The sequence below is a fragment of the Sphingomonas profundi genome (assembly GCF_009739515.1).
GTDB classification, from domain to species: domain Bacteria; phylum Pseudomonadota; class Alphaproteobacteria; order Sphingomonadales; family Sphingomonadaceae; genus Alterirhizorhabdus; species Alterirhizorhabdus profundi.
Window position 1 is genome coordinate 3305306 of the sequence record NZ_CP046535.1, and the last position, 57671, is coordinate 3362976.

Annotated in this window: 48 protein-coding genes and 4 pseudogenes (1 of these 52 cut by a window edge); 29 read left to right on the forward strand and 23 right to left on the reverse strand. The window is 69.2% G+C overall.

Annotation, left to right across the window (positions count from 1 at the left end):
- Positions 1–295, reverse strand: the beginning of a protein-coding gene (gene purD, locus GNT64_RS15870; protein WP_156680406.1) for a phosphoribosylamine--glycine ligase. It extends 980 nt beyond the left edge of the window; 295 of the gene's 1275 nt are visible here — the first part of the coding sequence; it begins with the start codon at positions 293–295; its stop codon lies off the left edge, out of view.
- Between purD and xseA the strand changes: the two genes are divergently transcribed.
- The 3 genes from xseA to GNT64_RS15885 are packed head-to-tail and all read left to right on the forward strand — an operon-like array spanning position 294 to position 2896.
- Entirely contained in the window at positions 294–1790 is a 1497-nt protein-coding gene (gene xseA / locus GNT64_RS15875; RefSeq protein ID WP_156680407.1) for an exodeoxyribonuclease VII large subunit, read from the forward strand. The two genes, purD and xseA, sit on opposite strands and share 2 nt — an antisense overlap.
- Positions 1791–1802: 12 nt before the next feature.
- Positions 1803–2000, forward strand: a complete 198-nt coding sequence (locus GNT64_RS15880) for a DUF2093 domain-containing protein (RefSeq protein ID WP_156680408.1) — start codon at positions 1803–1805, stop codon at positions 1998–2000.
- Positions 2000–2896, forward strand: a complete 897-nt coding sequence (locus GNT64_RS15885) for a M23 family metallopeptidase (RefSeq protein ID WP_422396598.1) — start codon at positions 2000–2002, stop codon at positions 2894–2896. The genes GNT64_RS15880 and GNT64_RS15885 overlap by 1 nt, the downstream gene beginning before the upstream one ends.
- A 359-nt stretch (positions 2897–3255) precedes the next feature.
- Here GNT64_RS15885 and GNT64_RS15890 read toward each other — a convergent pair whose 3' ends face one another.
- Entirely contained in the window at positions 3256–4569 is a 1314-nt protein-coding gene (locus tag GNT64_RS15890) for a hemolysin family protein (protein WP_156680409.1), read from the reverse strand.
- 115 nt (positions 4570–4684) lie between these two features.
- Between GNT64_RS15890 and GNT64_RS15895 the strand changes: the two genes are divergently transcribed.
- A complete protein-coding gene (locus GNT64_RS15895) occupies positions 4685–5359 on the forward strand; it encodes a YiaD family glycine zipper/OmpA-like lipoprotein (protein ID WP_156680410.1) in 675 nt (224 codons plus the stop codon).
- A gap of 185 nt (positions 5360–5544) precedes the next feature.
- Here GNT64_RS15895 and GNT64_RS15900 read toward each other — a convergent pair whose 3' ends face one another.
- The 4 genes from GNT64_RS15900 to GNT64_RS15915 form a co-directional block, all read right to left on the reverse strand.
- A complete protein-coding gene (locus GNT64_RS15900) occupies positions 5545–7062 on the reverse strand; it encodes a lipopolysaccharide biosynthesis protein (RefSeq protein ID WP_156680411.1) in 1518 nt (505 codons plus the stop codon).
- On the reverse strand, positions 7059–9812 hold the full coding sequence (polA, locus tag GNT64_RS15905) for a DNA polymerase I (RefSeq protein ID WP_156680412.1): 2754 nt from the start codon (positions 9810–9812) through the stop codon (positions 7059–7061). Before polA ends, GNT64_RS15900 begins: the two co-directional genes overlap by 4 nt.
- Positions 9813–9897: 85 nt before the next feature.
- Positions 9898–11490, reverse strand: a complete 1593-nt coding sequence (nadB, locus tag GNT64_RS15910; RefSeq protein WP_156680413.1) for an L-aspartate oxidase — start codon at positions 11488–11490, stop codon at positions 9898–9900.
- Positions 11483–12415 (reverse strand): ABC transporter ATP-binding protein, encoded by a 933-nt coding sequence (locus GNT64_RS15915; protein ID WP_156680414.1) that lies wholly within the window; start codon positions 12413–12415, stop codon positions 11483–11485. The genes nadB and GNT64_RS15915 overlap by 8 nt, the downstream gene beginning before the upstream one ends.
- Before the next feature lie 114 nt (positions 12416–12529).
- Between GNT64_RS15915 and GNT64_RS15920 the strand changes: the two genes are divergently transcribed.
- The 5 genes from GNT64_RS15920 (at position 12530) to GNT64_RS15940 (ending at position 16545) form a co-directional block, all read left to right on the forward strand.
- Complete coding sequence (locus GNT64_RS15920; protein ID WP_156680415.1) at positions 12530–12667, forward strand: hypothetical protein; 138 nt, start codon at positions 12530–12532, stop codon at positions 12665–12667.
- 33 nt (positions 12668–12700) lie between these two features.
- Entirely contained in the window at positions 12701–12898 is a 198-nt protein-coding gene (locus tag GNT64_RS15925; RefSeq protein WP_156680416.1) for a zinc-finger domain-containing protein, read from the forward strand.
- Between the two features lie 95 nt (positions 12899–12993).
- On the forward strand, positions 12994–14421 hold the full coding sequence (gene tldD / locus GNT64_RS15930; protein WP_156680417.1) for a metalloprotease TldD: 1428 nt from the start codon (positions 12994–12996) through the stop codon (positions 14419–14421).
- Between the two features lie 269 nt (positions 14422–14690).
- On the forward strand, positions 14691–15029 hold the full coding sequence (locus tag GNT64_RS15935) for a P-II family nitrogen regulator (RefSeq protein ID WP_156680418.1): 339 nt from the start codon (positions 14691–14693) through the stop codon (positions 15027–15029).
- A 28-nt stretch (positions 15030–15057) separates the two neighbouring features.
- Positions 15058–16545 (forward strand): ammonium transporter, encoded by a 1488-nt coding sequence (locus GNT64_RS15940; RefSeq protein WP_156680419.1) that lies wholly within the window; start codon positions 15058–15060, stop codon positions 16543–16545.
- A gap of 109 nt (positions 16546–16654) precedes the next feature.
- Here the strand turns inward: GNT64_RS15940 and GNT64_RS15945 are convergent, their stop codons facing one another.
- The 8 genes from GNT64_RS15945 to GNT64_RS15980 form a co-directional block, all read right to left on the reverse strand.
- A complete protein-coding gene (locus GNT64_RS15945) occupies positions 16655–17056 on the reverse strand; it encodes a protein tyrosine phosphatase family protein (RefSeq protein ID WP_156680420.1) in 402 nt (133 codons plus the stop codon).
- A 194-nt stretch (positions 17057–17250) separates the two neighbouring features.
- Positions 17251–21138 carry a rhamnan synthesis F family protein gene (locus tag GNT64_RS15950; RefSeq protein ID WP_156680421.1) on the reverse strand — a complete coding sequence of 1296 codons (3888 nt, stop codon included), beginning with the start codon at positions 21136–21138 and terminating at the stop codon, positions 17251–17253.
- Between the two features lie 115 nt (positions 21139–21253).
- Positions 21254–22273 carry a GDP-mannose 4,6-dehydratase gene (gmd, locus tag GNT64_RS15955; protein ID WP_156680422.1) on the reverse strand — a complete coding sequence of 340 codons (1020 nt, stop codon included), beginning with the start codon at positions 22271–22273 and terminating at the stop codon, positions 21254–21256.
- A 125-nt stretch (positions 22274–22398) separates the two neighbouring features.
- Positions 22399–22881: a nuclear transport factor 2 family protein gene (locus tag GNT64_RS15960; RefSeq protein ID WP_156680423.1), complete on the reverse strand. Its 483-nt coding sequence runs from the start codon at positions 22879–22881 to the stop codon at positions 22399–22401.
- Complete coding sequence (locus tag GNT64_RS15965) at positions 22878–24218, reverse strand: aromatic ring-hydroxylating oxygenase subunit alpha (protein ID WP_156680424.1); 1341 nt, start codon at positions 24216–24218, stop codon at positions 22878–22880. Before GNT64_RS15965 ends, GNT64_RS15960 begins: the two co-directional genes overlap by 4 nt.
- Positions 24219–24337: 119 nt before the next feature.
- Positions 24338–24973, reverse strand: a complete 636-nt coding sequence (locus GNT64_RS15970; protein WP_156680425.1) for a hypothetical protein — start codon at positions 24971–24973, stop codon at positions 24338–24340.
- Positions 24970–26988, reverse strand: coding sequence for an outer membrane protein assembly factor BamB family protein (locus GNT64_RS15975; protein WP_156680426.1), 2019 nt, complete (start codon positions 26986–26988; stop codon positions 24970–24972). The genes GNT64_RS15970 and GNT64_RS15975 overlap by 4 nt, the downstream gene beginning before the upstream one ends.
- 51 nt (positions 26989–27039) lie before the next feature.
- Positions 27040–29370 carry a TonB-dependent receptor gene (locus GNT64_RS15980; RefSeq protein ID WP_156680427.1) on the reverse strand — a complete coding sequence of 777 codons (2331 nt, stop codon included), beginning with the start codon at positions 29368–29370 and terminating at the stop codon, positions 27040–27042.
- 241 nt (positions 29371–29611) lie between these two features.
- Here GNT64_RS15980 and GNT64_RS15985 point away from each other — a divergent pair, with 241 nt between their 5' ends.
- On the forward strand, positions 29612–30151 hold the full coding sequence (locus tag GNT64_RS15985; RefSeq protein ID WP_156680428.1) for a VOC family protein: 540 nt from the start codon (positions 29612–29614) through the stop codon (positions 30149–30151).
- 11 nt (positions 30152–30162) lie between these two features.
- Positions 30163–30654, forward strand: a complete 492-nt coding sequence (locus GNT64_RS15990; RefSeq protein WP_156680429.1) for a VOC family protein — start codon at positions 30163–30165, stop codon at positions 30652–30654.
- Between the two features lie 42 nt (positions 30655–30696).
- Here GNT64_RS15990 and GNT64_RS15995 read toward each other — a convergent pair whose 3' ends face one another.
- Positions 30697–32919 carry an ATP-binding protein gene (locus GNT64_RS15995; protein WP_156680430.1) on the reverse strand — a complete coding sequence of 741 codons (2223 nt, stop codon included), beginning with the start codon at positions 32917–32919 and terminating at the stop codon, positions 30697–30699.
- A gap of 176 nt (positions 32920–33095) precedes the next feature.
- Here GNT64_RS15995 and GNT64_RS16000 point away from each other — a divergent pair, with 176 nt between their 5' ends.
- From GNT64_RS16000 to GNT64_RS16055, 13 genes are all read left to right on the forward strand, one after another.
- Positions 33096–33854 carry a response regulator gene (locus tag GNT64_RS16000; RefSeq protein WP_231639044.1) on the forward strand — a complete coding sequence of 253 codons (759 nt, stop codon included), beginning with the start codon at positions 33096–33098 and terminating at the stop codon, positions 33852–33854.
- Between the two features lie 111 nt (positions 33855–33965).
- Positions 33966–34898 (forward strand): intradiol ring-cleavage dioxygenase, encoded by a 933-nt coding sequence (locus GNT64_RS16005; RefSeq protein WP_156680431.1) that lies wholly within the window; start codon positions 33966–33968, stop codon positions 34896–34898.
- Between the two features lie 186 nt (positions 34899–35084).
- A complete protein-coding gene (locus tag GNT64_RS21590; RefSeq protein ID WP_197277026.1) occupies positions 35085–36557 on the forward strand; it encodes a glycosyltransferase in 1473 nt (490 codons plus the stop codon).
- Entirely contained in the window at positions 36544–37662 is a 1119-nt protein-coding gene (locus GNT64_RS16010; protein ID WP_197277027.1) for a glycosyltransferase family 4 protein, read from the forward strand. Before GNT64_RS21590 ends, GNT64_RS16010 begins: the two co-directional genes overlap by 14 nt.
- Positions 37659–38318: a hypothetical protein gene (locus tag GNT64_RS16015; RefSeq protein WP_156680433.1), complete on the forward strand. Its 660-nt coding sequence runs from the start codon at positions 37659–37661 to the stop codon at positions 38316–38318. Before GNT64_RS16010 ends, GNT64_RS16015 begins: the two co-directional genes overlap by 4 nt.
- Positions 38319–38621: 303 nt before the next feature.
- On the forward strand, positions 38622–39635 hold the full coding sequence (locus GNT64_RS16020) for an ATP-dependent DNA ligase (RefSeq protein ID WP_156680434.1): 1014 nt from the start codon (positions 38622–38624) through the stop codon (positions 39633–39635).
- Positions 39636–39824: 189 nt separating this feature from the next.
- The gene (locus tag GNT64_RS16025) at positions 39825–40655 is read left to right on the forward strand and encodes an aldo/keto reductase (RefSeq protein ID WP_156680435.1); all 831 of its coding nucleotides are present in this window, start codon (positions 39825–39827) and stop codon (positions 40653–40655) included.
- 9 nt (positions 40656–40664) lie between these two features.
- On the forward strand, positions 40665–41210 hold the full coding sequence (locus GNT64_RS16030; protein ID WP_156680436.1) for a metallophosphoesterase: 546 nt from the start codon (positions 40665–40667) through the stop codon (positions 41208–41210).
- Positions 41207–41539, forward strand: coding sequence for a hypothetical protein (locus GNT64_RS16035; RefSeq protein ID WP_156680437.1), 333 nt, complete (start codon positions 41207–41209; stop codon positions 41537–41539). Before GNT64_RS16030 ends, GNT64_RS16035 begins: the two co-directional genes overlap by 4 nt.
- Complete coding sequence (locus GNT64_RS16040) at positions 41536–42156, forward strand: methyltransferase domain-containing protein (protein ID WP_156680438.1); 621 nt, start codon at positions 41536–41538, stop codon at positions 42154–42156. The genes GNT64_RS16035 and GNT64_RS16040 overlap by 4 nt, the downstream gene beginning before the upstream one ends.
- A gap of 64 nt (positions 42157–42220) precedes the next feature.
- A complete protein-coding gene (locus GNT64_RS16045; RefSeq protein ID WP_156680439.1) occupies positions 42221–43555 on the forward strand; it encodes an ABC1 kinase family protein in 1335 nt (444 codons plus the stop codon).
- Positions 43556–43623: 68 nt separating this feature from the next.
- Complete coding sequence (locus tag GNT64_RS16050; protein ID WP_156680440.1) at positions 43624–43851, forward strand: hypothetical protein; 228 nt, start codon at positions 43624–43626, stop codon at positions 43849–43851.
- Positions 43848–44321, forward strand: a complete 474-nt coding sequence (locus GNT64_RS16055) for a DUF3429 domain-containing protein (RefSeq protein WP_231639045.1) — start codon at positions 43848–43850, stop codon at positions 44319–44321. Before GNT64_RS16050 ends, GNT64_RS16055 begins: the two co-directional genes overlap by 4 nt.
- 395 nt (positions 44322–44716) lie before the next feature.
- Here GNT64_RS16055 and GNT64_RS16060 read toward each other — a convergent pair.
- Positions 44717–45070, reverse strand: a pseudogene (locus tag GNT64_RS16060) (integrase core domain-containing protein); the annotation flags it as partial.
- Positions 45071–45117: 47 nt separating this feature from the next.
- On the opposite strand from GNT64_RS16060, the pseudogene GNT64_RS22305 reads away from it, so the two are divergent.
- A pseudogene (locus tag GNT64_RS22305) lies at positions 45118–45207 on the forward strand (hypothetical protein); the annotation flags it as partial.
- A gap of 299 nt (positions 45208–45506) precedes the next feature.
- Here the strand turns inward: GNT64_RS22305 and GNT64_RS22390 are convergent.
- From GNT64_RS22390 to GNT64_RS16090, 5 genes are read right to left on the reverse strand one after another with little or no spacing between them, the layout of a single operon-like run.
- Positions 45507–45719: a thiolase family protein gene (locus GNT64_RS22390; protein ID WP_197277421.1), complete on the reverse strand. Its 213-nt coding sequence runs from the start codon at positions 45717–45719 to the stop codon at positions 45507–45509.
- Positions 45720–45764: 45 nt separating this feature from the next.
- A complete protein-coding gene (locus tag GNT64_RS16075) occupies positions 45765–46577 on the reverse strand; it encodes an SDR family oxidoreductase (RefSeq protein WP_156680442.1) in 813 nt (270 codons plus the stop codon).
- A 59-nt stretch (positions 46578–46636) separates the two neighbouring features.
- Complete coding sequence (locus GNT64_RS16080; RefSeq protein ID WP_156680443.1) at positions 46637–47794, reverse strand: acyl-CoA dehydrogenase family protein; 1158 nt, start codon at positions 47792–47794, stop codon at positions 46637–46639.
- Positions 47791–48588, reverse strand: a complete 798-nt coding sequence (locus GNT64_RS16085; protein ID WP_156680444.1) for a citryl-CoA lyase — start codon at positions 48586–48588, stop codon at positions 47791–47793. The genes GNT64_RS16080 and GNT64_RS16085 overlap by 4 nt, the downstream gene beginning before the upstream one ends.
- Positions 48581–48727, reverse strand: coding sequence for an acyl-CoA dehydrogenase family protein (locus tag GNT64_RS16090; protein ID WP_156680445.1), 147 nt, complete (start codon positions 48725–48727; stop codon positions 48581–48583). The genes GNT64_RS16085 and GNT64_RS16090 overlap by 8 nt, the downstream gene beginning before the upstream one ends.
- A gap of 124 nt (positions 48728–48851) precedes the next feature.
- Here GNT64_RS16090 and istA point away from each other — a divergent pair.
- From istA to GNT64_RS22315, 4 genes and pseudogenes are all read left to right on the forward strand, one after another.
- Positions 48852–50415: pseudogene (gene istA, locus GNT64_RS16095) on the forward strand (IS21 family transposase).
- Positions 50348–51082 (forward strand): IS21-like element helper ATPase IstB, encoded by a 735-nt coding sequence (gene istB / locus GNT64_RS16100; protein WP_156677938.1) that lies wholly within the window; start codon positions 50348–50350, stop codon positions 51080–51082. Before istA ends, istB begins: the two are co-directional and overlap by 68 nt.
- A 207-nt stretch (positions 51083–51289) precedes the next feature.
- Positions 51290–52462, forward strand: a complete 1173-nt coding sequence (locus tag GNT64_RS16105; protein ID WP_231639046.1) for a recombinase family protein — start codon at positions 51290–51292, stop codon at positions 52460–52462.
- A 306-nt stretch (positions 52463–52768) separates the two neighbouring features.
- Positions 52769–52904: pseudogene (locus GNT64_RS22315) on the forward strand (ISNCY family transposase); the annotation flags it as partial.
- A 992-nt stretch (positions 52905–53896) separates the two neighbouring features.
- Here the strand turns inward: GNT64_RS22315 and GNT64_RS16115 are convergent.
- Together GNT64_RS16115 and GNT64_RS16120 are read right to left on the reverse strand one after the other, a co-directional pair.
- Positions 53897–55156: an NAD(P)/FAD-dependent oxidoreductase gene (locus GNT64_RS16115; protein WP_231639047.1), complete on the reverse strand. Its 1260-nt coding sequence runs from the start codon at positions 55154–55156 to the stop codon at positions 53897–53899.
- A gap of 10 nt (positions 55157–55166) precedes the next feature.
- Positions 55167–57563, reverse strand: coding sequence for a TonB-dependent receptor (locus GNT64_RS16120; RefSeq protein ID WP_231639048.1), 2397 nt, complete (start codon positions 57561–57563; stop codon positions 55167–55169).
- Positions 57564–57671 lie beyond the last annotated feature (108 nt).

Here is a 57671-nt window from a genome sequence, read left to right on the forward strand (position 1 = left end):
GCCGGGCAGCGGCCGCCGTCGGGCCGAACACGAGGATGCCTTCGGCGATCAGCAGGTCGGTCAGCCCGTCCACCAGCGGCTGTTCCGGCCCGACGACGACGAGGCCGACATCATGGTCGCGCGCGAAGGCGACGACCGCATCGAGGTGGCCGTGATCCAGCGCCACGCACTCCGCATGCGCCGCGATGCCCGGATTGCCGGGCGCCGCGTAGAGCTTCGTCAGCCTGCGCGATTGCGCCAGCTTCCACGCCAGCGCATGTTCGCGACCGCCCGACCCCAGCAGCAGGACATTCATGCGTTCAGGCCCCTCCAGTGATGCGCGGCTGTTAGCCGAGCCCGTTCCCGGCGACAACGCGCCGGCGCTCTCCGTCTCCGAACTCTCGGGCGCACTGAAGCGCAGCGTGGAGGACGCCTTCGGCCACGTGCGCGTGCGCGGCGAGATATCGGGGTTCAAGCGTCACTCGTCCGGCCACTGCTACCTGACCCTGAAGGACGACCGCGCCTGCATCGATGGGGTCGTCTGGAAGGGCAGCGCCGGCGCGCTCGGCTTCCGCCCGGAGGACGGGATCGAGGTGATCGCGACCGGCCGGCTGACCACCTATCCCGGCCGCTCCAAATATCAGATCGTGATCGATCGCATGGAGATCGCCGGCGCCGGCGCGCTGATGGCGCTGCTCGATCAGCGGCGCCGGGCGCTGGCGGCCGAAGGGCTGTTCGATGCCGCCGCCAAGCGGCCGCTGCCCTATCTGCCGGCGGTGATCGGCGTCGTCACCTCGCCCACCGGGGCGGTGATCCGCGACATCCTCCACCGCCTGGCCGATCGCTGCCCGGCGCACGTGATCCTGTGGCCGGTGGCGGTGCAGGGGGATGGGGCGGCGGCGCAGGTGGCGGCGGCGGTGCGCGGCTTCGCGGCGATGGCGCCGGATGGCCTTATCCCGCGGCCGGACCTGCTGATCGTGGCGCGCGGCGGCGGCTCGATCGAGGATCTGTGGGCGTTCAACGAGGAGGCGGTGGTGCGCGCCGTCGCCGAGTGCACGATCCCGACGATCTCGGCGGTGGGCCACGAGACCGACACCACCCTGTGCGATTTCGCCGCCGACGTGCGCGCGCCGACGCCGACCGCCGCCGCCGAGATGGCGGTGCCGGTGCGGGCCGACCTGATCTCCACCCTGCGCGATCTCGGCGCGCGGACGCATCGCTGCGCCAGTCGCTACCGCGATCGCGCGGCCGAGCGGCTGGAGGCGACCGCGCGGCGGCTGCCGGCGCCCGACCGGCTGCTCGGCCCGCAGCGCCAGCGGCTCGACGAACTCGGCGAGCGGCTGCCGCGCGCCCTCTCGCGCCGGCTGGCGCTAGCGCGGGGAGAGCTGGCGCAGGCGGCCGGCGCGCTGCGCCCGCGGCTGCTGCTGGCGCGGCTGGAACGCGGCGCGGCGGCGCTGGCGGCGGCCCGCTTCCGCCCCGCGTTGGCCGAGCGATCGCTGGGCGAGCGGCGCGCGGCGCTGGCCGCCGTGCGGCTGCGCCCGGCGCTGGCGGAGCGGCCCGTCGCCGAGGCGCGGGCGGCGCTGGACCGGCTGTGGCGGCTCGCCGGGAACCTGCATCCGGACAGGCCGCTGCAACGCGGCTATGCGCGGGTGGAGCGGCGGCAGGGCGGCGTGGTCGCCACCGCCGGCGCGGCGCGGGCGGCGGGCGCGCTGACCCTGCATTTCGCCGACGGGGCGATCGACGCCCGTGTTGAGCGCGCGCCCGCATCGCCATATGGGAAGGACAAGCCGCAGCAGCCGACGCTGCTCTGAGAGGACGAGACGATGCTGATGTCGCAGAGCGGCCGCCCAGCGCGGCTGCACTACATGGCCAACAACTTCCGCGTGCTGACGCCGGGCGACCATGTCGTCTGCGCCGTGACCGGCGAGAAGGTGCCGCTCGATCACCTGCGCTACTGGAGCGTAGCGCGGCAGGAGGCCTATGCCACGGCCGAGATCGCGGTAAAGGCCGAACTCGGCTGATGACGCGGCGCGCACGGCGGCGGCTGGCATTCGGCCTGCTGCCGCTCGCGCTCGGCAGCTGCGCGATGCCGGCGGCCCCGCCGCCCGCGCCCGCGCCGCCGCACGTCGCGCCCGCGCCGCCGGCGCCCGTGCCGGCTGCGGCCAATTTCGGTCTCTCGGGCGCGTTCCTCCAGGGCGGCGTCCTGCGTGGGCAGGTGCCGCCCGGCACCGTGCGCCTGACGCTGGACCAGCGGCCCGTGGCGGTGGCCGACGACGGCCGCTTCCTCATCGGGTTCGGCCGGGATGCGGCGCCGGTCGCGCGGCTGGAAGCGGTGCTCGCATCGGGTGCGGTGATCGCCCGCGAGATCGTCGTCGGCCAGCGGGCGTGGGACGTCCAGTCCCTGCCCACCTTGCCGAAGGGCACCACGCCGACGCCCGAATTCCTCGCCCGCCGCCGGGGCGAACTGGCGCAGATCGAGGCCGCCCGCGCGATCGCGTCGGACAGTCAGGGGTGGCGGCAGCGTTTCGTGTGGCCGGCGATCGGGCGGATCAGCGGCGTGTTCGGATCGCAGCGCATCTATGCCGGCGAGCCCGGCGCGCCGCATGCCGGCGTAGACGTGGCGAAGCCGGCGGGCGCGGTGGTGGTGGCGCCGGCGGACGGCGTGGTGGTGCTGGCGGCGGCGGCGCCCTTCACGCTGGAGGGCAATCTGCTGATGATCGATCACGGCATGGGGCTGAACAGCGCCTTCCTCCACCTCTCGCGCATCGATGTGGGGGTGGGCGACCGGGTGCGGCAGGGCCAGCCGGTCGGCGCGGTCGGCATGACCGGGCGGGCGACCGGGCCGCATCTGCACTGGGGGATGAAGTGGCGCGACGAGCGGATCGACCCCGCCCTGCTGGCCGGGCCGATGCCGTGACGATTCCGCCGACGAAGCGGACTTCGGCTCGCTGCCGCCGCCCCGCCGTCGACCTATGACATATCGACATTCAGCGGCTGAAGCCGGTTTGACTTGGCTTTTGTACAAGCCGCTCATCCTGAGGAGCCATTGAGCGTGTCGAAATGGCGTCTCGAAGGACTTGGGAAGTCCTTCGAGACGGGTCTTCGCCTCCGCTCAGCCCCTCCTCAGGATGAGCGGACATGCAAAAAAGCTGAATGTCGATCCGGCCTGGGTCGAGACGCCGCTTCGCGAAGCCTGCCCGCGCCCTCGGCACGAGCGGAGCCTCACTCTCCGGCAGATACGGCGCCGGCGTGGCGGATCGTCCGCTTACCCCGCCCTCAGCGGCGGGTCTCGGTGGCCAGCAGCTTGTCGATCTTGCGGCCGTCCATGTCGACGATCTCGAAGCGCCATCCGGCGGCGTCGAAATGCTCGCCCACCGTCGGGAAGCGGCGCAGCACCGAGAGGGCGAAGCCCGCAGCGGTCGCATAGTCGCGATCCTCGGGCAAGGTGAGGCCGAGCCGGTCCGCCATCACGTCGGCGGCGAGCGATCCGGAGACCAGCCAGCTGCCGTCGTGCCGCTCCACCAGCGGCGGATCGGTGCCCGCGTCCTGATCGGAGGCGAAGGCGCCGGCGATCGCCGCCAGCAGGTCGGCGGGCGTCACCACACCCTCGAAATGGCCATATTCGTCGTGGACGAGGCCCACCGGCACCTCGGCGTCGCGCAGCGTCTGCAGCGCGTCCATCGCGTCCATCTGGTCCGGCACCACCGGCGCCGTCCGCATCAGCGCCCGCAGGTCCAGCGCCCGCCCGCCGATCAGCGCCGCCACCACGTCGCGCGCCTGCACCACGCCGACGATGTCGTCGACGGAGCCGTCGGCAACGGGCATGCGGCTGTGCGGCATCGCGCTCAGCTGCACGCGGATGTCGTCCGCCGTCGCGCCGCAATCGATCCACTCGATATCGGTGCGCGGCGTCATCACCTCGCGCACCGGCCGGTCCGCCAGCCGCACCACGCCGGAGATGATCGCCCGCTCGCTCTCCTCGATCACGCCGGCGTTGGAGGCTTCGGCGACGATCAGGTGCAGCTCCTCGGCCGTCACCTGCTGCTCCGATTCGCGATCCAGCCGCAGCAGGCGGAAGATCAGCGCGCTCGTGCCGTCCAGCAGCCAGCCGAGCGGCGCCGTCGCCCGGGCAATCCAGCGCATCGGCAGCGCGACGACGGAGGCGATCGCCTCCGGCCGGCGCAGGGCGAACTGCTTGGGCACCAGCTCGCCGATGATCAGCGAGACGTAGGTGGTCACGGCGATCACCGCGCCGAACCCGAGATCGTCGGAGAAGCTGGCCGGCACGCCCAGCAGCGCCAGCCGCTCGCTCACCGGCCCGCCCAGGCTCGCACCGGAATAGGCGCCGGCCAGGATGCCGATCAGGGTGATGCCGATCTGCACGGTGGAGAGGAAGCGGCCGGGATCGGCGCCCAGCTCCAGCGCGGCGCGCGCGCCGGCCCGCCCGGTCCGCGCCATCGCCTCCAGCCGCGGCCGGCGCGAGGAGACGATCGCCAGCTCCGACATCGCGAACACGCCGTTCAGCGCGATCAGCGCCACGATGATGACGCAATCGATCCAGGGGAATGGCGAGAGGGGGGGAGCAGGCATGGCGCGCCACCGCCTATCGCCGGAATCCGCACCGACGACAACAGCGCGATCATCGGCGGTTAAGCCGCCGGCGGGAACAAGCGCGCGCATCGTCACGTACAAGAGGGCCGTCACCATGTCGCTTCGCCACACGCTCGCCACCGCCACGGCCGCCGCCGCCCTGCTCTCGGCCACCGCCTGCACCACCGATCCCGAGACCGGCCAGCAGCGCCTCTCCAAGGCGGCGATCGGCGCCGGCGTGGGCGTGCTGGGCGGCTATCTGGCGGGCGACATCGTCGGCGGTCGCCGCGACCGCACCGAGAAGATCGTCGGCGCCGGCATCGGCGCGATCGCCGGCGGCGCGATCGGCGCCTATATGGACCGGCAGGAGCGCGAGCTGCGCCAGAAGACCGCGGGCACCGGCATCGAGGTGGAGCGCAAGGGCGACGACATCCTGCTCAACATCCCGTCGGGCGTCACCTTCGCGACCAATTCCGCGGCGATCCAGCCGCAGTTCCGCCAGACGCTCGATCAGGTGGCGGAGACGCTCTCGACCTACAACCAGACCTATCTCGACGTGTACGGCCACACCGATTCGACCGGCAGCGATCGCATCAACCTGCCGCTCTCGCGCGATCGGGCGACGGCCGTGGCGGACTATCTCGCCACGCGCGGCGTGCAGCGCGCGCGGATCGGCACGGAGGGTTTCGGCGCCAGCCAGCCGGTGGCCTCCAACGCCACCGCCGAGGGCCGGCAGGAGAATCGCCGGGTGGAGATCAAGATCGTGCCGGTCAGCACCACGGCGGCGTAGGCGGGATCATGGCCCTTCCGTTTGCAGGCAAGGTTGCAACACGCCACCGCTCATGCTGAGGAGCCGCTGAGCCTGCCGAAGCGGCGTCTCGAAGCACGGTTATGGAGGCATGTCCTTCGAGACGGGTCTTCGCCGGGCTCAGCCCCTCCTCAGGATGAGCGGTCCGGTGGACGGTCGATCCGTGGCTATATCTCCTGCGCCAGCTTCGGCGCGGGCGGGGCGCGCATCCGGAACAGCTCGCGATCCTCGTGGCCGAAACCGCGATACCAGATCACCGCGCCGTAGACGCCGAGGATCGCCGGGATGCCCACCACCAGCTCCATCCACTCGGGCAGCAGGGTCATCGTCCAGCCCACCGCCACCGCCGGCGCGGCGGCATAGACGAGCGCCCAGCGCCAGCCCGATACCGGCGCGCCCAGCAGCGTCGCCAGCAGCCGCGCCTTGGCGATCGAGGCGCAGCCGAGCGCGATCGACATCGCCAGCGCCGGCCCCGCCGCCTGCACCAGCACCGGCAGGCCGAAGCGGCGCATGGCGTGGACGATGACGAAGCTCAGGCCCACCTGCACCGCGATCATCGCCAGCGATATCGCCAGGTTGCGCTTGCGCGCGACGTAGATCAGCGCCGCTTCCGACACCACCGCCGTCGCCGCCACCACCTCCGCCGCCAGCAGGAAGGCGAGCGCGCCGGTGCCGCCGACGAAATTGGGGCCGACGAGACCCATCACCGCCTCCCCCGGTATGCCCAGGCACAGCGCCACGCCGGCCTGCGCGGCGATGATCCAGAAGCCCACCTGCCGCACCTGCCGCGCCACCGCCGGCTTGTCGCCCTCCCCCAGCTTCTGGGTGATGACCGGGCCGAGGATCGGATCGAAGCTGGTCTTCAGCTTCTGCGGCAGCGAGGCGACCTGCTGGGCGACATAGTAGATGCCGACGATCGAGGGCTGGAACAGCAGGCCGAGGATGGCGATGTCGAGCCGGCGGGAGCCCCACTCGATCGCGTCGGCGGCGGCCAGCGGCAGGTTGCGCCGCACCAGCGTCACCAGCGCCGACGGCCGCTGCCGCCAGCCGCGCGGGATGCCGTAGCTGCGCACCAGCGGCACGATCGACGCGCTCAGCGCCGCGATCATCGAGACGACGTAGGACAGGATCAGGCCGTCGCGCAGCGAGTACCAGGAGAGGGCGAGCGCGGCGATGCTGATCGTCCACGGCTCCACGATCGAGCGCGCCTTCACAGTGGCGGCGATATCGTGACGGTAGGCGAGCGCGGCGAGCGCGATGTCCGACCAGACGAGCGCGAAAACGGTGAGTGGCAGCAGCCACTCCAGCCCGTTGATCGCGCTGTTCGGAAACATCATCGTCGGCACGCTGGCGAGGATCAGCGCGACGATGGCGGAGGCCAGCGTGCCCACCAGCATCCCGTCCACCACCACATGCTGGTGCGGCCGCTCCGTCCGGCTCAACTGGTCGGCGAGGCCGCGGCGCAGACCGAGCGTCGCTAGCTGGGCGGCGAACTCCACCACGATCACGGCATAGGCGAAGCGGCCCAGCGCCTCCGCGCCGTAGATGCGGCCGGCGATGAACAGGAACGGGATGCGCGCCGCCAGCCGCAGCAGGAAGCCGAAGAAGTTCGTCCGCCCGCCCTTGGCGAGATCCTCGATATCGCTCGTCGGCGGCGCGGCGCCGGCCGGCGGGGCCGTGCTCAATGCGCGGCGCCCCAGCTGTGGCCGGTGCCCACCTCCACGCCCAGCGGCACGCTGAGCGCCACCATCGGCGCGGCGGCGCCCGCCATCACGTCGCGGATGATCGCGCTCGCCGGCTCCACCTGCTCCGGCGCCAGTTCGAACACCAGCTCGTCATGCACCTGCAGCAGCATCCGCACGTCGGCGAGGCCGGCGGCGGCCAGCGCCGGGTTCATCCGCGCCATCGCCCGCTTGATGATGTCGGCGCTGGTGCCCTGGATCGGCGCGTTGATCGCCTGCCGCTCCGCCCCCTGCCGCTCTGTCTGGCGGGGGGACTTGATGCCGGGCAGGTGCGTCTTGCGGCCGAACAGCGTCGTCACATAGCCCTTCTCGCGCACCATCGTCAGCGTCTCGGCGATGTACGTCTTGATGCCGGGGAAGCGATCGAAATAGCGGTCGATCATCGCCTGCGCCTCGATCCGGTCGACGCCCAGCCGGCCAGCGAGGCCCCAGGATGAAATACCGTAGAGGATCGCGAAGTTGATCGTCTTGGCCTTGCCGCGGGTGTCGCGATCCACCGTGCCGAACAGTTCCTGTGCGGTGAGTGAATGGATGTCGTCGCCGCGCGCAAAGGCGTCGCGCAGCGCCGGCACGTCGGCCATGTGGGCGGCCAGGCGCAGCTCGATCTGCGAATAGTCGGCCGCCAGCAGCACCTTGCCCGGCTCCGCCACGAACGCCTCGCGGATGCGGCGGCCAAGCTGCGTGCGGATGGGTATGTTCTGGAGGTTCGGATCGGTGGAGGACAGGCGCCCGGTCTGCGCCACGGCGAGGCTGAAGGTGGTGTGGACGCGGCCCGTGACCGGATGGATCTGCGCCTGCAACGCATCGGTGTAGGTCGATTTCAGCTTCGTCACCTGGCGCCATTCCAGCACCTTGGCGGCGATCGGCGCGCCCTCCAGATCCAGCCGCTCCAGCTCGTTCATGTCGGTCGAGTAGACGCCGGTCTTGCCCTTGCGGCCGCCTTTCAGGCCCAGCCGGTCGAACAGCACCTCGCCCAGCTGCTTGGGGCTGCCGATGGTGAAGGGGCCGCCGGCCAGCGCGAACACCTCCGCCTCCAGCCGCGCGGTCTCGCGCCCGAACTCGTCGGAGAGGCGGGCCAGCTCGTCGCGGTCGACGCGGATGCCGGCGGCCTCCATGCCGGCCACCACCGGCAGCAGCGGCCGGTCGACGAGCTCGTACACGCGCGTCGCCCGCTCGGCGGCGAGGCGCGGCTTCAGCCGGCGCCACAGGCGCAGGATGATGTCCGCGCTCTCGCCGGCATATTCGGTGGCGCGGGGGATCGGCACCTTGTCGAAGCTGACGGCGCTCCTGCCGGTGCCGCACACCGTCTTGAAGTCGATCGCCTGGTGGCCCAGGTGGCGCATGCACAGGTCGCTGGCGACATGGCCGAACAGGCCGGCGTCCAGATCGTAGCTGAGCAGCATCGTATCGTCGACCGGCGCCACGGCGATGCCGGCGCGGCCGAGCAGCACGATGCCGTACTTGGCATCCTGCCCCACCTTCAGCACGCCGGGATGCTCCAGCAGCGGCTTCAGCTTCGCGAGCGCCACCTCGCGCGGCAGCTGACGCGGCGGATCGCTGAGCAGATCCTCGCCGGTGTGGGCGAGCGGCACGTAGCACGCCCGGCCCGGCCCGGTGGCGAGCGCGATGCCGACGAGTTCGGCGCGCATCACGTCCGCCACGTCCGTCTGCGTGTCGATCGCCACCGCGCCGACGGCCACCGCATCGGCGATCCAGCGGTCGAGCGCCTCCTCGGTCACGACCGTCTCATAATCGGCGTGGACGAAGGCCGGCTCCTCCTCCGCCGTCGCGGCCGGCGCCGCCGGCGCGGGCGCCACGTCGTGCCCGCCGCCCACCTTCATCAGCAGCGAGCGGAAGCCCTGCTCCTCCAGGAAGGCGCGCAGCGGGGCCGGCGGGATGCCCTTCAGCGCCAGGCCGTCGAGCGGCTCGGGCAGCGCCCGGTCGCAGACGAGCTCTACAAGCTTGCGGCTCAGCCGCGCCGCCTCGGCATGGTCGATCAGCGACTGGCGCAGCTTGGGCTTCTTGATCCCCTCGGCCGCGGCCAGCACGCCCTCCAGATCGCCATGTTCCTGGATCAGCTGCGATGCCGTTTTGGGTCCGATGCCCGGCACGCCGGGCACATTGTCCACCGCATCGCCCATCAGCGCCAGCACGTCGCCCAGCCGGTCCGGCCCGACGCCGAACTTCTCGCGCACATAGTCGCTGCCCAGGCGGCGGTTGTTCATCGTATCGAGCATGTCGAGGCGGCCATCCTCGATCAGCTGCATCAGATCCTTGTCGGAGGAGACGATCGTCACCTGCCAGCCCGCCTCCAGCGCGGCCTTGGCGTAGCAGGCGATGATGTCGTCCGCCTCCAGCCCCTCCTCCTCGATGCACGGCACGCTGAAGGCGCGCGTCGCATCGCGGATCAGCGGGAATTGCGGCTTCAGATCCTCGGGCGGCGGCGGCCTGTGGGCCTTGTACTGATCGTACATGTCGTTGCGGAAGGTGTGCGACGAGGCATCGAAGATCACCGCCAGATGGGTCGGCCCGTCGGCGGTGTGCAGCTCGTCGACGAGCTTCCACAGCATCGTGGTGAAGCCGTAGACGGCGCCCGCCGGCACGCCGTGGCGATTGGTGAGCGGCGGCAGCCGGTGATAGGCGCGGAAGATGTAGCCCGAGCCGTCGACCAGGTAGAGGTGGTTGGAAGCCATGGCGGGCAGATAGCAGCGCGCGCGGACGAACGCGACCGGAAGGATGCGGCAGTTTCGACCCTCCGCCGCCTCAAGCTGCCGCCGGCTACGGCGTGAGCACCGTGTCCCTCGCCTCCGCCAGCGCGTCCGGGAAGTCGAGCGTGTAGTGCAGGCCGCGGCTTTCCTTGCGGGAGAGGGCGGAGCGCACGATGAGCCCGGCCACCTCCACCAGGTTGCGCAGCTCGATCAGGTCGGCCGTCACGCGGAAGTTGCCGTAATAGTCGGCCGTCTCCCGGCGCAGCAGGTTGATGCGGTGCTGCGCCCGCTCCAGCCGCTTGGTGGTGCGCACGATGCCGACGAAATCCCACATGAAGCGCCGTATCTCGCGCCAGTTATGCTGGACGACGACCTCCTCGTCCGAATCGGAGACGCGGCTCTCGTCCCACGCGCGGATGGGTGGGGGATCGGGCAGCTCGTCCCAGTGGCGGCTGATGTGGCCGGCCGCCGCCTCCCCGAACACGAAACATTCGAGCAGCGAGTTGGAGGCCAGCCGGTTGGCGCCGTGCAGGCCGGACTGGGTGCACTCGCCCGCCGCGTAGAGGCCGGGCAGGTCCGTCCGCCCCTTGCGATCGACGATGATGCCGCCGCAGGTATAATGCTGCGCGGGCACCACCGGGATCGGCTGGGTCGTGATGTCGATGCCCAGGCCCAGCAGCTTGGCGTGGATGTTCGGAAAGTGGCCGCGCACGAAATCGGCCGGCATATGGCTGATGTCGAGATGGACGTAGTCGAGCCCGTAGCGCTTGATCTCGGCATCGATCGCGCGGGCCACCACGTCGCGCGGCGCCAGCTCCAGCCGCTCTGCATCGTAATAGGGCATGAAGCGCTTGCCGGTGGTGGGGTTGATCAGCCGCCCGCCCTCGCCGCGCACCGCCTCCGTGATCAGGAAGTTCTTGACCTCCAGATTGTAGAGGCAGGTCGGGTGGAACTGCATGAACTCCATGTTCGAGATGCGCGCCCCCGCCCGCCACGCCATCGCGATGCCGTCGCCGGTGGCCCCGCGCGGCGCGGTGGAGTAGAGATAGGTGCGCCCCGCCCCGCCCGTCGCCAGCACGGTCGCGCGGCCGGTGAACAGCTCCACCCGGCCGGTCGCCCGGTCCAGCGCGTACACGCCGTAGACGTGGCCGTCGCCCGAGTATCGCTCGCCGTGGCGGCCGGTGACGAGATCGATCACCGCCATGCCCGGCACCAGCGTGATGTTCGGATTGGCCGCCGCCGCCTTCTCCAGCGCCTGCTGCACGGCCAGGCCGGTGGCGTCGTCGACATGCACGATGCGGCGGTGGCTATGGCCGCCCTCGCGGGTCAGGTGCCACCGCTCGGTATCGCCGGGATTGAACGGCACGCCGAGCGCCGCCAGCCGCTCGATCGCCGCCGGCGCGTTCTCCACGACGAACTCCACGGTCGCGCGGTCGTTCAGGCCCGCGCCCGCGACCATCGTGTCCTCGACGTGGCTCTCGAACGTGTCGCCCGGCTCCAGCACGGCGGCGATGCCGCCCTGCGCCCAGGCGGTCGATCCTTCCGAGAGCCCGCCCTTCGCGAGCACCGCCACGCGGAAGCGGGGCGCGAGGTTCAGCGCGGCGGTGAGGCCGGCGGCGCCGGATCCGATGATGACGACGTCGTAGGCATGGGCCTCAGCCATTGACGGCCGCCCCGGAGCGGGTGAGGCTGAGGAACACGTCCTCCAGGTCCGCCTCGCGGGTGGAGACGTCGACGATGCCGAGCCCGGCCGACTGCAGCGCCGCCAGCACCTCGCCGGCATTCACCTTGTCCTTGCTGTAGGTGATGACGACGGTGCGCTCCCCCTTCAGCTCGATCTTCTCGAAGCAGGGGGCCACCGGCGGCGCGGTGAGGTCGCGGTCCACCACGACCTCGACCGCTTTCTCCTTGGCCTTGCCGACGAGGGTGCGGGTGGGCTCGTTGGCGATCAGCCGGCCGTGGTTGATGATCGCGATGCGATCGCACAGCTCCTCTGCCTCCTCCAGATAATGGGTCGTCAGCACCACCGTCACGCCCTGGCGGTTCAGCTCGCGCACATAGGCCCACAGCTGCTGGCGCAGCTCCACGTCCACGCCGGCGGTCGGCTCGTCCAGCACCAGCACCGGCGGCGTGTGGACCATCGCCTTGGCGACGAGCAGCCGCCGCTTCATGCCGCCGGACAGCGACCGCGCATAGGCGTGCGCCTTGTCCTCCAGGTGGACGGCGCGGAGCAGCTCCATGGTCCGCCGCTTCGCCTTGGGCACGCCGTAGAGGCCGGCCTGATTCTCCAGCGTCTCGAACGGCGTGAAGAAGGGATCGAACACGATCTCCTGCGGCACGATGCCGATCGAGGCCTTGGCGTTGCGGTGGTCGCGATCGATGTCGAACCCCCAGATGGCGGCGCCGCCGGACGTCTTGGTGACGAGCCCGGCCAGGATGTTGATGAGCGTCGACTTGCCGGCGCCGTTCGGCCCGAGCAGCCCGAAGATCTGGCCGCGCGGCACATCGAAGCTGACGCCCGCCAGCGCCTGCTTGCCGCCCGAATAGACCTTGGCGAGGTCCGTGATGCCGATCGCTGCTTCGTTCATGGCGCCGACGCTTAGACCCGCGCCACCGCGGTGCAAAGCGCGAAGCGGCGCGCCCCGCCACCGTTCACCATGTTCCGCAACCGGCCGTTTACGCGCCCGTGGGAGCATGGCGAAATGTATCCGCGCTCCCCGCCCTGGCCGCTGTCGCGCCGCGCGCTCGCGCTGGCGGCCGCCGTGGCGGCGGCGCTGGCGCTGCTGACGCCGGCAGGCCCGGTGCATGTCGCGCCCGCCACACACTACGCCGACGCTTGAAGCCGCCCGGCCGCATTTGCTAGGGGGAGGCCCATGCAGCCCGCCCCAGAGACCGTCCGCACCCCCAATCCGCGCGTCGCCTGCGACGGCGCCAGCGACATTCCCGGCGGCGCCGCGCTTGGCCATCCGCGCGTGTGGCTGGAGATAGACGAGAGCGGCTTCGTCGACTGCGGCTATTGCGACCGCCGCTTCGTGCTGGTCGGCGGCGCGGCGGACGGCGCGGCGCACTGAGCGAGCGCCGGTGACGGCATGACGCCTGTCCGGGTGGAATGACGATTGAGCGGCTCCGCCCTAGATCATCGCGGCCCACGCTCTATATCGGTGGGATGACCCACTTCTCCGATCCCCGCCGCTTCCTCTACCGCGAGAATGCGCTCGATCCCGACGGCGCGCTACGCCTGACCGCCGAGGCGCTGAAGGGGTGCGACGATGGCGAGCTCTATCTGCAATATATGGCATCGGAGAGCTTCGGCTTCGACGACGGGCGCCTGAAGACGGCCGACTTCAACACCCAGGCCGGCTTCGGCCTGCGCGGCGTCTCCGGCGAGACCACCGCCTTCGCCCACGCCAACGACATCTCCGAGGCGGCGATCCGCCGCGCGGCCGAGACGATGACCCTGCTCGATCCGACGAAGGCGCGTCGGGACTCGGCACCGCGCGGCACCAACCGCGCGCTCTACACCGGCGACGATCCGCTCTCCGCCATCCCCTTCGCCCGCAAGGTCGAGCTGTGTCAGACGATCGACGCCGCCGCCCGCGCGCGCGATCCGCGCGTCTGCCAGGTCTCGGCCGGCATCGCCGGATCGTGGAGCGTGGTGGAGATCGTGCGCCCCGACGGCTTCGTCGCATTCGACGTGCGGCCCCTCGTGCGCCTGAACGTCTCGATCGTGGTGGAGCAGGACGGCCGGCGCGAGAGCGGCTATTTCGGCATGGGCGGCCGGTACATGTACGATCGCCTGTTCGATCCGGCCAACTGGAACCGCGCGATCGACGAGGCGCTGCATCAGGCGCTGGTGAATCTTGAGGCGGTTGCAGCGCCCGCCGGCGAGATGACGGTGGTGTGCGGCCCCGGCTGGCCCGGCGTGCTGCTGCACGAGGCGATCGGCCACGGGCTGGAGGGCGACTTCAACCGCAAGGGCACCTCCGCCTTCTCCGGCCGCATCGGCGAGCGGGTGGCGGCGCCCGGCGTGACCGTGGTGGACGACGGATCGATCGCGGACCGGCGCGGCTCGCTCTCGATCGACGACGAGGGCACGCCGACGCAGCGCAACGTGCTGATCGAGGACGGCATCCTCAAGGGCTATATCCAGGATCGCCTGAACGCCCGGCTGATGGGCGTGGCGCCCACCGGCAACGGCCGCCGGGAGAGCTTCGCCCACGCGCCCATGCCGCGCATGACCAACACCTTCATGCTCGGCGGACAGGACGATCCGGCCGAGATCCTCTCCCGCGTGAAGACCGGCATCTACGCCAAGCATTTCGGCGGCGGCCAGGTGGATATCACCAGCGGCAAGTTCGTCTTCAGCTGCACCGAGGCCTATCGCATTGAGGATGGCAGGCTCGGCCGCCCGATCAAGGGCGCGACCCTGATCGGCGACGGTCCCTCCGCCCTCACCCGCGTGGGCGCGATCGGCAACGACATGGCGCTGGACGAGGGCGTCGGCATCTGCGGCAAGGGCGGCCAGTCCGTCCCCGCCGGCGTGGGTCAGCCGACCCTGCTGATCGAGGGTCTGACGGTGGGCGGCACCGGCTGAGCCGCTCGCCGCGGCGAGCGGCGATAGTCCGGACACTCTCCTCGATCTCGCCGTCCCGACCCAAGTTCCGGACGACGGGCCCGCCGGCCCGATCCTTCCACGCCGCATCCGCCTGCCTAAATCCTGGGCAGGTGCACACGGCTGCTTAAACTCTGTGCGTCGACGCCGTCGACCGTAGCGGTTCTGCTGCATCGCGGTGCATGAATCCGGATCGGTTCCATCTGGCACGCCCCTTGCGATCATTTTCGGTCAGCAAGCAGGGAGGCGGAATGAAACTCGTCATAGCCATCATCAAGCCGTTCAAGCTGGACGAGGTGCGCGAGGCGCTCTCCGGCCTGGGCGTGCAGGGCATGACCGTGACCGAGGTGAAGGGCTTCGGACGGCAGAAGGGCCAGACCGAAATCTATCGCGGCGCCGAATACAGCACGAACATGGTGCCCAAGATCAAGGTGGAGGTGGCCTGCACCAGCGAACTCGCCGGCCGCGTGGTCGAGGCGATCCAGCAGTCGGCCAACACCGGCGCGATCGGCGACGGCAAGATCTTCGTCGTCGATATCGCCCAGGTGGTGCGCATCCGCACCGGCGAAACCGATGACGTCGCACTCTGAGCCGCGTTCCAGGAAACAAGGGGGACACATGAAGCTATCGACGAAGATCGCGGCGGGAGCCGGCTTGCTGGGGGTGGCCGTACTGGCCGCGCATCCGGCCTTCGCCCAGGTCGCCGGCGGACAGGCGAGCGGCGCGACCGCCGCCGTGGCCGATGCCGCCGCAGCCGCGCCCGCGGCACCCACGCCGGACAAGGGCGACACCGCCTGGATGCTGATCTCCTCGGCCCTGGTGCTGATGATGTCGGTGCCGGGCCTCGCCTTGTTCTACGGCGGCCTCGTGCGCGCCAAGAACATGGCCTCGGTGCTGACGCAGGTCTTCATGATCGTCTGCATCGCGGCGCTGCTCTGGGTGACGTGGGGCTACAGCCTGGCCTTCACCGAAGGCGGCGCGATCGTCGGCGGCCTCTCCAAGCTGTTCCTGAAGGGGGTCGATGCGACCACCAATGTCGCGACCTTCTCCGAGAAGGTGGTGATCCCCGAATATGTCTACATCTGCTTCCAGATGACCTTCGCCTGCATCACGCCGGCGCTGATCGTCGGCGCCTTTGCGGAACGGGTGAAGTTCTCCGCGCTGATGCTGTTCATGGCGCTGTGGGTGACGCTCGTCTACTTCCCGATGGCGCACATGGTCTGGTACTGGGATGGTCCGGACGCCATGGTCGCGGCGGGCGTCGCCGGGCAGGCGGCCTATGACACGGCGCTCGGCCATGCCGGCCTGCTGTTCCAGTGGGGCGCGCTCGATTTCGCCGGCGGCACCGTCGTCCACATCAACGCGGGCATCGCCGGCCTGGTCGGCTGCCTCATCATCGGCAAGCGCACCGGCTACCCGCGCGAGCCGATGCCGCCGCACTCGCTGACCATGACGATGATCGGCGCCTCCCTGCTGTGGGTCGGCTGGTTCGGCTTCAACGCCGGCTCCAACCTGGAGGCCAACGGCGTCACTGGCGTTGCCTTCATCAACACCTTCGTCGCTACCGCCGCCGCCGCCCTCTCGTGGCTGCTGGTGGAGCAGGTCGCCAAGGGCAAGCCGTCGCTGCTCGGCGCCGTCACCGGCGCGGTCGCCGGCCTCGTCGCCGTCACCCCGGCGGCGGGCTTCGCCGGCCCGATGGGCTCGGTGATCCTGGGCCTGATCGTCTCGCCGATCTGCTTCTTCTTCGTCACCACGGTGAAGGGCAAGCTGGGCTACGACGACTCGCTGGACGTGTTCGGCGTCCACTGCATCGGCGGCATCACCGGCGCGCTCGCCACGGGCATCCTGGTGGCGCCGGCGCTCGGCGGGCAGGGCGTGGCCGACTATCTGGCGCAGCCGGGCACGATCCAGTTCACCTATCTGGGCTATGGTGCGCAGCTGTGGATCCAGCTGAAGGCGGTGATCTTCACCCTCCTCTGGTCGGGCATCGGCTCCGCCATCCTGTTCTTCGTGATCGACAAGACGCTGGGCCTGCGGCCGACCGTGGAAGTCGAGCATGAGGGCCTCGACATCGCCGAGCATGGCGAGCGGGCCTACCATTATTGACGAGTTCGGGGGCGGTTGAGGCCGCCCCCTCAAGGGGTTCCTCCTGCGAACGACTGGGCCGGCGAGGCGACTCGCCGGCCCCCTTTTTTGTCCGAAGGGCCGCCGGCCGTCAGCGCAGCACGGGCGAGATGTCGTAGCCGGCCGCCTCCGCCTTGGCGCGCAGCACCGCCGGATCGTCGCCGGCCGCCATCCGCGCCAGCGCCCAGACGAAGGTGGAGCGCGTGCCGGACCGGCAGAAGGCCAGCACCGGCCCGGGCGCTGCGGCCAGCGCCGCGCCCATCTGATCCACCTGCTGCCGGGTGAAGCCGGCGTGGGTGATCGGGATCGCCACATAGCCGAGCCCCGCCGCCGCCGCCGCCGCCGCGATCTCGTCGCCGGTCGGCTGGCCGGGCTGCTCGCCCTCCGGCCGGTTGTTGACGATGACGGCGAAGCCCTGCCGCGCCGCCTCCGCCACATCCTCCTGGCCGATCTGGCCGGCCACCGAGATATCGTCGTCAAGCGTGCGGAACATGGGCTTTCTCCTCTGGAGACGCCTTAATGTCGCGGCGGCGAGCAGGGAAGCGGCCGGCGTTCCGGGAAGATCCCCGTCAAGCCGCCGCACGATCCTTCGAGGCGAGACGCCGGCGGCGTCGGACAGGCGCCGTTGGCAAGGCGGGCGGCGGCGGGAAGGAGCACGGCTGTCGATCCGGCGGCAGAGTGCCCCGCTCAGCGATACCACGCGTCGGCGGGCACGCGCGGCGCGATCTCGCCGCCGTCGCGGCTGAGGCCTGGATGGTAGGAGGGGTCCGCATCCAGCCACGCGCCCCAGCGGGCGAGGAAGCGGGCATGGTCCTCGCCCGATCCCGCCGGCCGATCCTCTGCCGTGGCCGGGCAGGCGAACTCGGCCGCCGGATCGTACACGATGCGCAGCCCCATGCTGCGCAGGCGCAGGCACAGGTCCGCATCGCCGAGCAGGCCGGCGAAGCGCGCGTCATACCCGTTCGCCAGCGCCATCACCGATCGGCGGGTGGCGAACACGGTGCCCTCCACCATGGACCATTCGCGCTGGGCCAGCGCCCAATCCTGATAGGTGCCGGCCAGCCGCCGCCGGCCGCGCCACGGCGCGTCCACCGCGCCTTTTATGGGCGCGAGGCCGGCGTGGCGCAGCCGGCCGTCCTCACCCACAAGCCGCGCGCCGACGCCGCCGACGCCCTCGTCCACCGCATGGCCCAGCAGCGCCCGCAGCCAGCCCGCCTCGGTCGGCACCGCATCCTCGCGCAGGAAGACGATCTGCTCGCTCTCCGCCGCGCGCCACAGGGCGTTGCGGCACGCGGCATCGCCCTCGGCCGGGTCGATGGCGACGTGGCGCACCTCGCACGCGGGCGCGGTTGGCAGTGGATCGGCGTCCGCCAGGATCAGGCTGAGCCGGTCCTGCGGCCAGTCCACCGCGGCGATCGCCTCGATCAGCCGGCGGCGGCGCGACGGATCGGGCGCGGGGGCGGGCACGATCAGCAGCGACACCGCCGGGATCCGCGCCGCATCGAAGCGTCGGCGGGCCGCCAGCAGCTCCGGGGCGCGCCCGTCGACGATGTCGTGCCCGGCGAGGGATGGCAGCGCCCGCAGCATCACCCGCCGCTCCTCGCGCGGCACCCGCTCGCGGCGGCCGGCGGTGGCGATCAGCACCGCCGGGATGCGCGCGATCGCCATCCCCGCCTGGTTCGCGCGCAGCAGCAAGTCGTCGCGCGCGGCGGCCCCCCTGGCCGCATCGAACCCGCCGAGCGCGACATAGGCGGAGGCGCGCACGATCAGCGGCCAGCCGACATGATTCTGCGCGATCAGCAGGGTGGCATCGAAGCCGGGCTTCAGCCGCAGCTGGTCGATCGGCTCCGCCTCGCCGAGCGCGAGATCGTCGGCGTAGAAGATCGCCACATCCATGCGGCCATCGGCCTGATCGCGCACCGTCTGCGCAAAGGCAGGCGCCGCCACCGCGTCGGCCGGCGCGAAGGCCAGCCACAGGTCGCGCGAGTCGGGCACGTCGTCCAGCGCCGGCACCGCGCCGTCCGGCCCCACCGGCACGATGCGCAGGCCGCGCGCGTCCGCCAGATCGGCGAAGCGTGTGCCGCGGCGGAGATCGCCGACGATCCGATCCGGCGCGGCGGCGGCATCGTCCGCCGCCAGCGCCTCGGCGAAGCGCGCCAGATAGTCGGTCGCCCGCGCCGCCCACTCGCCGGGCTGCGGCGGCGCCATCAGCGCGACCGGCTGCTCCACCATGCGGGCGAGCGCGGCCGCCGCCGCATCGTCGGCGCTCCACAGCCGGTCGAACGGGGGAAAGGCCTCCGCCGCGCCCTCCAGTTCGTCCGCAGCACCCGTCCAGTAGCCGATCCGGCGCTTCGCCGAGGCGATCGCCTGCCGCTGCCGCCCGGTAAGCGGCGCCGCCGGATCGAGCTGCACCAGCGCGATATCGGCCGGCCCGGCATGATCGAGGATATCCACCGGCGGCGAGACCGTCGCCTGCCCCGTGGTGAGCGGATGGAGGTTCAGCGACGCCCCCGTCCGTCGCAGCACCGCCAGCATCGCCCGCGCCGCATCGCCGGCCGCGCCGCGATCGGCCCAGCGGGCAATGAGGGCGATGCGGAGCGGCCGCTCCGCCGCCGCCGCCGCCGGGTGGACGAGCAGGTCGGCGGACGGCCCCTCCGGCACGCTCCCTCTCGCGAAATCGAGGGTGGCTTCCAGCAGCGGCACGTCGAAGCCGGCCGCGTCCAGCGCGTCGCGCCAGCCCGCCGTATCGGCATCGTGGAAGGTGCCGCGCAGCAGCAGCAGCTTGACGAACGGAAAGCCCCGCTCGATCAGCCCGCGCCAGTCGAACAGGGTCGGGTTGATCGCCCGCGGGCTCGGATAGAGGATCTCGATGCGGTGGCCGGCCGCCTCCATCGTCGGGCCGAACGCCACCTCATAGGTCTGGATCACCTCGTCCTTCGATCCGAGCAGGTGGACCGAGCGCATGAAGCGATGGAACGTCATCGAGGAGAGCAGGCGCGGCCGCACCGCCAGGAAGTAGGTCTGCACGTGCCAGCGATGCTCGTGGCTGGCGGTGAGCGCGACGAGATCGGCCGCACTCGCCCGCACGCGATCGAGCAGCGCCGCCATCGCCTCGCCGCCGGCCGGAAAGACGCTGTCGTTGAGCAGATACAGCGTCCGCGCGCCATAGGCTTCGGGCATCAGTTTCAGGGCATGCGCCCAGCCGGCGAAATCGTAGCCGGCATTGCCGCGCACCACCGCGCCGGCGACGAGATCGAGCACCGCCGGCGGCAGATCGATCGCGCGATCGACCGCCGCCACCAGCAGCACGGCCACGCCCGCATCGCGCAGCGCGGCGAGATAGGCCGGCACGTGCGGTTTCAGCACGCCCGCGGCGGCGTGGGTGACGAACAGCGCGACCTCCCCGGAAGCCGGTATCGCGAACGGCTTGGCGACGACATGCGGCACGTCCCAGGCCAGCGGCAGCGGCGGCGGGCCCGGCGGGCGCGGGTGCAGCCGCACCGGCGATCCCTCCAGCGCGCGGCCGTCGGGCAGGCGATGGACCGACACGTCGACCGACTCGCCATCCACGGGCAGATAAGCGTCGAAGCCGAAGCCGCGCACGTCCGGCCGCGGCTGCGCGGCCGTGAGCGTGGCGATCGGCGCGCCATCGACGCGGAACTCGATCGTCGGCGGCAGCCCGCCGGGATCGGGCGCGGCGTGGCCGGCGATGCGCCGGCCAAACCAGCCCTCCAGCCGGCCGGCGAGCGGGTGCAGCACCACCGGCGCGGGATCGAGCGGGCGCCCGTCCGACCGGCGGTAGAGCATTACGGGCACCATCGCGCCGTGAACGTCCAGCGCCGCCTCGAAGCCGTAGCCGCCCGGCTCGCGGCGGCCGTGCGGCCGGATCGTTCCGACGTGCCGGCCCTCGGCCCGCGCATCGAGCAGCGGCGGCAGCCCGTCGCCATCCGGCTCCGCCACGCCGCGCAGCGCGCGATCATACCATTGGTCGATCCGCCCGATCGGGGCCGGCGGCGGCACCGGCTCGCCCGGATGCAGCAGCACCGGCGATCCGGCGAGGGCGTGGCCATCGGCCTGGCGCCAGGCCGATACCAGCACCTCGCCGCCGGCGATGTCGAGCACCGCCTCGAAGCCGCCGCCCGCGCCATCGCGGGGCAAGGAGGCGAGCGCCGTGCCCACCACCCGGCCATCGGCGCGGAACTCGATCACGGCAGGCGCGCCGTCCTCGTCCGGCACCGCGAAGCCGGCGACGGTCCGTTCGTGCCACCCCTCGATCGTGCCGACGAACGGCGCCGGCGCGGGGTGCAGCAGCACCGGCGACTGTACCAGCGCCCGCCCGTCCGCGCGGCTCACCACCACCTGCACGGCGTCGCCCTCGATCGGCAGCGTGGCGGAGAAGCGGAGCGCGCCCGGTTCCGCGCCCGGCCCGTCCGCCAGCGCGCGGCCGACGAGCCGGCCGTCCACGCGGAACTCCACGATAGGCGGCAGGCCCGTATCGTCGGCGGGCACGATGCCGGCGATCGTGCGGTCGTGCCAGTTGTCGACGCGGCCGGGCGGTTCGGCTGCGTCGCTCATTGAGCCCGCCTCCCGGGCCGACTTCCAGACCGATCGGGCCGGACCATGCGTGCCGGTGTGCCCGCGCGTGTTCGGCCGCGCAAGGCCAGCCGCCGCGCCGCCGCCGGTCGTCCGCTCAGGCGCAGGGCTGGATGTCTGGCTGCGGTTCGGTGACGGCGGCGGGTTGGGAGAGGCGGGCGAGATCGGCCTCGACCATCTCGACGATCATCCGCTCGAGCGAGGTCTCGGCCGCCCAGCCGAGCGCCGCCTTCGCCTTGGTGGCGTCGCCCAGCAGCACGTCCACCTCGGACGGGCGGAAGAGATCGGGGTCGATCACCAGATGGTCGTCCATCGCCAAGCCGACATGCTCGAACGCGATCCGGCACATGTCGCGCACCGTCGTCGTCACGCCCGTCGCCACCACATAGTCGTCCGGCGTCTCCTGCTGCAGCATCAGCCACATCGCCTTCACATAGTCGCGCGCATGGCCCCAGTCGCGCTTGGCGTCGATGTTGCCCAGGCGCAGCTCCGTCGCCAGCCCCAGCTTGATCCGCGCCACCCCGTCCGTCACCTTGCGCGTCACGAACTCCACGCCGCGCAGCGGGCTCTCATGGTTGAACAGGATGCCCGACGACGCGTGCATGCCGAAGCTCTCGCGATAGTTCACCGTGATCCAGTGGCCGTAGAGCTTGGCCACCGCATAGGGCGAGCGCGGGTAGAAGGGCGTCGTCTCCGACTGTTCCGGCTGCTGGATCAGCCCGTACATCTCCGACGAGGACGCCTGGTAGAAGCGCGTGTCCGGCTTGATCAGCCTGAGCGCCTCCAGCACGTTCGTCACGCCCACCGCGGTGATGTTCGCCGTCAGCACCGGCTGCCGCCACGATGTCGCGACAAAGCTCTGCGCCGCCAGATTGTAGAACTCGTCCGGCCTAACCTCGCTCACCACCCGCACCAGCGACGACAGGTCCGACAGGTTGGCGTCGTGCAGTTTCAGCCGGTCCGCTATCCCCAGCCACCGCAGCCGGTGATCCGCCACGCCCAGATGCGACGAGCGACGGATGATCCCGTGGACCTCATACCCTTTCCGCAGCAGAAGCTGCGCCAGATACGCGCCGTCCTGACCCGTCACACCCGTGATCAACGCACGCTTCGTCATCCGTCTTCCCGTACACCGTGGCGCCATCCCCGCCGGGCGGGGCACGGTGTCGCTAGACCAAAGCCCCGCCTTTGCAAACCGCTATCCGAACCGTTCCCGCGTGGAGATCGGCGTCGGCCGCGGCCTCAGGCGGCGGGCTCCAGATGATCGGCATAGCCGGCCAGGAAGGCGGGATCGACGAAGCATTGCCGCAGCGTGACGGACTGGAAGCGCCACCCTTCGGCCGTGCGCACATAGCTGTCGCTGTAGATGTTCGAGAGCCAGATCGGCGCCGGATCGTCCGCCGTGGTGAAGGCGAACAGGCCGGTGACGCTGCCGGACGCGCGATCGCCCTCGATCTCGATCAGCGGGTTCAGCATATAGTGCATGGCGCACTGCCACTGGGTGGTGAGCGCGCCCATCATCGCCTCGATCTCGGCCGGGCCGGTGGCCGCGCCCATGCCGACGTCGAAGGTGCCGTCCTCCGCGAACAGGGCGGCGAACGCCTTCAGGTCGCCCCCCTGCCCGTCGAGGATGTTGGCGCCATAGGCATAGCGCGAGCGCAGCTTGGTGAGCTCCTGCATGTCCTCGATGCGCTGCAGCCGCTGCTCGATCGAGAGGTCGCTCATCGCCGTCCTTCCAGATAGTCGTTCAGCACCTCGTGGAAGAAGCGCACGCGCGTCTCCTGCGCGGCGAGATACGCGTCGGTATAGCCCTGCGAGCGCATGCCGCGCTGCTGCCCCTCGGCCAGCATCATGTCCTGATAGACGATCTGCCCCTCCAGCTCGGGGATGCCGCGGCCATTGTCGAACTGGCGATGGTCGAACTCGGCCTCGGCCAGCGGCTTCGGCCCGGCCATGATGCTCTCCACCGTGGTGCCGCTGCCGGCCGGCCAGGCCATGCACCACAGATCGAACGTGCACTTGTTCGGATCGTCGGGATGCGGCTCGGTGCGGAAGAAGATGAAATTGTCGGGCAGGAACGAGAGGGTGACGTTCGGGAACAGCACGGTATGCGGGCTGTCGGTCAGCTCCTCGTCGTTCATATGTTCATAGTGGGCGAAGCCTCTGGCCTTCCAGTTGGCGCGCTTGGCGGCCTTCAGGTCTAGCCAGCCCTGCATCGCCTTGGTCTCGAAGTCCGGATAGGAGTCCGGGTCGATGTCCCACTGGCGCAGGATATAGTCGAACGGATGGTCCACGCCTTCCGGCAGGCGATCGGTGAGCGACGGGCGCATCGGCTGCACGGTGCGGCCATGCCCCTGCGGGTACATTTCGTGGCGCGAGCTGTCGACGTCCTGGTCGATCCACGGCGGCACCTGCGGGTGGGCGGTGCGGGTGTGGTAGCTCTCGGAGAAGTTGTCGGTCGCGAACTTCCAGTTCGTGTTCAGATCGATCTTCATCCACACCACGCGGGTGAGGCTGTCGAGCGGGTAGTTCTTGTAGATCTCCGGTATGGGATCGAGGAATTCCATGAGGCCCGGCGCGGTATCGCTCATGCAGTACCAGATGAAGCCGCCCCACGTGTCGCAGCGCAGCTCCTTCAGCTTCAGCTTGCCGCACGGATTGCCCTGAGGGAAATCCTCCGGATCCTGCAGATCCTTGAGGATGCCGTCGGTGCCCCACAGCCAGCCGTGATACGGACATTCGAAGCCGGCGTTCACACTGGCCGAGTTCCACACCAGCCGCTGCCCGCGATGGCCGCAGGCATTGTAGAACGCCTTGATCGAGCCGTCCTCCTGGCGGACGCAGATGACGCTCTCGTGCATGAAGTCGTGCACGACATAGTCGCCCGCCTCCTCCAGCTCGTTCACGCGGCCGGCGACGTGCCAGATCCGCTTCCACATGTGCTCCCACTCGCGATCGGCGAAGTCCTTGGACCAGTAGCGGTCGCCGGTGATCGGGTCGCCGCGCAGATTGGCCGAGTCGCGGCCGTCCATCGTCAGCGGATGCTTCACGGGCTGTGTCATCGATCCTCCATCCCATCCGCGACTCGCGCGGTCTGTCCTTGCGATTGGTCGAACGTCCAATTTACCGCGATCCTAGCTTCGGTCGGCGGCCATGCAACTGGTAAAAGATCAAGGTTCGCTCAGCGGAAGCGGGCGAGATCGATCGGCACGTCGAACGCCTTGCCGCTCGCATCGGTGAATTGCAGCCGACCGGCGCGCTGGCCCGCGCCGGCCAGCGCGGCTAGATCGAAGCGGTACGTCACGGTGGCCACGCGCCGCTCGCGCGCCCCCGCCGCCAGCGGATAGACCGCCTCCGACAGCGGCGAGTGATCCGGCGGGCCGCTGGCCGGAACCGTCGCGCCATCGAACGCCAGCCGCGCCGGGCCGAAGCGATCGGCAAAATCCCTGTCCTCCGCATCCCTGCCGTGCGCGTAGATCAGGATGGCGAGCGTCCCCGCCGGCAGCCCGGCCCGGCGATAGGCGTCCTCGGGCGAAACGGGGCGTTCGGTGTAGGCGGCGATGAAGGCGGCGTGGCGCGTCCGCTCCCAGGGGGTCGCAACGACGATCGCGTCGACGCTGCCGTCGGCCGGATCGATGCCGCGCGCGTCGCGCACCGCGTAGAGCACATGGTCCTTCACGCGGTAGCCCTCGTGCGCCGCCACCATCGCGCGCGCCTCGCCGGCGGCCGCCGTGATCGCGGCCGGGCCGGGCGCCAGGTCAGCCGCCGTCGCCGGGCAGGTCGCGGCCAGCGCCAGGATCGCGGCGGCGGCCCTCATCGGTCCGGCAGGGCGAACACGACCACGGTCATCGCGCCCGTCGTCCTCCAGGTGCTGCGCGAGCTGTTGCCCGAGGTGATCGCAACATACTGCTTGCCGCCGACCAGGTAGGTCGATGCGGCGCCCGCCACCGCGCCGCCGGTGTTGAAGCTGTAGAGCACCTCGCCGCTCGTTGCGCTCAACGCCAGGAAGTTGCCGTCGAGATCGCCGGTGAACACCACGTCGCCGGCGGTGGGCGTCAGGGCCGCCAGCATCGGCGTGCGCGCCTCGCGCGACCACATCTCCTTGCCGGTCGCGGCGTCCAGCGCCTTCGTCCAGCCCTTGGCGGTCTCCACCGGATCCCAGGTATGGTCGCCGCCGAAATAGGAGGAGCCCTCGATATAGCGGCTTTCTGACAGGCGGGTCGTGCCGCACCAGTTGACCGAATTGACGTAGAGCCGCTTCTGCTTCGGCGAGTAGGCCGTGCCGTTCCACTGCACGCCGCCGACGATGCCGGGGCAGTGATGCACGCCCTCCGGCGTGATCGGCGTGTCGATATTCTCGTGCGGGCTCACCTCGGTCTTCGCCACCAGCCGGTGCGTCTTGCGATCGTAGATATAGACCCAGCCGCCCTTGTTCGCGACGGCCATATAGCCCTTGCCGCCCTGATCGTAGACGATCGGCGAGGCGGCGGTATCCCAGTCGTGGATGTCGTGGGGCACCTGCTGCGCCCACCATTTCAGCTTGCCCGTCTTGTAGTCGACGACGACGACCGAGTCGGTGAACAGATTGTCGCCGGGCCGCAGCGCACCGTCATAATCGGGCGCCGGATTGCCGACGGAGAAGTAGAGCGAGCCGTCCTTCGGCTGGAGGGCGAACGACGCCCACATCGATCCGCCGCCCTTCTCGGCGCCCTTCTTCCACGTCTCCGCGCCGGTCTCCTTGCCGGTCGGGATCACGTTGAAGGTCCATACGCGCCTGCCGGTCTCGACATCGAAGGCGAAGATGTGGCCGTTCGCGCCCCAGTCCGCCCCGGCCTCGCCGATGAAGACGAGCCCGTCATAGGCGACCGGCGCGGCGCTCAGCCAATAGCCATGCTCCTTGTTGGACATGTGGACGTCCCACAGCTGGTCGCCCGTCTTCGCGTCGATGGCGATGAAGTGGCCGTTCGGCGTCACGCGGAACAGCTTGCCGCGATAGATCGCCACGCCGCGGCTCAGCACCACCGTCGTCGAATTGTCGGCCGGGTAGCTGTTCACCCACTTCTTGCGGCACGTCGCCGGATCGATCGCATAGGTGCTGTAGGGCGAGGTGATGTACATCGTCCCGTCATAGACGACGGGGCTCGCCTGGAAGGCGCCCACCTCGCCCAGCTGGAACACGCATTTTGCGACGAGCGTCTTCGCGTTGCCGGCGTTGATCTGGTCCAGCGCCGAATAGCGCGTCCCGTCATAGCCCTTATTGTACATCAGCCAGACGGAATCGTCGGCCTTCACCAGATCGGCATCGTCCGGCCCGGCGGTGGTCGCCTTGGCGACGGTGGCGGGCGGCGCGGGCAGCACCGGCCGCTCGCGCGGCGCCATCGGCACGGCCGCGCCACCCGGCGGCACCAGCGCCACCTTGATGCTCTCGGCGGTCATCGGCGCCGCCGTCGGCTGGTAGCCGTTGCGCGAGAGGATGTAGGCGGTGAGATCGGTATATTGCTGGTCGGTCAGGCTGCGCGGGGCCTGCAGCGGCATCATGCTCCTCATGATGTGGAACAGGTCGTCCACCGTCTTGCGGCCGGATGCCCACATCTGGGCGAAATGGGTGCCGGCCAGCGCCGGCCCGGCCACCCCTTCCAGCGACGCGCCGTGGCAGGCGGCGCATTCCCGGTCGTAGATCACCCGGCCGGAGGCGGCCTGCGCGGCGGTGAAGCTCGGCGCGTCGGTGACGCGCGGGGCGGGGTTCTCCGCCGGTACCGCGCCGACGAGCGCCGGCAGCGCCGCCATCAGGGCGGCGGCGGCAAGGATCAGGCGGCTGTGCGGAATGGCCAAGCGATATCCTCTCGCAATCGCGGGCCGGTCGCCATCGCCGACCTCGCGCACTCACCAATTATATTTGAAGTCCAGGCCATATTCGCGCGGCGCCCCCAGCGAGGCGATCGCGAACGTGCCGGGCAGATAAAGCTTCTGCCCGTAATAATGCTTGTTGAAGATGTTGCGGCCATAGGCGCCGATCGACCACCGCTCGCTCTCCGGCGACCAGGAGATGTTGCCGTTGACGAGGTTGATGTTGCCCACCTTCTCCTGCGGCAGATCGGTGAAGTTGGTGAACTTGGAGCTGGTGAACGTATATTGGCCGAAGAAGGAGGCAGCGCCGGGGCCGATTGGCAGCTTGTAGTTCAGGTTGGCCGATGCGCTCCACTTCGGCGAGTTCATCAGCCGGTTGCCCTTGAAGCTGGCCGGCACCAGGCTGTTCGTCGCAGGATCGAGGATCAGCGTGTCATACTTGCTGTACTTGGCATCCAGATAGGCGGCGGTGCCGCCGATCGTCAGCCCTTCCACCGGCAGCGCCGTCACCTCCAGCTCGAACCCCTTGGTCTTGGCGCGGCCGGCGTTCACGATGCTCGCGCTGTTGCGCCCGTCAGGGTAGGTGATGTTCTGCGTGATCTGCATGTCCTTGTAGATATTGTAGAAGGCGGACAGGTTCACGCGCAGGTGGCGATCGAGCAGGTCGGCCTTGGTGCCGATCTCGAACGTGTCGAGATGCTCTGGGCCGAACGGCCCGATATCCTCGGCGCGGGCGATACGGCCGGTGAAGCCGCCCGATTTGAAACCGCGCGCATAATAGCCGTAGACGAGGATCGTCGGATCGATCTTGTAGTCGAGGCCGACCTTATAGCCCACATTGTTCCACGATTTGCGGCCGGCGGCGCTGATGAACGAGCCGGGGATCAGCGGATCGTTGAAGTCGGAGAGGGCGCCCGGCGTGACGCTGATCGTGTTCGCCGTCGTCGATACGGCTTCCGTCTTCTCGTGGGCGTAGCGGATGCCCGCCTGGAAGCGCAGCGAATCGGTGATGTCGACGTAGAGCTGCGAGAAGGCGGAGAGCGACCAGTTCTTCTGGTACTGCGTCTGCGGCTGCCCCAGGCCCGGCAGGAACCCGTCGAGGTGGGTCTGCTGGAACAGGTGATATTTCTGGTAGAAGCCGAAGCCGCCGACGATCAGCTGCACCCTGTCGCCGAGGCGGATCGCGTCGCGCAGCTCCTGCGAGAGCTGATACTGGTCGGAACGGCGGCGCGTATCCAGGAAGTTGCCGACCAGCGCGTCGTCGTCGCTGTAGAGATCGCTGTCATATTTGCGATAGTTGGTGATCGACACAAAATCGCCGGCGCCCGTGTCCTTCAGGTTCTGCGTCAGGGTGACGCTGTAGGTGTCGCGATCATTCTGGTCCGGCACGCGCGCGCTCTGGCCGCGCACGAAGCGCGGATCGCCATCGATCTGGCTCTCGCCCGGCACGTAGATCACCTGGCTCGCGTCGGAGAAGTTGATGTTGGTCTGCGACCCGTTGCGGCTGCGATTATACTCGCCGATCAGCGTGGCGTCATAGTCGCCGCTCTCATATTTCAGGTAGGCGCGGATGCCGGTATTGTCGAGCTTGCCGAGCCGACGGCCGTCCAGCCGGTTGCGGAAGAAGCCGTCGCGACCGGTGTGCAGCACGCTGATCTTGCCGGCCAGGCTCTCGGTGATCGGAAAGTTGAGCGCGGCGTTCACGTCCAGCCGGTCGTAATTGCCGTAGACGACCTGCGCCTCGCCGCCGAACTCGCCGGTCGGCTGCTTGGTGACGACGTTGATGACGCCGCCCGTGGTGTTCGCGCCGAACAGCGTGCCCTGCGGCCCGCGCAGGATCTCCACCCGGTCGATGTCGAACAGGGAGAGCAGGGCGGCGGTGTTGACGCCCACCACCACGCCATCCACCACCACCGACACGGTCGTACCGACATAGGGATCGGCATCGTTCACGCCGACGCCGCGGATGGTGAACACGGCCGAGTCCGGCGAGTTCGAGAAGCTGTTGATCTGCACGTTGGGGATCGAATTGGCGAGCCCCTGCACGTTCGTGATGTTCTGGTTCCTGATCGCCGCGCCGGTGACAGCCGTGACCGAGATCGGCACGCTCTGGAGGTTCTCCGATCGCTTCTGCGCGGTGACGACGATCTCCTCCAGGCCGCCGGCGCTGGTGCCGCCGTCGGTTGGCACCGGAATGTCGCTGGCGGGCGTGGGCGGGGTGGGGCCTGCCGTCACGCCACCCGGCGCCGGCGCGCCCGGCAGCGCCGCGTTCGTATCCTGCGCCAGCGCCGCCTGCGCGAACGCAAAGCCGCCGACGCCGATCAGCAGCGGCGCGGCCAGACGCCTGCTCCGAGTGGAAACGCCCATGGCCAAACTCCCCCAACGTCCTGCGGCGTCGCGTGCCCGCGATCTTCCGATGATTGCCCGGTCACGCAGACACCAGTCCGGCTGCCGCCGAAACTAGCCATATCGTCAGGCTTCTGGTCGATCGTCCAGTTCGGGCGATCGCACGCCGCCCGGCCGACTAGCCGATGTCAGAGGTGAAGACGCGCACGCCTCTGATAGTCCGGACGGGCAAGACGCGGGCACGCGCCACCGGGAGAGAGACATGGCGAACGCCGCATCGCACATCCCCAACGGCACCTATTTCCAGGCCTGCTGGGTCGTGAACGACCTGCATGCCGCCATGCGCTACTGGCGCGAGACGCAGGGCGTCGGCCCGTTCTACTATCTCGAACATCCGGTGGTGCACGATTTCTCCCATCGCGGCACGCCGACGACGCTGGATTTCACCGCCGCGCTCGCCCAGGCCGGCCCCCTTCAGATCGAGCTGATCGCCCAGCGCGACGGGCGAGGCTCCGCCTATCGCGACAGCTTCGCCGAGGGGCAGGAGGGCTTCCACCATCTCGGCACCATCGCCGACGACTACGACGCCACCTTCGATCATTATCGCGCCCGGGGCTACGAGGTGGCGCACATGGGCGTCTCCGGCGACATGCGCTTCGCCTATTTCGATACCCGGCGGGACATGGCCTGCATGGTCGAGATCATCGAGCGCAAGCAAAGCATGACCGATTTCTTCCGCATGATCGCCGATGCCGCGATCGACTGGGACGGCAGCGATCCCTATCGCTGCGTCACCCTCTGAAAGGCCGGGCCATGCGCAACATCCAGGGCGTTCACCACGTCGCCGTCTCGGTGCCGGACATCGCGACCGCCCGCCGCTTCTACCTCGACCTGCTCGGCGCGACGGAGGTCAGCGCGGTCGAGTGGCCGGCCGGCAACAGCTTCATCGACGAGATCGTCGGCCTGAAGGACTGCGCCGGCAAGAGCTTCATGGCGCGGCTGGGCAACACCTATGTCGAGGTGTTCGAATATCTCGAGCCGCGCGCCGCGCCGCAGGATCCGAACCAGCCGGTCAACACCTTCGGCTACACCCATTTCGGCCTGCAGGTCGACGATATCCACGCCGTCTACGATCGCATGCTGGCCGCCGGCTGCACCTTCCACACCCCGCCCCGCCACAGCGGCGGCGACTTGGAGAAGGATGGCCGCCGCCTGGGCTTCCTCTCCACCTACGGCCGCGATTTCTTCGGCAACGTGTTCGAGCTGATCCAGATCGACCAGGAGAGCGCGATCGCGCCGCTGTGACGCCCTGAGGGCCGGCGCTCCTCCATCCGCAGTGGAACCGGCTCAGGCCGCCAGCGGGACGCGCACCTGCGCCACGAAGCCCTCGCTCGATCGCAGCAGCCGCACGTCGCCGCCATGCGCGCGGGTGATCGATCGGCACACGGCCAGGCCCAGCCCGCTGCCCTTCGCGCCGGAACTGAGCGCCGCCTCGCTGCGGTAGAACGGCTCGAACACCCGCTCCAGCTCGTCCTCGGGCAGGCCCGGCCCGTCGTCGATGATCTCGGCCACCGCCAGATCGGGTTCGGTGCGCAGCCGCACGCGGGCGCGCGCGCCGTACTTCACCGCATTCTCCAGCAGATTGTCCAGCACGCGGCGCATGCCGAGCACGTCCACCTCCACGGTCGCCGATCCTCCCTGCTCCACCCGCACGTCGTTGCCGACCATCACCGCATCCTCGACCACGTCGTCCACCAGGGTGCGCAGGTCCAGCCGCTCGCGCGCGTTCGGGGTGGAGGCGTCGCGGATGAAATCCAGCACGGAGCTGATCATCGCCTCCATCTCCGCCACCTCCTCCAGCATGCCCTCGCGCTGCTCGTCCGGCACGTCCTCGATGCGGAAGCGCAGGCGGGTGAGCGGGGTGCGCAGATCGTGGCTGATGGCACCGACCATGGCCGTGCGATCGTCGACGAAGCTGCGCAGCCGGTTCTGCATCAGGTTGAAGGCGCGCGCGGCGCGGCCCATCTCGGCCGGCCCGTCCAGCGCGATCACCGCGCCCGCCGGATCGCGGCCCAACCGCTCGGCGGCCGCGGCGAAACCCGCCAGCGGCTTCACCAGCCGCCGCGCGAACAGCCAGCCGAGCGGGGCGACGATCGCGAAGGCCACCGCGAACCACAGCAGCAGGCGGCGCTGCCACGCATTGGGGAAGGGCTCGGCCGCCGGCTGCACCACCGACCAGCGGCCGTCGCCCAGCCGCAGCGCCGCGACGAAATCCCCTTCCACGAACGGCGCCGGCGCGAAGCCGAAGAGGCCGCGCGCGGGCGGCGTCACGGCGATCGGCGGGCCGCTGGCCGGCTCGGTCGGCGGCGGAACCGCGCCCGGCGCCGTACCGTCGGTGCCCGGCCCGTCGATCGCGGGTGCGGCCGGCGGTGCTTCGGGCGACGGCGCCGCGCGGCTGACCGGCGGAGGCGGCTCCGGCTGGGCCTGACGCGCGGGCGTGGTATCCGCCAGCGGGGCGGGCGGATCGAGCCGGCGGAAGGCGGGGCGATCGGCCGGCCCGCTCAGCGTGTCCGGCTGGCCCAGCAGCAGGCCGGGGCCGATCGCCGCCCGCCCGAATACGCCCGATCCATACGGACCCTGGCTCGGCGGCCCCGGTCTCAGCGGCGCCTGGCCGAACTGGCCCTCGCCGGCCTGCAACCCGCCACCCTGGAACGCCCCGCCCTGAAACCCCCCGCCCGGAAACTGGCCGGCCTGGGCCGTCGGCGGCAGCGTCGCCTGCGGCGGCACCGTCGCCGGCGTTTGCAGCAGCGGCGGCACGGCGGCGCCGCCATCCCCCGGAATATAGGTGCCGCCGCCCGGCAGCGGCGTGGGATCGACCTGATAGAGCGTACCCGCCCGGGGCGGCAGCATGCCCGCGCCGCCGACGATCGGCCCGGGGCGGCCCTCGCGCGGATGGCCCTCGCTGCCGAGGCGGCCGCCGCCGGGCGCGATGCCGGGCGGAAAGGCGTCGCGCGGCGGTGGCCCGCTGCCGATCGTGCCGCCCTGCACCGGCGGACGGCCCGGCGGCGCGCCCGGCGGCGGCCCCGCCTGGGCCTGCGCCAGGATCAGCCGCGCGCCGCCGAAACGGTCCGCGCCGACGGCCGTGGCCGACAGCGCCGGCACCAGCCCGTCATCGGCCATGCGCCGGCGCGGCGGCGGCAGCGCCGATCCGGCGAAGGGCAGCGGCGTGTAGAAGGAGAGGCTGACGGCGCGATCCTCCACCCGCAGCAGCGCCGCCAGCTCGTGCCGCGATCGCTCCGAAACCAGCCAGCCCGGCCCGCTCAGATCGGGCGGCCCGGCCTGCACCACCCGTTGCAGGCCGCCGCCCGCCGGCTCGCCGCGCAGCACGGCGGCGATGTCGTCCAGGCCGTATTGCGATGGCGGCGCCGGCGGCAGCACCATGGTGAGGAACAGGGTGACGAGTTGCGCTACCACCAGCCCGCCGATCAGCAGCCCCAGGATCTGGAAGGCCAGCGGCGGCCCGCGCCAGCGCCGCCAGCGCGCGTCGCGCGGGGGAACGGGCGCGCTCATGGCAGGATCATGCCATCGCCGCCCGGCCGATGCCACCAGCCGCTCCGCCCCGTGCTCATGCCGCCGCCATAGCGCATTTCCGCGCGCGATCGATGTCGCGATTGTTGCAGCCGGCCCGCGCCGCCCTGCAACAAAGGCGAAACACCACGGGCACGGGGCGCTGGCAAAAGCGCGCCATGCACGCCATCCTCGCCGACATGGACCTCGATACCCGCATCCTTATCGTCGACGACGACGATGGCATCCGCAAGCTGATGTCCTCCTTCCTCGACAAGCACGGCTTCCGCACCGAGACCGCGCGCAGCCCGATCGAAATGCGCGAGAAGCTGGCCGGGCAGCGATACGACCTGATCGTGCTGGACGTGATGATGCCGCGCGAGGACGGCCTGACGGCGCTGCGCGGGTTGCAGAAGACGGACGGGCCGCCGGTCATCATGCTCTCGGCGGTGGGCACCGACGTCGATCGCATCGTCGGGCTGGAGATGGGCGCCGAGGATTATCTGGCCAAGCCGTGCAACCCGCGCGAGCTGCTCGCCCGCATCCGCACCGTGCTGCGCCGGCGCGAGCGCGAGGGCGCGGGAGCGGCGACGGCGCCGGCCGAGGCGCAGGACGGCGGCCGCATCCTCGGCTTCGCCGGCTGGCGCATGGATATGGACGCGCACATGCTCACCGATCCAGCGAATGCCGTCATCAACCTCTCCGACGGCGAGTTCCGCCTGATGCGCGCCTTCGTCGAGCATCCGCGCCGCGTGCTGACGCGCGACCAGCTGCTCGATTTCGCCCGCGGCGAGGACAGCGATCACTATGATCGCGCCATCGACGTGCAGATCAGCCGCCTGCGCCGCAAGCTCGCCACCTGCGAGAGCGCGGTCGATCTGATCCGCACGGTGCGCAACGAAGGCTATATGTTCGTGCCGGTTGTCACGCGCGGCTGATCGTCGCTACGCCCCTGCAACAGCGGCGAAATCCCCCGGCAAAGCGATGGCCGCAGACAGGCCGCCGCATCGGCGCGGCAGGGGCCGCGCCCTATCGGGGAGGTCCATTCTATGATCCGGCACGAGCAGGAAGACCATCACGGGCAGGAAGACCATGATCGCGGGCTCGCCTTCGATCTGGAGACGATCTCGCAGCGCATGGTCGGCCGCCGCCGCGCGCTCGCCTGGTTCGCGACGGCGGGCGCGGGCGCCCTGCTCGCCGGCTGCGGCGGCGGATCGAGCGAGACGGAGAGCGCCAGCAGCACCGTGACGGCCACGCCGACCACCACGACGACGACTACACCCACGACAACGACGACCACCACGACGCCGACCACCACCACCACCGGCACCTGCACCGCCGATCCGGCCGAAACCGCCGGCCCCTACCCGGCCGACGGCACCAACAGCGCGAGCGGCAGCACCTCCAACGTGCTCGTCCAGAGCGGCATCGTGCGCAGCGACATCCGCGCGAGCTTCCTCGGCTCGACGACGGTGGCGACGGGGGTGAAGCTGGTCATCACCCTCACCGTGGTCAACGTGAACGCGGCCTGCGCGGCGCTCTCCGGCTATGCCGTCTACCTCTGGCACTGCAACGAGGACGGCAACTACTCGCTCTACAGCGTACCGGCGGAAAGCTATCTGCGCGGCGTGCAGGTAACGGACTCGAGCGGCCAGGTGACGTTCACCACGATCTTCCCGGCCTGCTATTCGGGCCGCTACCCGCACATGCATTTCGAGATTTTCTCCAGCCTGACCGCCGCCACCAGCGGCCGGGCGGCTCTGCTCACCTCGCAGCTGGCGATGCCGCGCGACGTCTGCACCACGGTGTACGCATCCGGCGGCTACAGCGGCAGCACCAGCCGCCTCGCCAGCGTCACCACCGCCAACGACAACGTGTTCGGCGACAACAGTGCCGCCCAGATCGCGGCGATGACGCCGACCGTCACCGGCAGCGTGTCGGCCGGCTACACCGCCACCGTGACGCTCGGCATAACGGTGTGATCCCGGTTGCCGCCGGGGTCGCCCGGCGGCAGACATCGGCCGATGAGGCCGGTGGATCGCGTTAACCCCATTTCCGGGACGTGCAGGGGGCGTGGCGCCCGTGGATGACGCCGCCCGGCCGCTGGCCGCGCTGCGCGCCCTTGCCGAGGCGGCACGCGCCGCGCGCGACCTGCCGGCGGCCGCGGCGTGGCGGCGGCGCGCGGCGGTGGCCCCGGCGGCGAGGAGCGGGACCGCCGGGCGCATGGCGCGGCGCTGGCCGCGCTGGGCTTCGCCGGTCGCGCCGCCGCCATCCTCGGCCCGAGCGAGACGCCGGCCGCGCCGATGCCGACAGCGATCGATCCGGCCGGCATCCACGTCCACCTCTCGACGCGCGAGGCGCGGCTCGACGAGACGGACCGTGGCGGCCTCGCCCGCCGCATCGGCACCGGCGACTATTCCTATGCCTTCGCCATGCGCGGCTTCATCGAGGGTCTGGCGCGGATCGGCGTGCCGCACACGATCCTGCCCGATCCCGCCGGCATCGCCGACATCCGCGATCGATCGCCGGCGGCCTGCAACATCCACCTCGCTTTCTACCCGCCGGAGCAGTTGCGGCTGCTGAAGGGCGCGTTCAACATCGCCTGCGCGGCGTGGGAGTTCGATCGCCTGCGCCTGCCGGCCGAGACCCTCGATCCGCACGCCTTCGCCGATCAGGCGACGATGCTGGCGCTGCCGGACATGATCTGGGCACCCTCCGCCCACGGCGCCGGGGCGATCGCCGCCAGCGTCGCCACGCCGGTGCGGACGGTGCCGTCGCCCGTGTCCGCCACCCTGCGTGCCGGCGGCGGCCTGCCCACGGCGGAAAGGATCGCGGCGATCGCGGCGCGGCTGGCGGCGATCTCGTGGCAGCCGCTGGCCATCTTCCCCCGCTTGCAGGGCGAGATGAACCACACCGCGGATCTCCATCGCCATGCCCTCGCCGACATCCTGGCCCATGCCGGCACGGCCACCCCGACGATCTTCGTCACGGTGCTGAACGTCCACGACTATCGCAAGCAGATCCGGCCGATGCTGCAGGGCTTCGCCGAGTTCAGCCGCTCGCGGCCCGATGCGCTGCTGCTGGTCAAGTCGTCCACGCCGGCGCGCGGGGTGCAGCCGATCAACAGCTTCCTGCTGGCCGAGCAGATATTCGACGTCGGCGAGCTCTCCCGCCCGCTCGTCAGCGATCGCGTGTGGATCACCGACGACGTGCTGACCCGCACCGAAATGGACGATCTCTACGATGTCGCCGGCTTCTATGTGTGCACCAGCCATGCGGAGGGCCAGAACCTGCCGCTGCTGGAGGCGATGGGGCGCGGGGTGGTGCCCGTCTCGGTCGATCACACCGCGATGGCCGATTATGTGCGGCCCGACAATGCCGTGCCGATCCGGTCGCACCGACGGCCCTTCGACAAGCGCCTGTCGCGCCGCTACGGCATGTTCGGGCTGGAAACGCACTTCGTCGATCCGGCTGACGTGCGCGCCGCCCTCGCCGCCGCGATGGCGCTGCCGCCCGGCGACTATGCCGCCCGCGCGGCGGCCGCGAACGCGACGGTGCGCGATCTCTACGGCGAGGCGGCGCTGCTGCGGGCCTTGCGCGAGGCGATCGAACTGGCGCGGCGCCGGGATGCCGATGGCTGAGGCGGTGATGGAGATCGGCGCGCTGATCGGCGATCGCTGGACGGGTATTCCGGCCGTCGTGGCGGGGCTGGCGGAGGCCGCGCTGGCGGACGCGGAGATCGCTTGGTCGTTCATGATCGACACGGTTGAGGTGCCGCGCCGGCTGGTCGAGCACATGCTCGCGCGTCGATCCGGCGCGGATGCGGCGCGGGTACTCGCCACGCTCGCGTGGCGGCAGGGGGAGATACCGCGCGCGACGGCCGATCGCGCGGCCGGCCTCTACACGAACATCAAGCCGGTGCGCCGCTTCTTCCCGCGCGAGGCGATGATCGTCTACGATCTCAGCCCGCTGCTGGTGCCGCACCTCCACGCCGAGGCGAGCGTCGCCTGGTTCGCCGATCATGTGCGCGGCGACATCGAGAGCAGCGAGCATGTCTTCTGCATCTCCCGCGCCACGCGGGACGACGTGCGCGCCTATTTCCGCATGGCCCCGCATCGCCTGTCTGTCATCACGCCGGGCGTCGCCTTCGATCCCGCCGAGCTGTCGGAGGCGCGGGTCGCCACCGCCGGCGACAGCTGCGAGCCCTATGTTGCGATCGTCGGCACGCTGGAGCCGCGCAAGAACGGTCGCATCATGCTCGATCATCTCGCGCGCGATCCCGCCTTCGCCGATCGCTATCGCCTCGTCTTCATCGGCCCGGATGGCTGGCTGGACGAGAAGGCGCGGCTGCTGGCGGCGGCGGAGCAGGCCGGCGTGCCGCGCGACCGGGTGGTCTTCACCGGCTATGTCGCGCAGTCCGGCAAGCTGGCGCTGATGCTGAACGCGGCCTTCTGCGTCTACCCTTCCGTGTTCGAGGGCTATGGGCTGCCGGTGCTGGAGGCCGCCGCGCTCGCCAAGCTGACCGTATGCTCGGACCGGACGGCGATGCCGGAGGTCGCGCCCGCCGCCTCGATCTTCTTCGATCCCTACGATGTCGCGAGCCTTGGCGCGGCGCTGGCGCAGGCAGAGGCGCGGCTCGCCGCCGCGCCGCCGTGCCTGTCGCTGGCCGACCTGACGGAGCGGGCCGCCGCTCTCTCGCCGGCACGGGCCTATCCGCCGATCGCGCGCTGGGTGCTGGGGCGGTGAGCGCCGCCGCCGGACGCGTCGCGCCGGTGGCGGCGCACGCGCTGGCGATCGCCGGCGAGGCGATCGTCGGCTACGCCGCGCCGGCCGGCGGTCCGCTGCCCTGCACGCTGCGGCTGGAGGCGGACGGCGCGGCGATCGCGATCGAGCGGGCGACGCGCTTCTCGCCGGAGGCGGCGGCGGCGGGCGTGCGCCACGGCTGGTGCGGGGTCGTGCTGCCCGGCCTGCCGCTCGCCGCCGCGCTCGCCGACGTGGCGCAGGTGAGATGCCATGCGAGCGGACGCCTGCTGATCGAGGTGGCGGTGCCGCTGCCGCAATCCGCGCCGGCCCCGCCGCCGCTCACGGTGGAGCAGCTGATCGCCCGCGCGCACGAGCGGGACAGTTGCGGCGCGATCGAGTGGATCCTGCCCTTCGCCGAGGCCACCCTGCGCGGGCGGGGCATCGCCGGCTTCCTCGACGCGGCCTATCGCACCCTGCTCGGCCGCGCGGTGGAGCCGGAGCTGGCGGCCCGGTGGGCGCAGCAGCCGCCGCCGGACGCGATGCGCCAGGCGCTGCTGATGATCCTGACCTCGCCCGAACATGCGAGTGTACCCGGGCGCGTGATGCCCGGCCCGTTCCACCCCGATTTCGCCTTCGATCTCGCGCCGCTGGACGGTTGAGGCGAGGCGATGGCGCGTCCATGAGCGACAGCGCAGATGGACGCCGCCAGATCGTCTTTCGGCGAGCTTCTCGGGATGACGCTGGCGATCTGGATGCCGTACAGGCGCCTGATCGAAGCCGGCCACGCAGTCGATAGGGTCCCGCTGCCGAGCCGTGGAGCGTCAGGCGCTTCTTCGTCCGCTATCCCTTCGGGCGAGTGTGAACATCCTGAGCCATATCGGATCGACGTCCGGCACTCGGCCCCCGACTGGAGGGCGCGATGGCCCATGTCCCGGAGACGATGACCATGCCAATGTCGCATCATGACCCCGCCGATCCTTACGCCGATGGAAGCCAAGCTCGTCGCCGACCTGCCGGAGGAGCCCGGCTGGCAGTTCGAACCCAAGTGGGACGGCTTTCGCGCGCAGGTGTTCCGGGACGGCGACGATGTCGAGATCCTGTCCAAGTCGGGCAAGTCGCTCGCGCGCTACTTTCCGGAGATCGTCGCGCTGATCGCCGGGATTAATCAGGCGCGGTTCGTGCTCGATGGCGAACTGATCCTGCCGGTCGGCGAAATATTGTCGTTCGATGCGCTGCAGGCGCGCCTCCATCCGGCGGAGAGCCGGATCAGCAAGCTGTCGCGCGAGACGCCGGCGCAGTTGATGCTGTTCGATTGCCTCGGCGATGGTGACGCCGACCTGATCGGCCGACCGCTCCTCGAGCGTCGCGCGGCGCTGGAGGCGTTCCACGCGCGCCACGGCGGCCCGGCGCTGCTGCTGTCGCCCTGCGGCGATCTCGCGGCTGCGCGGGCGTGGCTGGTGCGGAGTGGCGGCGCGCTCGATGGTGTGGTCGCCAAGCGGCTCGACGAACCATATCGCCCCGGCGAGCGTGCGATGCTGAAGGTCAAGCAGCACCGGACGGCGGACTGCGTCGTCGGCGGGTTCCGCCGCGCCAAGGACGGCGACGGCGTGGCCTCGCTGCTGCTCGGGCTCTATGACGACGCCGGCCTGCTGAACCATGTCGGCTTCACCTCGGGCATCGCGGCCGGGGACCGCGTTGCGCTTGCCGCCCGGCTCGAGCCGCTGATCGAGGCGCCCGGCTTCACCGGCAAGGCACCGGGTGGCCCGAGCCGCTGGAACAACGGCGAGACGAACGAGTGGGAACCGCTCCGCCCCGAGCTGATCGTTGAGGTGCTGTACGATCAGGTCACCGGCGCGCGCTTCCGCCACGGCACCCGCCTGCTGCGCTGGCGACCCGACAAGGCGCCCGACCAGTGCACCATGGCGCAACTCGTCTACGAACTCCGCCCGGCGGAACTGGCGACGCTCGATCGGTGAGCCGCTGGCCAAGATAAGCGCACGTGTACCGGGAACATCGGGCAAGTCCCTGCTTGACCCGGCGCTAAGCGATACATCGTGGTCGATGCCGATTGGCTGCCCTTGCAGCTCCCCGTGATCGGCTGAGATCGTTGCACCTGAACGATCGCTCCGGCGTTCAGTCATCAGCCTATCGCCATGGAGACGAGGATGAAGACCGTGACGCTCCCCGGCGGAGAGAAAGTGCCGTCGCTTGGGCAGGGCACTTGGATGATGGGCGAGCGGCGCGACCGCCGCGCGGACGAGATCGCGGCGCTGCGGGCCGGCGTCGACCTCGGCATGACCTTGATCGACACGGCCGAGATGTATGGCGACGGCGCGGCCGAAGCCCTGATCGGCGAGGCGCTCGGTACGTTACGCGAGCGGCTGTTCCTCGTCAGCAAGGCTTATCCGCAGAATGCGTCGCGCCAGCGCCTCGCCGGTGCCTGCGAGGCGAGCCTGGAGCGGCTCGGGACCGACCGGCTGGACCTGTACCTGCTCCACTGGCGCGGGCGGGTGCCGCTCGGCGAGACGGTCGAGGCGTTGGAGGCGCTGAAGGCGGCGGGCAAGATCCGGCACTGGGGCGTCAGCAACCTCGACACCGACGACATGAAGGAGCTTGTCGCGGCCAGTGGAGGCGCCTGCGCGACCGACCAGATCCTCTACAATCTCACGCGACGCGGGCCGGAGCACGATCTGCTGCCGTGGCTTGCGGCGCAGGGCATGACGGCGATGGCGTACAGCCCGGTCGAACAGGGCCGGCTGCTTGGCCATCGCACCCTGGCCAAGATCGCGACGGCGGTCGGCGCGACGCCGGCGCAGGTCGCGCTCGCGTGGACGATGCGCCATGACGGCGTGATCGCCATCCCCAAGGCAGGCTCGGTCGCGCATGTGCGCGAGAACCGCGCCGCCGCCGACCTGACCCTCTCGGACGCCGATCTCGCGGCCCTAGATGCGGCGTTTCCACGTCCGCGCGATCGTCGCCCGCTCGAGACGCTCTGAGCGCCGGCGATGGCTCTCTTCTTCACCGCCGACACGCATTTCGGCGATCATCGTACGATCAACATCCACCGCCGGCCGTTCGCCGATGTCGCGGCGATGGACGCGGCGATCGTTGCCGGCTGGAACGCGGTGGTCGGCCCGGATGACGAGATCTGGCACCTCGGCGACGTGGCGCGCCGGTCGGCCGACGTGCCGGCCCTGCTCGCCCGGCTGAACGGCATCAAGCATCTCGTGCGCGGCAATAATGACGACCCCGGCACCGGCGATGCCGCCGGCTGGGCGAGCGTTCAGGACTATGCCGAGCTGACCCACGAGGGCGTGCTGCTCGTGCTATGCCACTATCCCTTCCGCAGCTGGAACGGGCAGCACCGCCGCGCGATCAACCTGCACGGCCATAGTCACGGAAAGCTGAAGCCGCTGCCGCGCCAGTTCGACGTCGGTGTCGATGCGCGGGCATTCCGCCCGACAACGGTGGCCGCGCTCGTGGGGGCCAAGCCGGACGAGCCTTCCGTTTCGGGCACCCTGCCCGCGATCACGCGTGAGGCGCTACCGTGAGCGGAGACGCCTACCCGGTGACGCCGGATGGCCGCTACTTCGTCGTGCGGGGGCGCTTGTGGCGGCGATCGAACCCGGGGTTGCCAGAGGTGGAGCGCGCCGCATTGGTGAGCGCGCTCATGGCCGCGAGACGCGCGGTGGGCGTCGCGTTGCGTGCAGATGACAAGGCCAGCCTCGCCAAAGCACGGGCGGAGGTCGACCGCGCCAAGGTGGCGCTCGGCGAACGCGGGCCGGTCTGGTGGCAGGACGGCGCACCCGATCTCAATCGTCACCTCGTCGCCAACACGCCCTATGCCGGTTGGATGAGAGAGCAGGACAAAGCCCCATGACGGACCTTCCCGAGCTGCCCGCCGGCGCCTTCGCCAAGCAGGATAAAGGTGACGACCTCGCTTTCTACGCCCCGCCACGGCTGGTGACGCATATCGACGAAGGCGCGGTGGCGGCGCTGACCGGATGCTATCGAACGCTGCTTCCTGATGGCGGCCGGGTGCTCGATCTCATGTCGAGCTGGGTCAGCCATCTGCCATCCGACCGGACCTACGCTGCTGTCGTGGGCCACGGCATGAACGCCACGGAACTCGCCGCCAACCCACGGCTGGACCGCTGGTTCGTGCAGGACCTCAATCGCGACGTGACGCTGCCACTGGAGGATCGCTCGTTCGATGCCGCGCTCTGCTGCGTCGGCGCGCAATATCTCCAGCAACCCGTGGCGGTGTTCGCCGAGGTACGCCGGGTGCTGATGCCGGGGGCACCGTTCATCGTCAGCTTCTCGAACCGCTGCTTCCCGACCAAGGCCGTCGCCATCTGGCGGTCGCTCGACCCGAACGGCCACGCCGCGCTGATCCGGCTATATCTCGACCGCGCCGGTTTCAACGACATCACCGCCACCGTGTTGGCCGACGGGCGCACAAGTGACCCGCTCATCGCTGTCATCGGCAGGGCCTGACCACCAGAAGCGGCTGCTGGGCACGCCCTTGGAACCCGGACCACCGCCCGTCTGCTGTACCGGCATGGCGGAAAGACGAGGAAGTGGCGAACGTCCAGTGCCGACCGGACGGCTGGCCCGGCTGGGCACGTTCGGGCGGCTCGCCGGCGGCGTGGCGGGTGGCATGCTGGCGGAGGGCGCGCGGCGGCTGGCCAGCGGCGAGCGGCCGCGACTTGGCGACATGCTCCTCACCCCGGCCAACGCGGCGCGGCTGGCCGACCGCCTGGCGCATCTGCGCGGCGCGGCGATGAAGCTTGGGCAGATGATCTCGATGGACGCGGGTGACATCCTGCCGGCCGAGCTCTCCACCATCCTCGCCCGCCTGCGCGATCAGGCACAGCGCATGCCGCCCGCCCAGCTTGACCGCGTGCTGCGCGCAGAGTGGGGCATCGACTGGCGCCGCCGCTTCCGCCATTTCGAGGCCAGCCCGATCGCCGCCGCGTCGATCGGTCAGGTCCACCGCGCGACCTTGCCGGATGGCCACAGGCTGGCGATCAAGGTGCAATATCCAGGGGTCGCCGACAGCATCGACGCCGACGTCGACAATGTGGCGACCCTGCTCAGGGTTTCCGGCCTGCTGCCCGCGACGATCGATCTCGCGCCCTTGCTCGCCGAGGCCAAGCGCCAGCTGGCGGACGAGACCGACTATCTGCGCGAAGGCGCGGAGCTTCGCCGGTTCGGCGTGCTGCTCGCCGACGACGCGCGCTATGTCGTGCCGGGACTGGACAAGAGCCTCACCACCCGGCGCGTGCTGGCGATGGACTTCATCGACGGGCGACCGATCGAAACGCTGGCGGAGGCGCCGCAGGCGATGCGCGACACGGCGATGACCGCGCTGATCGAACTGGTGCTGCGCGAGCTGTTCGATTTCGGCGCGATGCAGACCGATCCGAACTTCGCCAACTATCGCTGGCAGGCTGAGACCGGCCGGCTGGTGCTGCTCGATTTCGGCGCGGCTCGCGCCGTGCCGGCGGAGACGGCGGATGCGTACCGATCGCTGATCGAGGCGGGTCTCGCGCGTGATCTGGATCGGGTGCGCGAGGCCGCCGTCACGGCCGGTTTCCTCGGGCCGGATATCGTCGCGGCGCACCGGCCGGCGATCGACCGCATCATCGCCGCCATCGACGATACGATGAACCGGCCCGGCCCGTTCGACTTCGCCGACCGCACCTTCGTGCCTGTCGTCCGCGAGGAGGTGAAGGGGCTGCTCGCCGACCGCGCCGCATGGCACGTGCCGCCGACCGACATGCTGTTCGTGCAGCGCAAGGTGAGCGGCACCGCGCTGTTGGCCGCCCGGCTGAAGGCGCGGGTCGGCGTGCGAGACCTCGCCACGGCGGCAATCGCCGGGCGGCTGGCGTAGCGGCACGACATGCCAGCCACTTCCCTCACCGTCATGCGTTGGACCGACGCATTAGGAAAGGCCGCCGAATGACCGACATTGCCGTGCAGGCCCGTCGCCGCGAGATCGCCGTCGAGCATATGCTGTTCAAGCTGATCGAGTATGTCGAGCAGCGCCAGCCGGGCCTCCTGGACTTCATCGAGGCCAGCCTCGATCATCTCGGCGATCCCGCGCACGACGCCACGAAGGACGACGAGGCGGTGCGCGAGATCGCCCGCCGGATGATCGAAGGCGCGCGGCACGAGATCGGCGGGTGATCCCGGCGGAAGGCACGTCGGTGCGGGACCAGCCGCCGGCACTGGCGCGAACCCTGGGCTATGCCGGGCTGCTGCCGCAGGCAGCGGTCGTGCTGGTGCTCGGGTTCGGGCCGGCGTGGTGGCGCTTCTCCGCACTGTCCCTCGGCTACGCCTATCCCGCGCTGATCCTGAGCTTCGTCGGCGGCATGTGGTGGGGCCTCGCCGCCCGATCGGACCGGCCGCCGGCGTGGGTGTGGGTGGCGGCCGTCGCGCCGTCTCTGGTCGCGCTCGCGACTGCCGCGCCGTGGGCGATCGGCGCCGCATGGCCGGCGCCTTCGCTGATCGTGCTCGGCGCATCGCTGCTCGGCAGCCTGCTGGTGGATCGCCGGCTGGTGGCGGACGGCCTCGCCCCGGCCTGGTGGATGTCGCTGCGCCTCCCGCTGTCGGTCGGTCTGGGCCTGCTCACGCTCGCGTCGGCGGTGTTCGGATAAGCCATGGACCTGCACGTCGACTGCTCTGTCCGACAGAGGGATGCGGGCTGTGGGTAGCGCCGCCGCGATCCGCTCCTCGAAGAAGGCGCCAGGCCGCCTTATAGTCGCGGCGTCTTAGACCTGCGTCTCGGTTCCGATCTTGGTGCGCTTGGCGATGCTTGTCGAGCGCCGAGCCGGTACACCAGCTTTTTAGCAGCGCCTTCGAGCCGATGGCGAAGCGATGCGGGATCAGCTCGATCGTGAGATCGAGGTCGGACACGCCGGCGAGTACCGCCGCCGCGTCGTCGATCAGCCCGCCATAAGCGTGATGACCCGTTCCCGGTTCTCAGGCCGCTAGTGATTCAGCTTCGGTGTCGTCATGCCTTTGGTGAGGACGATAGGTAGACTCGACGGGTGCCATGCCGCGAGGCTGCTGTGCGGACGGTGGTGTAGTCGTTCGCCATGCTTCGACGATCGGCCTCGCCGCAGCCAGCGAGGGGAACAGGTGCTCCTTCAGCACTCATCGCGCGAGCGACCATCGAACGATTCGACGAAGCCGTTCTGCTGCGGCTTGGCCACGGGATGTAATCCCACTCGTCGAGCCACCGACGCTGGCTGGGCTCCTGCGTGATCGCCATCGGTGCCCTTGTGCCGAACGCTCGTTCTCGGCCGCAACGCTTGCGCACCGTCGGCCGCTCCTCACGGTACAGCCGGTAGACCTTCTTCAAGTTCATGCCCCTGCCTTCACGCCCGAGCAGGATCGCCAGCCGGCATCGCCAGCTTTCTGTTCGACTTTCTGCCTTGCGAAACGCGCGCGGTGACCCCGCACGGCATCGAACTGTTCCACACGCACTATTGGGACGACGCGCTGTCCTGCTGGTACACGCGCCCCGGGCAGGCGATGCCGATCCGTTGGGATCCGCGTGACCTTTCCCGCATCTGGCTCGAACTGCCACACGGCGAGCACCTTGAAGTACCCTACCGCGATCTCCGGCGCCGGCCATTACTCGCTGGGAGCAGAAGGAAGCGGTTCATGGCTTGCGCGAGCGCGGTCAACAAGAGGCTGATTTTTCAGGCGGTGGAAACGCGGCGGCTGATCGTGGCGGAAGCCGCTCGCAAGACGAAGGCAGCACGTCTCGCGCTCCAGAGGACCAGGGTGGCTCGGGCCGACGCACGGCGCGCTAGGAGGAGCGACAAGTCCACCGTTCAGGAGGATAAACCTCCCAGTTTGCCGAATGCCACGTTCCTCTTGCCGAGCACGGAGTACGGGATGATCTGTTCGGCGAAGAAGCCGTTCGCCTGCGCGGCTGCGGCGCACTGCTGGCTGCGGAGCGCGAAGGCGTCTTGGTCGGCGCGCGAGACGCCCAGCCGCGCTCCGCGCGGCGATCCGATCGGTCTGGCGCGACGGCGGCCCGGCATCGCCTCATTGACTTGACCGGAGCTGAGGTGTCGTCGGACCGCGAGCTACGACGAGGAACTGAGCTCGACGCTTGTTCGCGAAAACTCGATCATGCGGACGACCTCCTCCCGCGCGGCCTCCGCGGATTCGCCGACGAGCCGATCGATCTCGGCCAGTTCTTCCGGCACGTACCAGTGCAATCTATCGGAGCCGTAGGCAGCTAGAACCGCCTTCGCGACCTCGATCGGCTCCAGCAATCTGAAGGCGCCCTCGGCGGGAGCCGACTGGACGGTATCTCCGATGATCGGTGTGTTGATGAGTCCTGGGAGGACATCCGCCGCGCGAACTCCGAACTCGCGAAATTCAATGGAAAGTGCCTCGGTCAGACCCTTCACGGCGTGCTTGGTCGCCGAGTAGACGGCGATACCCGGCATGCCGTAGGTCGCCGAGGACGACGACGTGGTGAAGCAGAGCGAATTGGGCGTCGCCCGCAGGAGCGGCAGGGCCAGATGAATCCCGTTGAGAACCCCCACGAGGTTCACCTGCACCATCTGGACGGCTGCTTCGAGGGGTTGCGCCGCGAAAGGATCCCTCCGCCCAATTCCGGCATTGTTGAAGAGGAGATCGAGCCTGCCGTCCGTAGCGGCGGCGAACGTGTCGAGGGACTTCGCATACTGCCCGGGATCGGTAACATCCAACACCCCGACGATGCAGTTGTCTTCCCCAAGCGCGCGCTTGAGGCCGTCCAGGCTGGCGCCGTTCACGTCGAAGCCTCCGACGAACCATCCCTCCTGACCGAACAGGACGGCGGTCGCGCGGCCGATACCTGAGGCCGCGCCGGTGATGAATATGGACCTCCGACCGTCCGTCAGTGTCATTGAATCCCTCCTCGCTGGGTTGCGAGCGGACGCATCCGCTCGGTATCCGAATGCGTTCGTCAGGCCCGGTAGGAACCCTCGACGATGGCGCGACCAATGTTATTGCGATGGATCTCGGTGGTGCCGTAGCCGATCGCCATCCCGCGAACGTCTCGGAAGTGTCGTTCGAAGGGATACTCCGCCGACAGGCCGTAGCCGCCTGCGAGCTGCATCGCCGCGTCGGTGATGCGTATCGCGGCCTCGTTGGCGAACGTCTTTGTTATCGAGGCGTCGATCGGATCGATCTGCCCTGCGTCGAGTGCCCTCGCGGCGCGATAGACCAGCGCGCGGGCGCCTTCGAGTTCGATTGCCATATCGGCCAGCTTCCAGCGTAGTCCTTGGAAGTCGCCGATGGCCTGGCCGAACTGTCGGCGGCTCGCGACGTACTCGGCAGCGCCGTTAAGTGCCGACGCGGCCACGCCCAGGCAGACGGTCGGGTTGCCGGAGATCCGATCGGCGTTGAAGACGTTAAGCAGATCGCGCATCCCGCCAGCACCGAAGAGCACGTGGTCGGCCGGAATGTAGCAGTCGTCGAAGAACAGCGGCGCCATACCCGTGCCACGCAGACCGATCAGGTCGAGGTGCTCGCCGATCTCGAAGCCCGGCGTCCCACGCTCGACCAGGACGCCGCCTACCCCGCCGAGCCCCTTCGCGTCGCTCATCCGGACCAGTACGAGGAACAGGTCGGCCACCTGCGCGCACGAGCACCACATCTTTGAGCCGCTGATCCGGTAGCCGTCGCCGTCGCGGACGGCTTTTGCCTTCATGCCAGCGAGGTCGGAGCCCGCGTCAGCCTCGGACATCGACCATGCGGCGTAGAGGTTTCCGGCGACGAAGCGCGGCAGGTAGCGTCGCTTCTGCTCCTCGCTGCCGAGGTGGAGGATGGCCCGGGGTGTGGCGCCGTCCGTCATGCTCATCAGGATTGCTGTGTTGGCGCAGGATCGCGCCACCTGCTCGATGATCAGGGTGTTCTCGAGGACGCCCAGCCCGAGACCGCCGTAGGCCTCTGGCACGAACGTACCTGTGAAGCCCTGATCCGAGAGCGTCTTCATGTTCTCGACAGGCGGCTTCAGCTCCCGATCGGCCCGGGAGGCGCCCGCGAGGAACCCCGAGGCGAGCTGCTGCACGGCATCCCGCAGCATCATCTGGTCGTCGCTGAGCATGTCCGACGCGCTCATACGCCCACCTCCGCTGCGTCCGCCACGGCGACCGACCTCGCGATCGCATCCTCGGTGCGCATCCAGATCTCGCGGGCGATCGGCGTCCGCAGCTCCTCCGCGATGTGCCCCACGAGCCCGACGGCCCGACCGATCACCGCGAGACCTCGGCATAGCCGCCAGTCGAGGCCGAGTTCGCAGCAGAGTGCGCCTAGGGCGCCTGTCGCGTTCACCGGCATCGACTTGCCCGTGCGGCGTTCAGCTGCGGCGGCTACGGCCTGCATCAAGGCCACGTAGCGGCCCTTGTAGCCGTTGCGCTTGGCGATATCGAAGAGGACGGGCGTCCGAGGGTCTATCGGCTTGTGCAGGTGGTGGCCGATGCCGAAAATCTGGCGCTTGGCGTCAAGCTCGCGATCCACGACCTGGGCCGCGAGTTCGACGAGGTCGGCGTCGCCGGGCGCATCCGCGAGCGCCGCGTAGAGCATCCTGGCCGCGCCCTCGGCGGTGCCCGCGAAGGTGGTGCCCATGCCCAGCAGGCCGGCGGCGACCGCCCCCTGCAGCGCCTCGGGAGCGCCGAGATAGGTGAGCCGCGTGGCGATCGCCATCGGCGTCGCTCCGTGCTCCACCAGCGTCAGCAGCATCGCCTCGAGCAGCGCGGTCTGCTGGGCGGTCGGCAGTTCACCAGTGAGTTCGAGCCAGGTCATCTCCGCGAACCCGATCTTTCCCAGCAGCTCGCCGCAGAGATCCCTGCCCTGGACCCAGATCCTGTCGGGTACGCTCGCGCCCATACGCGACAACATCGGCTTCTCAGGCATAGGTTTCGTAGACCTTCTTGGCGATGGAGGAGCGCATCACTTCCGCCGCGCCCTCGGTGATCATGAAAGAGCGTTGCTCGCGCCACATGCGCTCGATAGGCATCTCGGTGGTGAGACCCATGCCGCCGTGGATCTGCATGCAGCGGTCGATTGTGAATCAGCGTGCAATGTTGACCCCGTTCGGGGCTGATCGGCGTGCAAAATTGACCCCCCTGAACTGAGCGGTTCACGCCCGGCGCTTTGCGCAGGAGCGGTCGGGGAGAATGCTGGTCGTGGAGACGGTGGCGCGCATCCGGCGCGAGTTCTACGTCAAGGGTAAGAGCATCAAGGAGATCGTGCGCGACCTGCGGGTGTCGCGGAACACGGTGCGCAAGGTGCTGCGGTCCGGCGAGACGGACTTCTCCTACGAGCGGACGGTGCAGCCGCTGCCGAAGCTCGGGCCATGGTCGGCGGATCTCGAGCGGCTGCTGGAGGCCAACGAGCGCAAGCAGCGGCGCGAGCGCCTGACGCTGGTCCGGGTGTACGAGGAGCTGCAGGGGCTGGGCTACCGCGGCGGCTACGATGCCGTGCGTCGCTATGCCACGGCATGGCAGCGTGAGCGGTCGGCGGTCACGGCCGCGGCCTACGTGCCGCTGAGCTTCGCGCCCGGCGAGGCCTACCAGTTCGACTGGAGCCACGAGGTCGTCGTCATCGCCGGCGCGACGACGACGGTGAAGGTTGCGCACATGCGGCTCTGCCACAGCCGGATGTTCTTCGTGCGAGCTTATCCGCGCGAGAGCCAGGAGATGGTGTTCGACGCCCACGACCGGGCGTTCGCCTTCTTCGGCGGCGCCTGTCAGCGCGGCATCTACGACAACATGAAGACCGCGGTGGACGCCATCTTCGTCGGTCGTGAGCGGCGCTACAACCGCCGCTTCCAGCAGATGTGCGGCCACTACCTCGTCGAGCCGGTGGCGTGCACGCCGGCATCGGGCTGGGAGAAGGGCCAGGTCGAGAACCAGGTCGGGCTCGTGCGCGAGCGCTTCTTCACGCCGCGGCTGCGCTTCAGGAGCTACGACGAGCTCAACGCCTGGCTGCTCGACCGCTGCACCGCCCATGCCCAGCGTGCCGCGCATCCCGAGCTCAGGGACTACACAGTCTGGCAGGTGTTCGAGGCGGCCGACCAGCCTGCGCTCATCGCCTACCGTGGTCCCTTCGACGGCTTCCACGCCTTGCCGGCGGCGGTGTCGAAGACGCTGCTGGTCCGCTTCGACTACAACAAATACTCGGTGCACGCGAAGGCGGCGGGCGCCCGGTCGAGGTGCACGCCTATGCCGAGCGCATCGTCATCCGGCAGGACGGCGAAGTCGTCGGCGAGCATGCCCGGCGCTTCGGGCGCGACCAAACGGTCTACGACCCTTGGCACTATGTGCCGGTCCTCGAGCGCAAGCCGGGTGCGCTGAGGAACGGTGCGCCCTTCAGGACTGGCCGCTGCCGGTGGCGCTGGAACGCGTCAGGCGGAGGCTGGCGGGCCATGCCGACGGCGACCGCCAGATGGTGGGCATCCTGGCGGCGGTGACGACGGACGGACTGGACGCCGTCGAGGCGGCCTGTGCCGAGGCGCTGGCCGGCGGCACCGTCAGCCGTGACGTCGTGCTCAACGTGCTCACCCGCCAGCGCCAGACCGCCGCGCCCGCCAGCATCGCCACGCCCGAGGCTCTGCGGCTCGCCCGCGAGCCCGTCGCCGACTGCGCCCGCTACGACAGCCTGAGGAGGCCTTATGGAACGTCACGCCATCCTGGAGATGATGGGAACGCTGAAGCTCGTCGGCATGCGCCATGCCTATGACGAGGTCGTCGCCGATGCCGTGAAGCGGCAGCACTCCGCTCAGCGCGTCGTCGGCGACCTGCTCAAGGCCGAGATAGACGAGAAGCAGGCCCGCTCCATCCGCTACCAGATGACGACCGCCAAGCTGCCGCTCGCCAAGGAGCTCGCCGACTTCGACTTCGCCGGCACCGGCATCAACGAAGGCCTGGTCCGCGATCTCGGCACGGGTGCCTTCCTCGAAGCGCAGCGCAACGTCGTGCTGGTCGGCGGCACCGGGACGGGCAAGACGCATCTCGCCATCGCCATGGGCCGTGCCTGCGTGCGGGGCGGAGCGAGGGTCCGCTTCTACAACACCGTCGACCTCGTGAACCAGCTCGAGGCCGAGGCCCGTGCCGGGCGCCCCGGGCGCATCGCCGACCACCTGTCGCGGCTCGACCTCGTCATCCTCGACGAGCTTGGCTACCTGCCCTTCGCGCTCTCGGGCGGCCAGTTGCTCTTCCACCTCGTCAGCAAGCTCTACGAGCAGACCTCGGTGGTGGTGACGACCAACCTTGCCTTCGGCGAGTGGCCCACGGTCTTCGGCGACGCCAAGATGACGACCGCGCTCCTCGACCGGCTCACCCACCACTGCGACATCGTCGAGACCGGCAACGAGAGCTGGCGCTTCAAGAACCGCGAAGCCGCCTGAAACCCTTCCCCCGGACCCCCATCCCCCGGGTTGACCCGGTGGGTCCACAGGCACCTCCCACGGCCGTCACCGCCTGCGCTCGTGGCGGCGCGCGGCGCCGGCCGCGGGGCCCTCCTGTGGACTACCGGGACAACCCGGCTGCCATCAGAAAAGGGGGTCAAACTTGCACGCCGATACGGGGTCAACTTCCCGAGCCGATTGACAGGCGTGAGCTCGAGGAACATCGCGCTGCGCTTGAACGCGGATGGTATCCCGGGCCCCGCTGGCCAGCTCTGGAGTGGAACGACGCTGCGCGGTCATGTCAGCCGCGGCACCGGCTTCCTCAACAACGCGCTGCACGTCGGCCAACTCGTGTGGAACCGGCAGCGCTACGTAAAGGACCCCAGCACCGGCAAGCGTGTGTCGCGGATCAACCCCGAGAGCGAGTGGATCACGACCGAGGTTCCCGAGCTTCGCATCGTCGATGATGCGCTCTGGCAAGCGGTCAAGGCGCGGCAGGCCGCCATCGGTCTTCAGTTCGCCGGGACCATCGCGGCGGTTCGCATGGCGAATCGTCTGAACGCCGTCCATCGTCCAAAATCGCTCCTGTCGGGCCTCGTCTTCTGCGGCGTCTGTGGCGGCCCGTTCACGCTTCGCCTCAAGGGTCGCTTCGGCTGCTCGGCACGGACGGATAATGCGAGTTGCAGCAACGGCCACAGCATTGCTCGAGAAGCGCTGGAAGCCCGTGTACTCGACGGCTTGAAGGAACGCCTGATGACGCCCGAAGCGGCGGCTGAGGCGATCGACGCCTATGTCAGCGAAAGCAACCGGCTCAATCAGCAGCGGCGGGCATCCCATGCCGCCGATAACGCGGAATTGGCGCGCATAGCGCGCACCATCTCCGAAGTGCTCGACGCGGTTGAACAGGGTCGCAAAAGCGACGCCCTGTTCGACCGCTTGGAGAAGCTGGAGAACCGTCAGAAGGAACTGAAAGCGCGGCTGGCGACAGCGCCGGCCGACACACCGGACATTCACCCCAATCTGGCGGAGGCTTATCGCCGCAAGGTGGAGCGGCTTGCCGAGGCGTTGAACGCACCCGAGGAGCGTGACGAGGCGCGAGACGCGATCCGCAGCCTCATCGAGCGCGTCGTACTGTCACCCGGCGTGCGGCGTGGCGAGATGACGGCGATACTCCACGGGGACTTCGGCGCGATCCTCGATCTGGTGGACCGCCAAACGAAAGCAGCCTCCGGACCGTGTGGTCCGAAGGCTGTTATGTTTTCGGTGGTTGCGGGGACCCGCTTTCATCTTAACTTGCGATCCGCGAGCGGCTCGGAGGCTCACGACAGCGATCGCCTCATGACCGGGCTTGTCGGGCGGCTGGTGAATGCCGCAGCGTAGTCGGGCTGCCGCCCGTGAGTGTTGGAGAGCCATCCTATGGCGTCCGACAAGGCAAGTTTCACATACGATATATTATTATACTGGCGGGTTGAAGCGCCCAGTAGAAGTGTCACTCCTCCGCTTGTTAGAAATGTCACCTTTGGAGGTGCCCGGCGGATCACTGGTGACATCGCGCCTCCTGGCCAGGAGGCACGCCTGTGGCGGTGATCAGCATGAGCCAGAACGAGCTTTCGAGATACGATACGCTTCTCAGGGTCGAGCGCGGCGAGCTTCGCATTGCGGACGCGGCAGTTCTGTTAGGTTTGTATAATCTGCGCTCACTCACCGTAGGCGAAGGGGCGGGTCGAGCGGGTAAACGGCACCTTGCAGGACCGCTTGGTGAAGGCGATGCGGCTGGCGGGCATCGCGACGATCGCGGCGGCAAACGCCTTCCTGCCGAGCTATGTCGAGCGGCATAATCGACGGTTCGCGCGCCCCGCCTTCGACAGTCGTGATCTGCGTCGGCCGTTGGCGCCGCATGATGATCTGGGTGCTGTGATGGTGTGGCGCGAACTACGGACCATCACTGCGGCGCTGACGCTCCATTATAAGAAGGCCATGCTCATTCTGGAGCCGAACGAGATCAGCGCGGCGCTTGCCCGCAAGCAGGTAACGGTGTGCGAGTTCCCGGACGGCAAGGTTGAAATCCAGCATGAAGGGCATGTCCTGCCTTATCGTCTGTTCGACAAGATGCGGCAGGTCAACCAGGCGGCCGTGGTCGATAACAAGCAGTTGGGCGCGGCTCTCGCGGTTGCGCAGCAGCTGCAGGCGATGATGCCGCATCATCGCCAAAGGAACATCGACGCCCCTCCCCGCCGGTCCCAGCCGGCATCTCTTTCCGGAGCCCGAGGCGCCTGCAAAGGTCGATCGACGCCGGTTAAGCGGCGCGAAGCTCAAGCGCGGCCCCAGGCTCAGCGACGCAGAGTTGATCGAGCGCGGCACTCTGCTGTTCGTCAAGCCGACCGGGCCCACCGCTGGCGCGGCGGGTCCAGGCTCACCTCCTCGTCGTCGCGCATTAGCAGGGTCTGCGTTGCGCTGATGGATGGCTCCACACAGACCCTGCTGCTATCGACGTGTGACATTTCTAGTCTAATTGGCGCAAGTCATGACTTCTCTAAATGGAGAGAACACGGAATGCGATGCCGGATTGGAAGTCTCTCCTCCGCTTGTTAGGAGTAACACCCCTGAAGTGCTCGAGGGATCATTGGCGCTCAATCTCGACATTGTGAGATCAGTGTGTGTTTCGGTTCCTCTGGCGCCGGCGCCCACGCCAGACATCGTTTGATCCTGCCGCTACCGCGCGGAAGTCGCAGCTGAACGTGCTTTGAATGCTCACTCTTGTCGGGAGCTAAACGAGGCATTCCCATCGTTGAGGCTTCTCCCGTAGCGACTGCGCTAGAAAGTGGCTAATAGCGAGTTGAGGGGCACTGCCGAATCGGCGAGGCTGGCGGGCGATGGGGCCACGCCGCCCATAACGAGTGCGCGGCCCTGAACATAATCCTTGGTGGCGTTAACGCAATCGAGTGCGATCACCTTGCCCTCGCGCAGATAGACGACCGAGAAGCTGCGCGTCGCGGTGTCTCCGCGTACGATCGCCTGATCGAAGCCGGTGGAAAGGCCGACCGTCTGCAGGCGCAGATCATATTGGTTCGACCAGAACCACGGCACCGCATGATAGGCCTCCGTCGCGCCCATGATCGTCTTCGCGACCAGACTCGCCTGATCGTTGGCGTTCTGCACCGATTCCAGCCTGATCGTGGCGCCACGCGCGAAATCATTGGCGTGGGCGGCGCAATCGCCGATGGCGAATATGTCCGGCAGGCTAGTGCGGCACTGGGCATCGACGCGCACGCCATTGCCCCCGTCCGCGCCGGCCGCGATCAGCGGCTGGACGGCGGGGGCGATGCCGATGCCGACGATCACCATCTCGGCCGGCAGTACTTCTCCGCCGGCCAGATGCACGCCGGTGACGCGTGCCGGCTCATCCTCGCCGATGCTCTGGAAGCCGACTAGCCCATCGACCTTCACGCCAAGCCGCACATCGACGCCGTGGGCGCGGTGCTCGGCCTCGTAGAAGCGCGACAGCGGCTCGCCCGCCACGCGGGCAAGGACGCGGTCCTGCGCTTCCAGCACGGTGACTTTCTTGCCGAACTTGGTGAGGACGGCGGCCGCCTCCAGCCCGATGTAACCGCCACCGACGACGACGACGTTGGTGACCCCACCCATCTCCGCCATCATGCGATCGACATCGACGCGGGTGCGGACGCCGTGCACGCCGACGAGATCGTAACCGGGGCAGGAGAGGCGATGCGGGGATCCGCCGGTCGCCCAGATGAGGGTGCCGTAGCCGAGCGTCGAATCATCGGCGAGCGTAACGGAGTGCGCCGCCGGATCGACCGAGACGACGCGACGATCGAGCAGCAGATCGACGTTCCGCTCGCCCCAGAAGGCGGCGGGGCGGATCAGGATGCGCTCGAACGTCTTCTCGCCGGACAGATATTCCTTGGAGAGCGGCGGGCGTTCGTAGGGCGGCTCCGGCTCGTCGCCGAGGAGCGCCACGGTGCCGGCGAACTTCTGCTGGCGCAAGCTCAGCGCGGCCTGTGCGCCGCCATGCCCGGCGCCCACGATCAAGACGTCAAAGATGCGCTTTTCCACCGCAACCGTCCTATATGCGATACGAGACATTCACGCCGTATGTCGCTGGCTTTCCGGTGTACCTACCGATGGTATCGAACGCTGCGACGACATTGTTCCAATAATAGGTATTGAACAGGTTCTTCGCCCACAGCGATAGACGCCAGCGATCGTCCTGACTTTTGATTCCCACTCGCGCATCGACAAGCACGTAGCTGTCGATCCCAAACAGCGATTTGCCTTGCGGGCTCGCCGTCGCCGGATTGATGTCCCCGCCGACCACTGAGACGGTGTCCGAGCGCATGTTCATGCTGCTGCCGACGAATGCATCGATCGCCCGGCTTAGCGGGAAATCATAGTCGGCATTCACGCCCACCTGATATTTGGGCGTGAACGGCACGCGCGTGCCGCCGAAATCCGCCGCGACGCCGGCCGCGTTGATACCGACGAACCGATCGACCTTGGCGTCGATATAGGTCATTGTCGCATTGACCGTGAGCTGCCGGGTCGGCCGCGCGAGCAGTTCGATCTCGAAACCCTTCACCGTAGATTTCGGAATATTCTGCAGAATATCGAGGATACCAAAGGGCGGCTGGTTCAGCTTGGATCGCAACTGCTTGTTGCGATAATCATAATAGAATGCTGCCGCGTTGAATTGCAAAGTACGATCGAGAAGTTCCGCCTTAAAGCCGGCTTCGTAGGATATCACCGACTCCTGCCGTACGGGCAAGTAAGCGACGAAGGAAGAACTGGAAACGGTGGGGAAGCCACCCGCTTTATAGCCCTTGGCGACGTTGCCATAGAGCAGCAGTCCTGGCCGTGGCTTCCAGTCGATCCCGCCACGCCACGAGATGTTATTCTCCTTCAACGTCGCATCATATTCGCCCGGGGCGCCGGGTGCGACGCCGCCGATTTCGGTCGGCTGATCGTTGATCTGGAAACAGGCGCCGCTCTTGTACGGCCCGAACGCACCGCCGAGCAGGATATTGTAGAAGAACGGTCCCACATTGTCCGCGATTCCTGTACGATCCGAATTGCAGCTGCGGGTGCTCGCGCGAGCGTTGGTGTAGCGCGTGCCTCCCTTCAGGGTCAGGTTGGGCAACACATCAAACTCCACATTGCCGAAGAATGCATAGTTCCGCTTGCGCTGGTAGCTATAGTAAAAGGAGTTGGCGATCGGGTAGCCAAACACGACGCCCAATGTCGTTGTCGACGAGCTGTCGTGATAATCGACCAATATTTCCTGATCGATCCTGCTATGCTCGTAATTGCCGCCGATCACCCAGCGCAGTCGATTGGCGCTGCCGTTGGTCAGGCGGACCTCCTGCGACACGGTCTTGATCCTGCCTTGGTCGGAGGGCAGATCGAGAGTCGAGATCGGGAGGCCGTCTCCCTCGTCCGCCTGATCCTGCTTGTAATCGAGGTAGGCCGAAATCGATGTCAGCGTGACATCGTCGGTCAGATCCAGATCGCCGCGAAGCGATGCCTGCCACATACGATTATCGGCCCGAGTATAGCCGGGGGTGAAGTCCGAAGCGCGCGGTCTCTCCGGGGAAAGCTGCGAGTTCGTCACCAGAGACGAAACGAACGGGTTTTGTATATTAAAGCCGATCGCCTGAGGCGCCTGCGTCTCGCTCTTGTCCTTCCAGCCGTTCACGTTCAGCAGCAGGTTGATCGTCTCCGTTGGCTGGAGCGCAAGCTGTACGCGTCCCATATAGTTGCGCACCTTCCCGTTGCTATCACCGGGGCGCGAATTGCTGCGCTGCCAGCCATCGGCCCGTTCGATCCGCGCGCTGGCCCGCATCTGCGCCTTCTCGCCGAGCGGACCGCTGAAATAGCCCTCGCCGATCACCTCGTTGAAGCGGCCATAGCTCAGGTCAATCCCGGCCCGCAGATCGCGCGTTGGCTTGGCCGCTATATAGTTGATTGCGCCGCCCGTCGCATTCTGGCCGAACAGCGTGCCCTGCGGCCCTTTCAGCACCTCCACCCGTTCCAGATCATAGACTGAGTGTCTCGTGGTTGCCGGGAACGACAGCGGCACCTCGTCGAGATAGATGCTCACCGTGGGATAAGCCGCAAGCGAGGTCTCATAAAAGCCGATACCACGCAAAGTATAGACCGGGGTTCCGTTGGCACTGTTGGTATAAGATAGGCTTGGCACGATGTTGGCGAGATCAGCGAGCGAGGACACCCGCTGGTTCTGCAACGCCTGCCCGCCAACGACGGCCACCGCGAGGCCCACATCATTCAGCCGCTGCTCGCGCTTGTTCGCCGTCACAACGATGTCGTCGGATCGGCTTTCGTCCGCCCCAGCCGCCGCTGTTGGTCCGCCGGCCGGATCGGGCACGGCCTGCGCCAGGGCAGGCCCGCTCGCCAGGAGCGCCATGCCCGAAACACAGCCGAGCAGCGCCAGCTTTCCGATATCCATTATTCCACCCTCCCACGCAGTGCCGGCGTTGCAACGACGGCATCTTGAATGTTTGCTGACCATATGGTCTGTTGAGATCATGGTCAATCGGCTACCGCCGTTGCCCGA

Coding starts and splice junctions, on each gene's coding strand:
- xseA (WP_156680407.1), top strand. CDS start 294: ATGCGTTCAGGCCCCTCCAGTGATGCGCGGCTGTTAGCCGAGCCCGTT.
- GNT64_RS15880 (WP_156680408.1), top strand. CDS start 1,803: ATGCTGATGTCGCAGAGCGGCCGCCCAGCGCGGCTGCACTACATGGCC.
- GNT64_RS15885 (WP_422396598.1), top strand. CDS start 2,000: ATGACGCGGCGCGCACGGCGGCGGCTGGCATTCGGCCTGCTGCCGCTC.
- GNT64_RS15890 (WP_156680409.1), bottom strand. CDS start 4,569: ATGCCTGCTCCCCCCCTCTCGCCATTCCCCTGGATCGATTGCGTCATC.
- GNT64_RS15895 (WP_156680410.1), top strand. CDS start 4,685: ATGTCGCTTCGCCACACGCTCGCCACCGCCACGGCCGCCGCCGCCCTG.
- polA (WP_156680412.1), bottom strand. CDS start 9,812: ATGGCTTCCAACCACCTCTACCTGGTCGACGGCTCGGGCTACATCTTC.
- nadB (WP_156680413.1), bottom strand. CDS start 11,490: ATGGCTGAGGCCCATGCCTACGACGTCGTCATCATCGGATCCGGCGCC.
- GNT64_RS15915 (WP_156680414.1), bottom strand. CDS start 12,415: ATGAACGAAGCAGCGATCGGCATCACGGACCTCGCCAAGGTCTATTCG.
- GNT64_RS15920 (WP_156680415.1), top strand. CDS start 12,530: ATGTATCCGCGCTCCCCGCCCTGGCCGCTGTCGCGCCGCGCGCTCGCG.
- GNT64_RS15925 (WP_156680416.1), top strand. CDS start 12,701: ATGCAGCCCGCCCCAGAGACCGTCCGCACCCCCAATCCGCGCGTCGCC.
- tldD (WP_156680417.1), top strand. CDS start 12,994: ATGACCCACTTCTCCGATCCCCGCCGCTTCCTCTACCGCGAGAATGCG.
- GNT64_RS15935 (WP_156680418.1), top strand. CDS start 14,691: ATGAAACTCGTCATAGCCATCATCAAGCCGTTCAAGCTGGACGAGGTG.
- GNT64_RS15940 (WP_156680419.1), top strand. CDS start 15,058: ATGAAGCTATCGACGAAGATCGCGGCGGGAGCCGGCTTGCTGGGGGTG.
- GNT64_RS15945 (WP_156680420.1), bottom strand. CDS start 17,056: ATGTTCCGCACGCTTGACGACGATATCTCGGTGGCCGGCCAGATCGGC.
- GNT64_RS15950 (WP_156680421.1), bottom strand. CDS start 21,138: ATGAGCGACGCAGCCGAACCGCCCGGCCGCGTCGACAACTGGCACGAC.
- gmd (WP_156680422.1), bottom strand. CDS start 22,273: ATGACGAAGCGTGCGTTGATCACGGGTGTGACGGGTCAGGACGGCGCG.
- GNT64_RS15960 (WP_156680423.1), bottom strand. CDS start 22,881: ATGAGCGACCTCTCGATCGAGCAGCGGCTGCAGCGCATCGAGGACATG.
- GNT64_RS15965 (WP_156680424.1), bottom strand. CDS start 24,218: ATGACACAGCCCGTGAAGCATCCGCTGACGATGGACGGCCGCGACTCG.
- GNT64_RS15970 (WP_156680425.1), bottom strand. CDS start 24,973: ATGAGGGCCGCCGCCGCGATCCTGGCGCTGGCCGCGACCTGCCCGGCG.
- GNT64_RS15980 (WP_156680427.1), bottom strand. CDS start 29,370: ATGGGCGTTTCCACTCGGAGCAGGCGTCTGGCCGCGCCGCTGCTGATC.
- GNT64_RS15985 (WP_156680428.1), top strand. CDS start 29,612: ATGGCGAACGCCGCATCGCACATCCCCAACGGCACCTATTTCCAGGCC.
- GNT64_RS15990 (WP_156680429.1), top strand. CDS start 30,163: ATGCGCAACATCCAGGGCGTTCACCACGTCGCCGTCTCGGTGCCGGAC.
- GNT64_RS15995 (WP_156680430.1), bottom strand. CDS start 32,919: ATGAGCGCGCCCGTTCCCCCGCGCGACGCGCGCTGGCGGCGCTGGCGC.
- GNT64_RS16000 (WP_231639044.1), top strand. CDS start 33,096: ATGCACGCCATCCTCGCCGACATGGACCTCGATACCCGCATCCTTATC.
- GNT64_RS16005 (WP_156680431.1), top strand. CDS start 33,966: ATGATCCGGCACGAGCAGGAAGACCATCACGGGCAGGAAGACCATGAT.
- GNT64_RS16010 (WP_197277027.1), top strand. CDS start 36,544: ATGCCGATGGCTGAGGCGGTGATGGAGATCGGCGCGCTGATCGGCGAT.
- GNT64_RS16020 (WP_156680434.1), top strand. CDS start 38,622: ATGACCCCGCCGATCCTTACGCCGATGGAAGCCAAGCTCGTCGCCGAC.
- GNT64_RS16025 (WP_156680435.1), top strand. CDS start 39,825: ATGAAGACCGTGACGCTCCCCGGCGGAGAGAAAGTGCCGTCGCTTGGG.
- GNT64_RS16030 (WP_156680436.1), top strand. CDS start 40,665: ATGGCTCTCTTCTTCACCGCCGACACGCATTTCGGCGATCATCGTACG.
- GNT64_RS16040 (WP_156680438.1), top strand. CDS start 41,536: ATGACGGACCTTCCCGAGCTGCCCGCCGGCGCCTTCGCCAAGCAGGAT.
- GNT64_RS16045 (WP_156680439.1), top strand. CDS start 42,221: ATGGCGGAAAGACGAGGAAGTGGCGAACGTCCAGTGCCGACCGGACGG.
- GNT64_RS16050 (WP_156680440.1), top strand. CDS start 43,624: ATGACCGACATTGCCGTGCAGGCCCGTCGCCGCGAGATCGCCGTCGAG.
- GNT64_RS22390 (WP_197277421.1), bottom strand. CDS start 45,719: ATGCCGGGCCGCCGTCGCGCCAGACCGATCGGATCGCCGCGCGGAGCG.
- GNT64_RS16075 (WP_156680442.1), bottom strand. CDS start 46,577: ATGACACTGACGGACGGTCGGAGGTCCATATTCATCACCGGCGCGGCC.
- GNT64_RS16080 (WP_156680443.1), bottom strand. CDS start 47,794: ATGAGCGCGTCGGACATGCTCAGCGACGACCAGATGATGCTGCGGGAT.
- GNT64_RS16085 (WP_156680444.1), bottom strand. CDS start 48,588: ATGCCTGAGAAGCCGATGTTGTCGCGTATGGGCGCGAGCGTACCCGAC.
- GNT64_RS16090 (WP_156680445.1), bottom strand. CDS start 48,727: ATGCAGATCCACGGCGGCATGGGTCTCACCACCGAGATGCCTATCGAG.
- istB (WP_156677938.1), top strand. CDS start 50,348: ATGGAACGTCACGCCATCCTGGAGATGATGGGAACGCTGAAGCTCGTC.
- GNT64_RS16120 (WP_231639048.1), bottom strand. CDS start 57,563: ATGGATATCGGAAAGCTGGCGCTGCTCGGCTGTGTTTCGGGCATGGCG.